The 57,671-nt window shown below is 32.0% G+C and carries 58 protein-coding genes and 22 pseudogenes (2 of these 80 cut by a window edge); 11 read left to right on the forward strand and 69 right to left on the reverse strand.

The features are described from left to right. The 6 genes and pseudogenes from PL321_RS00405 to PL321_RS00435 form a co-directional block, all read right to left on the reverse strand. A protein-coding gene (locus PL321_RS00405) for an electron transfer flavoprotein subunit beta/FixA family protein (protein WP_273963084.1) crosses the window boundary here: on the reverse strand, positions 1–70 show its start. The gene continues 710 nt to the left of window position 1, outside the view; only the first 70 of its 780 coding nucleotides appear in the window; it begins with the start codon at positions 68–70; its stop codon lies beyond the left edge, outside the window. A 12-nt stretch (positions 71–82) separates the two neighbouring features. Continuing rightward, positions 83–1,220 (reverse strand): annotated as a pseudogene (locus PL321_RS00410) (acyl-CoA dehydrogenase). Positions 1,221–1,455: 235 nt separating this feature from the next. Further along, positions 1,456–1,986, reverse strand: coding sequence for an ABC transporter substrate-binding protein (locus tag PL321_RS00415; protein ID WP_337961014.1), 531 nt, complete (start codon positions 1,984–1,986; stop codon positions 1,456–1,458). Between the two features lie 88 nt (positions 1,987–2,074). Further along, a pseudogene (locus PL321_RS20605) lies at positions 2,075–2,856 on the reverse strand (ABC transporter substrate-binding protein). 134 nt (positions 2,857–2,990) lie between these two features. Continuing rightward, entirely contained in the window at positions 2,991–3,539 is a 549-nt protein-coding gene (locus PL321_RS00430; protein ID WP_273963087.1) for a methyl-accepting chemotaxis protein, read from the reverse strand. Positions 3,540–3,544: 5 nt separating this feature from the next. Further along, a complete protein-coding gene (locus PL321_RS00435) occupies positions 3,545–3,694 on the reverse strand; it encodes a hypothetical protein (RefSeq protein ID WP_273963088.1) in 150 nt (49 codons plus the stop codon). A 400-nt stretch (positions 3,695–4,094) separates the two neighbouring features. Here PL321_RS00435 and PL321_RS20610 point away from each other — a divergent pair, with 400 nt between their 5' ends. Together PL321_RS20610 and PL321_RS00445 are read left to right on the forward strand one after the other, a co-directional pair. Then, positions 4,095–4,295 (forward strand): AlbA family DNA-binding domain-containing protein, encoded by a 201-nt coding sequence (locus PL321_RS20610; protein WP_273963089.1) that lies wholly within the window; start codon positions 4,095–4,097, stop codon positions 4,293–4,295. After that, the gene (locus PL321_RS00445) at positions 4,289–5,182 is read left to right on the forward strand and encodes an AlbA family DNA-binding domain-containing protein (protein ID WP_273963090.1); all 894 of its coding nucleotides are present in this window, start codon (positions 4,289–4,291) and stop codon (positions 5,180–5,182) included. The genes PL321_RS20610 and PL321_RS00445 overlap by 7 nt, the downstream gene beginning before the upstream one ends. 403 nt (positions 5,183–5,585) lie before the next feature. Here the strand turns inward: PL321_RS00445 and PL321_RS00450 are convergent, their stop codons facing one another. The 19 genes and pseudogenes from PL321_RS00450 to PL321_RS19320 all read right to left on the reverse strand — a co-directional run bounded on the left by PL321_RS00450 (position 5,586) and on the right by PL321_RS19320 (position 20,028). After that, positions 5,586–5,963 (reverse strand): DUF6762 family protein, encoded by a 378-nt coding sequence (locus PL321_RS00450; protein ID WP_273963091.1) that lies wholly within the window; start codon positions 5,961–5,963, stop codon positions 5,586–5,588. 13 nt (positions 5,964–5,976) lie between these two features. Continuing rightward, positions 5,977–7,367: pseudogene (locus PL321_RS00455) on the reverse strand (glycine--tRNA ligase). 553 nt (positions 7,368–7,920) lie between these two features. Next, complete coding sequence (locus PL321_RS00460; protein ID WP_273963092.1) at positions 7,921–9,732, reverse strand: methyl-accepting chemotaxis protein; 1,812 nt, start codon at positions 9,730–9,732, stop codon at positions 7,921–7,923. 305 nt (positions 9,733–10,037) lie between these two features. After that, positions 10,038–11,213: a sugar ABC transporter permease gene (locus tag PL321_RS00465; RefSeq protein ID WP_273963093.1), complete on the reverse strand. Its 1,176-nt coding sequence runs from the start codon at positions 11,211–11,213 to the stop codon at positions 10,038–10,040. Between the two features lie 11 nt (positions 11,214–11,224). Next, a pseudogene (locus PL321_RS00470) lies at positions 11,225–12,742 on the reverse strand (ATP-binding cassette domain-containing protein). Between the two features lie 91 nt (positions 12,743–12,833). Further along, a pseudogene (locus PL321_RS00475) lies at positions 12,834–13,858 on the reverse strand (sugar ABC transporter substrate-binding protein). 398 nt (positions 13,859–14,256) lie between these two features. Beyond that, positions 14,257–14,682 (reverse strand): substrate-binding domain-containing protein, encoded by a 426-nt coding sequence (locus PL321_RS00480; RefSeq protein WP_273963094.1) that lies wholly within the window; start codon positions 14,680–14,682, stop codon positions 14,257–14,259. Positions 14,683–14,767: 85 nt separating this feature from the next. Then, positions 14,768–15,114: pseudogene (locus tag PL321_RS20615) on the reverse strand (substrate-binding domain-containing protein). Positions 15,115–15,176: 62 nt separating this feature from the next. Next, positions 15,177–16,130: a helix-turn-helix domain-containing protein gene (locus tag PL321_RS00495; RefSeq protein WP_273963097.1), complete on the reverse strand. Its 954-nt coding sequence runs from the start codon at positions 16,128–16,130 to the stop codon at positions 15,177–15,179. A gap of 26 nt (positions 16,131–16,156) precedes the next feature. After that, positions 16,157–16,534 (reverse strand): hypothetical protein, encoded by a 378-nt coding sequence (locus PL321_RS00500; protein WP_273963098.1) that lies wholly within the window; start codon positions 16,532–16,534, stop codon positions 16,157–16,159. After that, a complete protein-coding gene (locus PL321_RS00505; protein WP_273964316.1) occupies positions 16,534–16,836 on the reverse strand; it encodes a response regulator in 303 nt (100 codons plus the stop codon). Before PL321_RS00505 ends, PL321_RS00500 begins: the two co-directional genes overlap by 1 nt. Before the next feature lie 79 nt (positions 16,837–16,915). Then, positions 16,916–17,068, reverse strand: a complete 153-nt coding sequence (locus PL321_RS00510) for a hypothetical protein (protein WP_273963099.1) — start codon at positions 17,066–17,068, stop codon at positions 16,916–16,918. Beyond that, complete coding sequence (locus PL321_RS00515; protein ID WP_273963100.1) at positions 17,031–17,687, reverse strand: sensor histidine kinase; 657 nt, start codon at positions 17,685–17,687, stop codon at positions 17,031–17,033. The genes PL321_RS00510 and PL321_RS00515 overlap by 38 nt, the downstream gene beginning before the upstream one ends. A gap of 42 nt (positions 17,688–17,729) precedes the next feature. Continuing rightward, a pseudogene (locus tag PL321_RS19300) lies at positions 17,730–17,885 on the reverse strand (hypothetical protein); the annotation flags it as partial. After that, positions 17,864–18,433, reverse strand: a complete 570-nt coding sequence (locus PL321_RS00520; RefSeq protein WP_273963101.1) for a CHASE3 domain-containing protein — start codon at positions 18,431–18,433, stop codon at positions 17,864–17,866. The gene PL321_RS00520 and the pseudogene PL321_RS19300, both read right to left, overlap by 22 nt. After that, positions 18,426–19,267, reverse strand: a pseudogene (locus PL321_RS20620) (substrate-binding domain-containing protein). The gene PL321_RS00520 and the pseudogene PL321_RS20620 overlap by 8 nt, the downstream one beginning before the upstream one ends. Before the next feature lie 321 nt (positions 19,268–19,588). Then, positions 19,589–19,723: a hypothetical protein gene (locus PL321_RS19315; RefSeq protein WP_337960906.1), complete on the reverse strand. Its 135-nt coding sequence runs from the start codon at positions 19,721–19,723 to the stop codon at positions 19,589–19,591. Positions 19,724–19,756: 33 nt separating this feature from the next. After that, positions 19,757–19,801 (reverse strand): annotated as a pseudogene (locus PL321_RS20625) (hypothetical protein); the annotation flags it as partial. Then, positions 19,795–20,028: a hypothetical protein gene (locus PL321_RS19320; protein WP_337960907.1), complete on the reverse strand. Its 234-nt coding sequence runs from the start codon at positions 20,026–20,028 to the stop codon at positions 19,795–19,797. The gene PL321_RS19320 and the pseudogene PL321_RS20625, both read right to left, overlap by 7 nt. A gap of 157 nt (positions 20,029–20,185) precedes the next feature. On the opposite strand from PL321_RS19320, the pseudogene PL321_RS20630 reads away from it, so the two are divergent. From PL321_RS20630 to PL321_RS00545, 3 genes and pseudogenes are all read left to right on the forward strand, one after another. Further along, positions 20,186–20,841: pseudogene (locus PL321_RS20630) on the forward strand (response regulator transcription factor). Continuing rightward, positions 20,838–21,002 carry a hypothetical protein gene (locus PL321_RS00540; RefSeq protein WP_273963102.1) on the forward strand — a complete coding sequence of 55 codons (165 nt, stop codon included), beginning with the start codon at positions 20,838–20,840 and terminating at the stop codon, positions 21,000–21,002. Before PL321_RS20630 ends, PL321_RS00540 begins: the two are co-directional and overlap by 4 nt. A gap of 107 nt (positions 21,003–21,109) precedes the next feature. Further along, positions 21,110–22,186, forward strand: coding sequence for a sensor histidine kinase (locus PL321_RS00545; protein ID WP_273963103.1), 1,077 nt, complete (start codon positions 21,110–21,112; stop codon positions 22,184–22,186). A 39-nt stretch (positions 22,187–22,225) separates the two neighbouring features. Here the strand turns inward: PL321_RS00545 and PL321_RS00550 are convergent, their stop codons facing one another. From PL321_RS00550 to PL321_RS00640, 19 genes and pseudogenes are all read right to left on the reverse strand, one after another. Next, positions 22,226–22,555 carry a glycosyl hydrolase family 65 protein gene (locus PL321_RS00550; RefSeq protein ID WP_443110709.1) on the reverse strand — a complete coding sequence of 110 codons (330 nt, stop codon included), beginning with the start codon at positions 22,553–22,555 and terminating at the stop codon, positions 22,226–22,228. Next, positions 22,529–22,821, reverse strand: a pseudogene (locus PL321_RS20635) (glycoside hydrolase family 65 protein); the annotation flags it as partial. The gene PL321_RS00550 and the pseudogene PL321_RS20635, both read right to left, overlap by 27 nt. Positions 22,822–22,858: 37 nt before the next feature. Next, the gene (locus PL321_RS00555; protein WP_273964317.1) at positions 22,859–23,296 is read right to left on the reverse strand and encodes a hypothetical protein; all 438 of its coding nucleotides are present in this window, start codon (positions 23,294–23,296) and stop codon (positions 22,859–22,861) included. Then, positions 23,293–23,691 carry a hypothetical protein gene (locus PL321_RS00560; protein ID WP_273963105.1) on the reverse strand — a complete coding sequence of 133 codons (399 nt, stop codon included), beginning with the start codon at positions 23,689–23,691 and terminating at the stop codon, positions 23,293–23,295. The genes PL321_RS00555 and PL321_RS00560 overlap by 4 nt, the downstream gene beginning before the upstream one ends. A gap of 305 nt (positions 23,692–23,996) precedes the next feature. Beyond that, positions 23,997–24,541: pseudogene (locus PL321_RS00565) on the reverse strand (hypothetical protein). A 94-nt stretch (positions 24,542–24,635) separates the two neighbouring features. Then, a complete protein-coding gene (locus tag PL321_RS00575; RefSeq protein ID WP_273963107.1) occupies positions 24,636–25,754 on the reverse strand; it encodes an ABC transporter substrate-binding protein in 1,119 nt (372 codons plus the stop codon). Between the two features lie 244 nt (positions 25,755–25,998). Continuing rightward, a complete protein-coding gene (locus PL321_RS00580) occupies positions 25,999–26,310 on the reverse strand; it encodes an ABC transporter permease subunit (RefSeq protein ID WP_273963109.1) in 312 nt (103 codons plus the stop codon). A 298-nt stretch (positions 26,311–26,608) separates the two neighbouring features. Beyond that, positions 26,609–26,731, reverse strand: a complete 123-nt coding sequence (locus PL321_RS00585) for a hypothetical protein (protein ID WP_273963110.1) — start codon at positions 26,729–26,731, stop codon at positions 26,609–26,611. Then, on the reverse strand, positions 26,731–27,396 hold the full coding sequence (locus PL321_RS00590) for a carbohydrate ABC transporter permease (protein ID WP_273963111.1): 666 nt from the start codon (positions 27,394–27,396) through the stop codon (positions 26,731–26,733). The genes PL321_RS00585 and PL321_RS00590 overlap by 1 nt, the downstream gene beginning before the upstream one ends. Next, on the reverse strand, positions 27,342–27,572 hold the full coding sequence (locus PL321_RS00595; protein WP_273963112.1) for a hypothetical protein: 231 nt from the start codon (positions 27,570–27,572) through the stop codon (positions 27,342–27,344). The genes PL321_RS00590 and PL321_RS00595 overlap by 55 nt, the downstream gene beginning before the upstream one ends. Then, the gene (locus PL321_RS00600) at positions 27,569–27,892 is read right to left on the reverse strand and encodes a substrate-binding domain-containing protein (protein ID WP_273963113.1); all 324 of its coding nucleotides are present in this window, start codon (positions 27,890–27,892) and stop codon (positions 27,569–27,571) included. Before PL321_RS00600 ends, PL321_RS00595 begins: the two co-directional genes overlap by 4 nt. Further along, on the reverse strand, positions 27,889–28,161 hold the full coding sequence (locus PL321_RS00605; protein WP_337961018.1) for a hypothetical protein: 273 nt from the start codon (positions 28,159–28,161) through the stop codon (positions 27,889–27,891). Before PL321_RS00605 ends, PL321_RS00600 begins: the two co-directional genes overlap by 4 nt. Positions 28,162–28,207: 46 nt before the next feature. Next, a complete protein-coding gene (locus PL321_RS00610; RefSeq protein ID WP_273963114.1) occupies positions 28,208–28,468 on the reverse strand; it encodes a LacI family DNA-binding transcriptional regulator in 261 nt (86 codons plus the stop codon). A gap of 389 nt (positions 28,469–28,857) precedes the next feature. Beyond that, positions 28,858–30,192 (reverse strand): annotated as a pseudogene (locus tag PL321_RS00615) (IS1380 family transposase). Between the two features lie 195 nt (positions 30,193–30,387). Further along, positions 30,388–31,161, reverse strand: coding sequence for a protease modulator HflC (gene hflC / locus PL321_RS00620; protein WP_273963115.1), 774 nt, complete (start codon positions 31,159–31,161; stop codon positions 30,388–30,390). Further along, positions 31,131–31,328, reverse strand: coding sequence for a hypothetical protein (locus PL321_RS00625; RefSeq protein WP_273963116.1), 198 nt, complete (start codon positions 31,326–31,328; stop codon positions 31,131–31,133). Before PL321_RS00625 ends, hflC begins: the two co-directional genes overlap by 31 nt. A gap of 2 nt (positions 31,329–31,330) precedes the next feature. Next, a complete protein-coding gene (hflK, locus tag PL321_RS00630) occupies positions 31,331–32,287 on the reverse strand; it encodes an FtsH protease activity modulator HflK (RefSeq protein WP_273963117.1) in 957 nt (318 codons plus the stop codon). A gap of 165 nt (positions 32,288–32,452) precedes the next feature. After that, positions 32,453–32,771, reverse strand: a pseudogene (locus PL321_RS00635) (putative heavy metal-binding protein). Positions 32,772–32,966: 195 nt separating this feature from the next. Beyond that, a complete protein-coding gene (locus PL321_RS00640) occupies positions 32,967–33,110 on the reverse strand; it encodes a hypothetical protein (protein WP_273963118.1) in 144 nt (47 codons plus the stop codon). A gap of 186 nt (positions 33,111–33,296) precedes the next feature. Between PL321_RS00640 and PL321_RS00645 the strand changes: the two genes are divergently transcribed. The 4 genes from PL321_RS00645 (at position 33,297) to PL321_RS00655 (ending at position 35,955) form a co-directional block, all read left to right on the forward strand. After that, positions 33,297–33,563 carry a hypothetical protein gene (locus PL321_RS00645; protein ID WP_337961019.1) on the forward strand — a complete coding sequence of 89 codons (267 nt, stop codon included), beginning with the start codon at positions 33,297–33,299 and terminating at the stop codon, positions 33,561–33,563. A 564-nt stretch (positions 33,564–34,127) separates the two neighbouring features. Continuing rightward, positions 34,128–34,382, forward strand: coding sequence for a hypothetical protein (locus tag PL321_RS00650; RefSeq protein ID WP_273963120.1), 255 nt, complete (start codon positions 34,128–34,130; stop codon positions 34,380–34,382). Positions 34,383–34,402: 20 nt separating this feature from the next. Beyond that, entirely contained in the window at positions 34,403–34,627 is a 225-nt protein-coding gene (locus PL321_RS20640) for a cache domain-containing protein (protein WP_443110710.1), read from the forward strand. Then, the gene (locus PL321_RS00655; protein WP_273963121.1) at positions 34,627–35,955 is read left to right on the forward strand and encodes a methyl-accepting chemotaxis protein; all 1,329 of its coding nucleotides are present in this window, start codon (positions 34,627–34,629) and stop codon (positions 35,953–35,955) included. Before PL321_RS20640 ends, PL321_RS00655 begins: the two co-directional genes overlap by 1 nt. Before the next feature lie 33 nt (positions 35,956–35,988). On the opposite strand, the gene PL321_RS00660 is transcribed toward PL321_RS00655, so the two are convergent. The 13 genes and pseudogenes from PL321_RS00660 to PL321_RS00715 all read right to left on the reverse strand — a co-directional run. Next, the gene (locus PL321_RS00660; RefSeq protein WP_273963122.1) at positions 35,989–37,344 is read right to left on the reverse strand and encodes a glucose-6-phosphate isomerase; all 1,356 of its coding nucleotides are present in this window, start codon (positions 37,342–37,344) and stop codon (positions 35,989–35,991) included. A 49-nt stretch (positions 37,345–37,393) separates the two neighbouring features. Beyond that, positions 37,394–38,026, reverse strand: a complete 633-nt coding sequence (locus PL321_RS00665; protein ID WP_273963123.1) for a flavodoxin family protein — start codon at positions 38,024–38,026, stop codon at positions 37,394–37,396. Between the two features lie 125 nt (positions 38,027–38,151). Continuing rightward, positions 38,152–38,949 (reverse strand): annotated as a pseudogene (locus PL321_RS00670) (pyruvate, water dikinase regulatory protein). A 104-nt stretch (positions 38,950–39,053) separates the two neighbouring features. Then, positions 39,054–39,611, reverse strand: a complete 558-nt coding sequence (locus PL321_RS00675; protein WP_273963124.1) for a carbohydrate ABC transporter permease — start codon at positions 39,609–39,611, stop codon at positions 39,054–39,056. After that, on the reverse strand, positions 39,584–39,868 hold the full coding sequence (locus PL321_RS00680; protein ID WP_273963125.1) for a hypothetical protein: 285 nt from the start codon (positions 39,866–39,868) through the stop codon (positions 39,584–39,586). The genes PL321_RS00675 and PL321_RS00680 overlap by 28 nt, the downstream gene beginning before the upstream one ends. A 12-nt stretch (positions 39,869–39,880) precedes the next feature. Continuing rightward, entirely contained in the window at positions 39,881–40,519 is a 639-nt protein-coding gene (locus PL321_RS00685) for a carbohydrate ABC transporter permease (RefSeq protein WP_337961020.1), read from the reverse strand. 32 nt (positions 40,520–40,551) lie between these two features. Beyond that, entirely contained in the window at positions 40,552–40,797 is a 246-nt protein-coding gene (locus tag PL321_RS00690; protein ID WP_273963126.1) for a hypothetical protein, read from the reverse strand. A gap of 46 nt (positions 40,798–40,843) precedes the next feature. Continuing rightward, positions 40,844–41,863 carry an ABC transporter substrate-binding protein gene (locus PL321_RS00695; protein WP_337961021.1) on the reverse strand — a complete coding sequence of 340 codons (1,020 nt, stop codon included), beginning with the start codon at positions 41,861–41,863 and terminating at the stop codon, positions 40,844–40,846. Continuing rightward, a complete protein-coding gene (locus PL321_RS00700) occupies positions 41,839–42,069 on the reverse strand; it encodes a hypothetical protein (RefSeq protein ID WP_273963127.1) in 231 nt (76 codons plus the stop codon). Before PL321_RS00700 ends, PL321_RS00695 begins: the two co-directional genes overlap by 25 nt. 45 nt (positions 42,070–42,114) lie before the next feature. Further along, positions 42,115–42,873: a LacI family DNA-binding transcriptional regulator gene (locus tag PL321_RS00705; RefSeq protein WP_273963128.1), complete on the reverse strand. Its 759-nt coding sequence runs from the start codon at positions 42,871–42,873 to the stop codon at positions 42,115–42,117. After that, complete coding sequence (locus PL321_RS20645; RefSeq protein ID WP_443110711.1) at positions 42,873–43,040, reverse strand: hypothetical protein; 168 nt, start codon at positions 43,038–43,040, stop codon at positions 42,873–42,875. Before PL321_RS20645 ends, PL321_RS00705 begins: the two co-directional genes overlap by 1 nt. Before the next feature lie 186 nt (positions 43,041–43,226). Beyond that, positions 43,227–43,532, reverse strand: a complete 306-nt coding sequence (locus PL321_RS00710; RefSeq protein ID WP_443110712.1) for a glycosyl hydrolase family 65 protein — start codon at positions 43,530–43,532, stop codon at positions 43,227–43,229. Next, a pseudogene (locus PL321_RS00715) lies at positions 43,515–45,499 on the reverse strand (glycoside hydrolase family 65 protein); the annotation flags it as partial. The pseudogene PL321_RS00715 and the gene PL321_RS00710, both read right to left, overlap by 18 nt. A 285-nt stretch (positions 45,500–45,784) precedes the next feature. On the opposite strand from PL321_RS00715, the gene pgmB reads away from it, so the two are divergent. Continuing rightward, positions 45,785–46,426 carry a beta-phosphoglucomutase gene (pgmB, locus tag PL321_RS00720; RefSeq protein ID WP_273963131.1) on the forward strand — a complete coding sequence of 214 codons (642 nt, stop codon included), beginning with the start codon at positions 45,785–45,787 and terminating at the stop codon, positions 46,424–46,426. 48 nt (positions 46,427–46,474) lie between these two features. On the opposite strand, the gene PL321_RS00725 is transcribed toward pgmB, so the two are convergent. The 9 genes and pseudogenes from PL321_RS00725 to PL321_RS00765 form a co-directional block, all read right to left on the reverse strand. Continuing rightward, on the reverse strand, positions 46,475–47,848 hold the full coding sequence (locus PL321_RS00725) for an EamA family transporter (RefSeq protein ID WP_273964322.1): 1,374 nt from the start codon (positions 47,846–47,848) through the stop codon (positions 46,475–46,477). A 135-nt stretch (positions 47,849–47,983) separates the two neighbouring features. Then, complete coding sequence (locus tag PL321_RS00730) at positions 47,984–48,181, reverse strand: 4Fe-4S cluster-binding domain-containing protein (RefSeq protein ID WP_273963132.1); 198 nt, start codon at positions 48,179–48,181, stop codon at positions 47,984–47,986. Further along, a pseudogene (locus tag PL321_RS20650) lies at positions 48,178–49,658 on the reverse strand (YjjI family glycine radical enzyme). Before PL321_RS20650 ends, PL321_RS00730 begins: the two are co-directional and overlap by 4 nt. Positions 49,659–49,755: 97 nt before the next feature. Beyond that, positions 49,756–50,655 (reverse strand): D-alanine--D-alanine ligase, encoded by a 900-nt coding sequence (locus PL321_RS00745; protein ID WP_273963135.1) that lies wholly within the window; start codon positions 50,653–50,655, stop codon positions 49,756–49,758. Continuing rightward, a pseudogene (gene pdxR / locus PL321_RS00750) lies at positions 50,652–52,090 on the reverse strand (MocR-like pyridoxine biosynthesis transcription factor PdxR). The gene PL321_RS00745 and the pseudogene pdxR overlap by 4 nt, the downstream one beginning before the upstream one ends. A gap of 62 nt (positions 52,091–52,152) precedes the next feature. Then, positions 52,153–52,629 carry a Na+/H+ antiporter NhaC family protein gene (locus PL321_RS19335; RefSeq protein WP_337960909.1) on the reverse strand — a complete coding sequence of 159 codons (477 nt, stop codon included), beginning with the start codon at positions 52,627–52,629 and terminating at the stop codon, positions 52,153–52,155. Continuing rightward, the gene (gene nhaC, locus PL321_RS00755) at positions 52,584–53,591 is read right to left on the reverse strand and encodes a Na+/H+ antiporter NhaC (RefSeq protein WP_337960910.1); all 1,008 of its coding nucleotides are present in this window, start codon (positions 53,589–53,591) and stop codon (positions 52,584–52,586) included. Before nhaC ends, PL321_RS19335 begins: the two co-directional genes overlap by 46 nt. Before the next feature lie 370 nt (positions 53,592–53,961). Beyond that, positions 53,962–55,015: pseudogene (tnpB, locus tag PL321_RS00760) on the reverse strand (IS200/IS605 family element RNA-guided endonuclease TnpB). Positions 55,016–55,080: 65 nt separating this feature from the next. Further along, positions 55,081–55,182, reverse strand: a pseudogene (locus PL321_RS00765) (transposase); the annotation flags it as partial. A 235-nt stretch (positions 55,183–55,417) separates the two neighbouring features. Here PL321_RS00765 and PL321_RS00770 point away from each other — a divergent pair. Beyond that, positions 55,418–55,609 carry a DUF378 domain-containing protein gene (locus tag PL321_RS00770; RefSeq protein ID WP_273963136.1) on the forward strand — a complete coding sequence of 64 codons (192 nt, stop codon included), beginning with the start codon at positions 55,418–55,420 and terminating at the stop codon, positions 55,607–55,609. Between the two features lie 123 nt (positions 55,610–55,732). Here the strand turns inward: PL321_RS00770 and pyrE are convergent. The 3 genes and pseudogenes from pyrE to PL321_RS00785 all read right to left on the reverse strand — a co-directional run. Continuing rightward, positions 55,733–56,280 (reverse strand): annotated as a pseudogene (gene pyrE, locus PL321_RS00775) (orotate phosphoribosyltransferase). 10 nt (positions 56,281–56,290) lie between these two features. Further along, positions 56,291–57,185 (reverse strand): annotated as a pseudogene (locus tag PL321_RS00780) (dihydroorotate dehydrogenase). Between the two features lie 36 nt (positions 57,186–57,221). Then, positions 57,222–57,671 carry the 3' portion of a dihydroorotate dehydrogenase electron transfer subunit gene (locus PL321_RS00785; protein WP_443110681.1) on the reverse strand. 237 nt of this gene lie beyond the right edge of the window, so 450 of the gene's 687 nt are visible here — the last part of the coding sequence; the start codon falls outside the window, past its right edge; it ends in the stop codon at positions 57,222–57,224.

The following is a 57,671-nucleotide window of genomic DNA, read 5'->3' on the forward strand; positions in this document are numbered from 1 at the left end:
TTCCTGTCTTTGGATCTATTCTAACTTCATTAGTATCTGGTACTTGCTTTATGAAAACTAATATATTCATACCCTCACCCCTCTACTTTAGAATGTTTGCTGAAATAACCATCTTTTGAACCTCTGAAGTTCCTTCGTATATCTCTGTTATCTTTGCATCCCTCATCATTCTTTCAACAGGATAGTCCTTTGTATATCCATATCCTCCAAATATCTGAACAGCCTTTGTTGTAACCTCCATAGCAGTCTCTGAAGCATATAGCTTTGCCATTGAGGCATCCATACTGTAGTTTTGTCCTGTCTGCTTCTTCCACGCAGCCTTATATACAAGGTTCTTTGCTGCCTCTACCTTAGTTGCCATCTCTGCGATATAGAACTGAAGACCCTGGAAGGTTGCAATTGGTTTTCCAAACTGCTTTCTCTCCTTCATATACTTTACAGCCTCATTTAAGGCACCCTCTGCAATACCAAGTGCTTGGGCTGCAATACCTATTCTTCCTCCATCTAATGTTGACATTGCTATCTTAAAGCCCATACCTTCTTTTCCAAGTAGGTTTTCCTTTGGAACTTTGCAGTCTTTAAAGATTAATTCTGCTGTTGAAGAAGCACGTATTCCCATCTTCTCCTCAATTTTTCCTGTTGAAAAGCCTTCAAATCCCTTTTCTACTATGAAGGCTGATATTCCCTTTGTTCCTTTGCTTCTATCTGTCATTGCAAATACTATAAATACATCGGCATATCCTCCGTTTGTAATAAACACCTTGCTTCCGTTTAGTATGTAATAGTCTCCCTCAAGCTTTGCTGTTGTCTGCTGACTTGCTGCGTCTGTTCCTGCGTTTGGTTCGGTTAATGCAAAGGCACCAAGATATTCTCCCTTTAAAAGCTTTGGAAGATATTTAGCCTTTTGTTCTTCTGTACCATAGGTGTATATTGGCCAGCAGCATAGGGATGTGTGGGCAGATAGAATAACTGATGTTGTAGCACAGGCCTTTGCAAGCTCCTCTACTGCCATTATGTAGGTGATAAAATCGCCCCTGCACCTCCAACTTCCCTTTCAAAGGGATTCCCATCATACCAAGCTTTGCCATCTTCTTTACTGTTTCGATTGGAAACCTCTCTGTTTCATCAATCTCTGCTGCTATTGGTCTTACTTCATTTTCTACAAACTTCTCAAACATCTCCTTTGCAAGCTGCTGTTCTCTTGTTAATGAAAATTCCATATAATCACCCCAAACTTGTTATAAAATTAACTTTTTATAAATTAAAAGCAATTTCTATGCCAATTTTTTTAATTTAAAATAGTTAAAATATAAACATTGTTGTAAAAAATAAGACAGGACATAAAAAATTTGTCCTGTCTTTGATACACTTTATACGCTTCTTTTATATAGTTTGTCCGATTTTTGGTACAGTTTATTTTGATTTTATCGTAATTTGTCTTAATTTAAGTACACCTTATTCAACAATCATTATATCATCAAATTTTGTCTTTCCAAGTGAGCTTAATCTTACACCTGCAAGATGCTTATGTGAGGCAAACCCTGATTGTGGATGGTATAAAAATACCCAAGGTGCATCATCTACAATTATCTCTTGTATTCTTTTATACATCTCTATTCTCTTTTCAGGATTTACTATTGTCTTTGCCCTTGCCATAAGCTCAAGCACCTCTTGATTTTCATAGCCTGTAAAGTCTGTAAAGTTTGCTGGATTAAACAGTGGTTCAAGATAGTTATCTGCATCTCCTGTATCTGCAACCCAACCACTTATGAATATATGGCACTTTGCTATGCTCTCTGGTTTTAGATATTTGTCGGCAGGAACCTTATCAATTACACACTCAATTCCAACAGCCTTTAAATCTTCCTTCATATATTCTGCTATTCTTTCATTTGCTGTAGAACCATTTCCTTGTCTTATTTGTATTACAAGTTTTTCCTTTATGCCCTTTCTGCTTAATATTTCCTTGCCCTTTGAGGATTGTATTCATATCCTCTTAGGTATTTGTTATCAACTATACTTGGTGGAAGTGGTCCCTTTGATTCAACAGCCATACCACCCATTACATCCTCTATTATTCTTTTTTGTTTATAGCATAGTTTAAGGCCTTTCTTACATCCTTATCCTTAATAAATGGAGATGAACTTCTTAAATTAATACCTGCATAGGTGGTTGTCATTACATTTTGAAGTTTAACAGTATCTGAATATCCAGCCTCTTTTATCTTTTCTAAAGTATTTCTATCGTCAACTGGAATAAAGTCGTATTGTTTATCAACAAATTTCTTAACAACCTCATCATCTGTGTAGGTTATTTCTATCTTATCTATATATGCACATCCTCCAAAATAATCGTGGAAGGCCTCAAGTACACATCCGTTTTCCATTGTTTGTACTATTTTATATGGTCCACAGCCTGTAAATACTCCCTTTTCAACATCCTCTTTAGCAAGTATAGCACAGCAGCTTTGAGCAAGATTCAACAGAAATCCTGTATATGGCTTTTTAGTTTTAATGAGATGCAGTATCTATCTAATACCTTTATACCTGAAACCTCTCTTACCTTTCCTGCATTGTATTCTGCTGCACCCTCTATATCAAATAAAAACCAAGAATTTGGTGAATTTAGCTTTGGACTTAAAAGTCTTTCAAAGGAATATTTTACATCCTGTGCAGTAACTTCTCTTCCATTGTGAAATTTTATGCCCTTCTTTAGGTTGAAAATCCAAGTAAGGTTGTCCTCCTCAACATACCAGCTCTTAGCAACACCTGGATATATATCTACACCAAGTCCAGGGAGAAGTAGTCCTGCGTGAACATTTATAAATATCTTGGCACTTTGTTGGTCAAAGGCCATTGCAGGGTCAAGAGTAGATGGAGTTCCATTTATTGTAGTTCTTAAAACTCTACTATCCTCTTCTACTTCATCTATTCTGTTTAAAAGATTATCTGAAACATTTTTTAAATCCTTTGATACTTCAATTAGGGTTTCTATTGCATTTTTGTATATTCTGTTGAGAGAGCAGTTGATTCTACCTTTGACATAACCTTTTCAGATGTCTTGTTCATTTCCTCTGTAGAGTTTATAACCTTCTCAAGGCTATGAGTCTGTTCCTGAATTGCATTTTTAATTTCAATCGAAGTTCTTGCTGTTGTGTTTACAGCTTCAATGATATTGTTGAAGACATCCATTGTGTGGTTTGCCTTTTCAACACCCTCTTTAACCTTAAGGTTGCTCTTTTGAATTGCATCTATTGTTTGCTTTATACTTGAATTTATCTCTTGAATAGTATTTGAAATTTTGTCTGCAGATTCTCTACTTCTCTCTGCAAGCTTTTTAACCTCTGTTGCAACAACTGCAAAACCGCGACCTGCCTCTCCTGCACGAGCTGCTTCTATTGAGGCGTTTAGTGATAAAAGGTTTGTCTGTTCTGCAATATCTCTGATTATTTTAAGCATATCATTTATATGAGATGCCTTTTCTTCAAGTGAAACAACTGCATCCTTTACATAGTTCATTGATGTCTCTATTTCATTCATTGCCTCTATTGAAACTTCAACGGCACTATTACCCCTTTTGCAGTTTCTAAGGTTTGTTCTGCTATCTGTTCTGAGTTTATTGTGCTTGCATAAACTTCCTCTGCAAGTGCAGTATACTGGTTTATTTCGTGAACAAGATGTTCTATTGCCTGCATCTGAATTTCTACATCTTTTGTTATTGTAGTTATAGAACCTATTAGGGATTGCGTAGTATTTTTGTTTCATCAAGCTTTGAAGTTATTCTGTTTACAATAGCCCTTTGATTTTTCTTTAAAAGAGCAAGTCTTGCATCCTTTTGGTTTAAAGAAACTTCTGGTACGAAGTCATTTTTGTTACCGCAATTTCCTTATTCCTTCGTTTAAAAACATTAGTATACCCCCACAGATTTTATTCAACATTTATTTATCGACTATTTTTAATAAATCTTAACAACTAAATACAAAATTTAACGTAAAATATAATTAATTTAAATGTGTTTTATAAAAATAAATTATACATTAAAAATATACATTAGTAAACCAATTATTTCATATTGAAGAATATAATAATAATGAGGTGAAGATATGTGGATATAAAAAACTTCAAATACTATTATCCAAGCCTGAAGGCCCAAAACTTGATTTTAAAGAGGATATAGCTTTAAATACAGAAAGTGAGAAAAAGGAACTTGCAAGGGATGTGTGTGCCATAGCCAACAGCTTTGGAGGAAGAGGGTACATTATTTATGGTGTTGAGGATAAAACCAAAAAGTGGTAGGTATTAATAAGGAGGATTTTAACGAGGAAAAAATACAACAGATAATAAGCACAAGGCTTGACCCTCCTGTTACCATATCAGCAGAACTTGTAAATCTTCACGGTAAGTATCTTGGAATTATAACCATATATAGTTCAAACAACAAACCTCATCAGCTTAAGGAAAACGGAGCCTTTTATATTAGACGCGGTTCTACAACTGATTTTATGCACAAAGAAGAGATTGCATATATGCTTCAAGAATATGGACTTATTCACATTGAACAAACCCCTGTTTTTAATGCCCAAGTTTCAGACTTTGACTTTAATCTTGTAGAAAAATATTTCACTCTTTCTGGCCTTAGCTTTCAAAGGGATGATGCACAGCTTATTTCTTCGGGATTTTTATACCAGGACAGGGAAACTAAAAAATATATCCTACAGTTGGAGGAGTACTTCTTTCTCAAACAATACTCAGCTCTATTTTCCCACACATCTATTTTAATAAAGGATTTTGCATCAAGTTCAGAGGTTAGTGTAAAACTATTTGCAGGTAATATTTTAAATCAGCTAAATGCTGTAAGTAATTATATATCCTCTATTAAAAAATATGACAATATAGATGTTATAAATTTTTGTATTTCTAAAGCAATTATTGAAAGAAATTACCTAAACATAAATAGGTGTATAGAAGTTTTTATTTACAAAGATAAAATTGAAATTGTTATACCTGGACTTATTGATAAAAATAACTTCAAAAAGCTTGAATTTAAAAATATTTGGATGTATTTTAAACTTATGATTTTTGATGTAGATAAAAAGTTTATTTATCCTAATATAAAGAAACTAAAGAAAATAAAGGTTTTTGAAGGCCCTTCACAGGAAATAACAAAGGTAATAATAAGATAAATCATTAAAAAATGCCCCCTGTACTATCAATTCTTTTTATAGAAAAGGGGTATTTTTAATCATTTTTGCTCTCTCATTACAACTTTATTTTTCATAAAATAAAGTATAAGACTATCTACCAGCTGACTCTGCTTTTAAAATTTCTTCATAGGTGTATTTTTCAAAGTTTGCTACCATTTCATCTAACTTTTGCATTTCTTTTGATAATAATTCTTTAGTAATCATTCTTGTCACCACACTTTATTTTTATTATATCAAAATTTTCAAAAATTATTTGTATTTTTTGTCATAATTTTATGTAATATTTTGTAGAATAGTGATTAAATTTTAGTAATAATGTTTAGTATTCAATTTTTAAATAAAAAGAGTAGTTAATGGTTTTAACTACCCTTTTAAATTAATCTTATCTTATTTCCTCATATATCCTATTTATCTCGCTATTATGATATAAAATTACCTCATTTAATCTCTCTTCCATCTCCTGGTGATCATCTACAAAATCAAGTTGAACACACCACATTGGATTGTATTCATCATCTATCTCTTCTACACTATAACCCATTTGGCTATACTCATCTATATTATACATATCATATATTTGGGTAAATTCTTCATCTGTAACATCATCCTTAGTTGTAAGGAAAAGATAGACCTTATCGTTTTCTACATACGCCTTATAAACTAAATTTAAACCCTCTTCAATTTGATAGCTTCCAAGTTCCTCTTGTAGGACTCCATTTTCCCTCTTCATAAGAACAAGTGCCTTTGCATCTATTTCCATAAACTACACCTCTTTAGAATTCTAATCTCTCTTCTATATATTTTGCAACTTCTTCAATTGGTATTCTAACTTGAGTCATTGTATCTCTATCTCTTATTGTAACTGAATTATCATTTAATGAATCAAAGTCAAATGTTATACAGAATGGAGTACCTATCTCATCCTGTCTTCTATATCTCTTTCCTATACTTCCTGTTTCATCGAAGTCAACCATAAACTTCTTGCTTAACATTTCATATACCTTAACTGCCTCATCAGATAGCTTCTTTGATAGAGGTAATACTGCTGCCTTAAATGGTGCAAGTGCTGGATGTAGTCTTAAAACTGTTCTTACATCTCCACCCTCTAACTCTTCTTCATCATAAGCATCTATCAAGAAAGCAAGTGCAACTCTATCAGCACCAACAGATGGCTCTATGCAGTATGGAACAATCTTTTCGTTTGTTTCTGGGTCAAAGTAAACAAGGTCTTCTCCCGAATGATTTATGTGTTGTTTTAAGTCAAAGTCTGTTCTATCTGCAATTCCCCATAGTTCTCCCCAACCAAATGGGAACTTATATTCTATATCAGTAGTAGCATTGCTGTAGTGGGAAAGTTCTTCCTTTGAATGGTCTCTAAGCCTTATGTTTTCTTCCTTCATACCAAGGCTTAAAAGCCAGTTTTTACAATATTCCTTCCAATATTCAAACCACTTTAAGTCTTCTCCTGGTTTACAGAAGAATTCAAGCTCCATTTGTTCAAATTCTCTTGTTCTAAAAGTAAAGTTTCCTGGAGTTATTTCGTTTCTAAAGGATTTTCCTATTTGTCCTATACCAAAGGGAAGTTTCTTTCTTGTTGTTCTTTGAACATTTTTAAAGTTTACAAATATACCCTGTGCTGTTTCTGGTCTTAGATAAACAAGTGCCTTTGAATCTTCTGTTACTCCCTGGAAGGTTTTAAACATAAGGTTAAATTGTCTTATGTCTGTAAAGTTTTTGCTCCACATTCTGGACAAGCAATTTCATTTTCATCTATGTACTGTTTCATCTTTTCATTGCTCCAACCATCTACAATTGGGTTGTCAACGCCTTGGCTTTTCATAAAATCTTCTATTAGTTTATCAGCTCGGTATCTTGTTTTACATTCTTTGCAGTCCATAAGAGGGTCTGAGAATCCACCAACGTGACCTGATGCAACCCAAACTTCAGGATTCATAAGAATTGCACAGTCAATTCCTACATTATATGGACTCTCCTGTATAAACTTCTTCCACCAAGCCTTCTTTACGTTGTTTTTAAATTCAACTCCAAGTGGACCATAATCCCAAGTATTCGCAAGTCCTCCGTATATCTCTGACCCTGGGAAAACAAAACCTCTTGTTTTACAAAGGGAAACAATCTTATCCATTGTCTTTTCAACTGCCATTTTTGTACCTCCTCTATTTTATTTTTTCCAAAACAAAAACCCTTCATCCCGGCAAGGGACGAAAGGTTTACTTCCGCAGTTCCACCCTTATTGGCATAACGCCCAACTTTAAGGTAGTGCTCAAGGCTGCCCTTCACTGAAGGTTACTACCGAGCTTTCACCCTCCTCGGTTCGCTAAAAGCAACTTATTCAGCTACTCCTTCCTATCATAGCACAAATATTAGTTTCGTGAACTACCTCCACTTATAGAAGTGGTGGCTTCGTGGTCAATACTCCCAGCGGAGCAAGTTATCCCACGCTCAAAGGGCTGTTCCTTCCCCAGATATACCAATTACATGGTTTATTTTAGCTTGGTTTTCGCTACATCAATAATAATTATATCATAAAAGAAGAATTTATCAAGCAACATTCATCACCCACTTACAGAAGTGTGCGACTTCTGTTGCTGTTTATGTTAAATTTTATAATAACAAATAGATATAATTTGTCAAGGGCAATTATCCTTCAATTTTAAACTTCTTAACCATATTAACTAAGCTATTAGCCATTGAACTTAAGCTTTGTGCTGTTGATGCAACCTCCTCTGAAGATGCTGAAAGTTCTTCAGAGGATGCAGCAACCTCTTCAGATGCTGCTGTATTTTCTTGAACAACAGCAGTAACTCCTTCTGCCTTTTGTAATACATCATTTTTGCCTTTTCCATAGTATCCATCTCTCTATATGTGTTATCTATAAGCGGTGCCACCTTTTCAACAGACTCTAATATCTCACCAAAGGCAGTAACTGTATTTTCAACAACAGCAGTTTGTTCTTTTACTAAACTATTAACATTATTAGATGAATTTATAACCTCTTCAACGTCTAACTGAATTAAATTAATAAGTTGTGTAATCTCTGCTGTAGACTTTTTAGATTCTTCTGCAAGTTTTCTAACTTCCTCTGCAACCACAGCAAATCCTCGTCCAGCTTCTCCTGCACGTGCAGCCTCTATTGCGGCATTTAAAGCAAGTAAATTAGTCTGTTCAGAAATTGTATTTATAGCATTTGTTATATTGTTTATCTCCTTAACAGATGTTGTTAAATTATTTACCTTATCAACAACAACTTCAAAGGATTTTTGAATTTCACCAATAGACTGTACTAATCTTTCTATTTCTCCCTTTCCTGATTTTGCTTTATAGGTTGCATTATCTGTTTCAGCTTTAACATTTTTTAACTCTCCATATAAGCTTTCTATCTTGTTTGACAAGTCTTCCATCAACGTAACTATGTCCTGTAAATCATTTGCTTGTGTAGATGAACCCTCTGCAACTTGTTGAATAGTTTTAGCAAGTTCCTCTGATGATGATGCCATTTCTTCAGAAATTGATGATAATCCCTCCGATTGGCTCAATACATCATTTGCATTTTCTATAATTTCCTTAATCATATTCTTCTGTGATTCTACCATACTCTTAAAGCTATGTTGAATATCGCCAATTTCATTGTTTTGGTTAACTTCTACTTCTATTGTATAATCTCCCTCTTGTGCTCTTTTCATTAAAGCCGACAGATTAATTAAAGGCTTTGTGATCTGAATTGATAAATAATACCCTAAAGCTATTATTGAAATCAATGTTAAAATTAATATTATAATAACTTTATATATACTCTTACTTAGTTCACTTCTATATTCACTTTCATTCATAGTTGAAACTACAATCCATTTAGTAAGCTTTGATTGTTGTATTCCACTTATTTTATCTTCTCCGTCAAGCTTATATTTTAAATTTCCACTCTTTTTCTCTATTATACTTTTACCAAAATCAAACTCATCAACAATGTTCTTTAAAACCATATCTTTATTAGGATGAGCTATTATAGTACCATCCTCAAGTAATAATGATGCATATCCTGTATTTCCAACCTTTGTTTTTACAATGTGATCAATAAGTGCTTCTAAAGTTATATCTATACCAACAACTGCCTCAGTTCCATCACTTAATCTAAATGCCTTCGCAACTGTTACCATCATATATCCTGTTGTAGTTGACTTATAAGGTTTAGTTATAATAGTATTTCCGAAATTACTTGTTGCCTCTTTATACCAAGGTCTTTGAGTTGGATCATAGTCCTTTGGCATTTCCTTCTGTGGAATTATAATAAACTCCTTGTTTTGTTTTCCTATATACACTTGAAAAAAGTTTGGGTTTGATGTCTTATAATTTGTTAATGTAGAAACTATATTTTCTTTATTGCCTGTAAGTATTGTTTCATTTTTAGTTATTGAATCCGTAGCTACCATTGACACATCAATCAAAGAATCAATATATGCAGCCTTTTCAATAGATATCTGCTTTGTTAAGTTATTTACCTTCTCTTCCACAAGCTTAATACTATTATTAACAAGAATAAAAGATACTAATAATAGAGGAATAATTGCGATTAGCACTATAATACTTGTCAGCTTGTTTCTTAGCTTTCCTCTTTTTATTTTTTCATTTTATAAATCCCTCCTCCTTTTTCCTTTTTCTGTTTAATAAAATTTATATTTTTATTCTAACATCGTCACAATTCTTTTTCAATTTTAAATTTTCGACAATATTTTTAATTTAATTTAAAAAGGTAAAGGTTATTTTAAAATTATAACCTTTACCTTTTTACCACTATAAAAAGGGGGAACTTTTCTTATCACCTGCTCTTGTTACGTGTCTTTACATCAAATATTACTGCTGCTGCAAGAACAACACCTCTTATGATGTACTGATATGATATACCAACTCCCATTAGGTTCATACCATTTATTAGAGAAGCCATAACCAGTGCACCAACTATTGAACCTGTAACCTTTCCTACACCACCTGCCGCTGAAACACCACCAACATAGGCTGCTGCAATTGCATCAAGTTCAAACAATGTTCCTGCCGTAGTTGTTGCTGATTGCAGACGTGCTGTATATAAGATTCCCGATAATGCCGCAAGTAATCCCATAGAACCAAATACTATTAAAGTTATTTTACTAACATCTATACCGCTTAGCTTGGCAGCCTCTGGGTTTCCACCTACTGCATAAATATGTCTTCCAAGGGATGTCTTTGTTGTTATTGTGTGATAAACCAAAACTACAATTATAACAATAACTACTGTCCAAGAAAGACCGTTGTATCCTGATAAAATCCAAGTAACATAACCAATTATTAAAGAAATAAATATGAGTTTTAATATAAACATCTGTTTAGATATAACTTCAAAATTGTATTTTAGTTTATTTTTTCTTGTTTTATACTCACTATATATATAGAACAAGATTGTACAAGCTCCTATTATAAGGGTTAAAAGATGTACGCCTTTAATATTAGCTATATCTGGAATAAAGCCGTTGCCAATTGCATTAAAGCTTTCATTTGGTATTATAATTGTACCTGTTCCTTCTGTTGCAAGTAAAAGTGCTCCTCTAAACACAAGCATACCTGCTAATGTTGCAACAAAGGCTGGTATACCTACGTTTGCTATTAAATATCCATTGAAAAGTCCAATTAATAAACCCAATATCAATGCTACAAGTATAGCCACAGGAACTGGTGTACCGTACTTTGTAAGTAAAATTGCTATTACTGCTCCTAAAAATCCTGCAACATATCCAACTGATAGATCTATGTGTCTTATTACAATAACCAATGTCATACCAACCGATAAAACTGCTATATATCCTGTTTGATTTATTAAGTTGCTTATATTTCTTGAAGATATAAATAGCCCGCCTGTTCCTAATGTAAATATAAGCATAATAACTGCTAAGGCTATATACATTCCATAATCACGAACATTTTGTTTTAAAAGTTGTTTTGCTTCCTTTATAAAATCCATATTCACGCCTCCTAATTAGTTGCAAGTTCCATAATTTTTTCTTGGGTGGCTTCTTCTATTGGCAATTCCCCAACAATTCTTCCGCCTGACATTACATATACCCTGTCGCTCATTCCAAGAACTTCAGGCAATTCAGAAGAAATCATAACTATACTCATACCCTGCTTTACAAGCTCATTCATTAATGTATAAATTTCATATTTTGCTCCAACATCTATTCCTCTTGTTGGTTCATCAAGTATTAATACATATGGTCTTGCAAAAGCCACTTTCCAAGAGAAACCTTCTGTTGATTTCCACCGCTTAAATTTCCAACCTTCTGCTGTATGGTTGGAGCCTTTATCCTTAAAGATTCCTTATATTCATTAGCAACCTTTATTTCCTCATTTTGATTTATAAAACCCTTTTCACATAAACTCTTTAAGTTTGACAAGGTAATATTTGCTTTTATATCATCAATTAAAATTAAACCATTTCCCTTTCTATCTTCTGTTACATACGCTACACCAGACTTTATAGCATCCTTTGGTTTTAAAAATCTCTTTTTCTCACCGTTTACATATATATCTCCCTTTAGCCTATAGCCCTTTGAGTTACCAAATATGCTAAGGGCAAGTTCAGTTCTTCCTGAACCCATAAGGCCTGCAATTCCAACTATTTCTCCCTTTCTTACATTTAAAGATACATCGTGTAATATTTCTCTATTCAAATTTAGGTCATAGGCACTTAAATTTTTAACCTCAAGTACTTTATCACCAAACTCCTTTATATTTCTCTTTGGATATATATCATTTATTTCTCGACCAACCATATGCTTTATAATGATATTTTCTGTTATTTTATCTTTACTTGCATCAAGTGTGCAGATTGTTTTTCCATCTCTTAATACTGTAATAGTATCAGCAACCTCTAAAACTTCCTTTAGCTTATGGGATATTAAAACGCAGGTTACTCCGTGTTCCTTTAGTTCTTTTATTAATTTAAGAAGATTTTCACTATCATCCTCATTTAATGCTGCTGTAGGTTCATCAAGTATTAAGAGCTTTACATCTTTACTTAAGGCCTTTGCTATTTCAACAAGCTGTTGCATTCCAACTCCAAGGTCCTTAATTTTAATCGAAGGATTTATGTTAAGTTTAACCTTCTTGAGCATCTCCTTTGCCCTTACAATTGTCTCTTCCCAATCTATAAATTTTCCTTTTTAATTTCGTGTCCCAAAAATATATTCTCATATACTGTAAGTTCTGGTATTAGGGCAAGTTCCTGATAAATAGTTACAATACCTACTCTTTCGCTATCTGATATATGTGAAAACTTTTGAACAGTTCCATTAAAAACTATATCTCCTGTATATTCTCCATAAGGGTACACACCACTTAAAACCTTCATTAAAGTTGATTTACCAGAACCATTTTCACCAACTAAACAGTGAATTTCTCCTCTTTAACTTTGAAATTAACATTATCTAAGGCCTTAACCCCTGGAAATGTCTTGGTTATGTTTTTCATCTCTAAAATATAATCGCTCATAACACCGCTCGCTCCTTGATTTAACATTTAAATACTTTATGAAGGAATAGTGATAGCTACAGCTACCACTATTCATATCTTGAGATCCCTATTACTTAATTCCTGTAAAATCTGAAGCATTGTAGTAACCTGAATCAATCAAGGCTTGTTTTACATTTTCCTGTGTTACAACTATTACTTCAGTTTGCTTTGCCTTAACATCTATCTTACCGTTGTTGTATGAGCCAGTTGTCTTTGGTTCTTTACCATCTAATAGATCTTTAGCCATTCCTATAGCATCCTTAACAAGTGTTCTAACATCCTTAAATACTGTCATTGATTGTTTTCCATCGATGATGTATTGGATTGAAGCCTTTTCTGCATCTTGTCCTGTTATCTTATAGCTTGTAACATCCTTATCAGCTGCAAATGCATCTGCTATTGCACGAGCAGTACCATCGTTTGGAGCTAATATAAATACATTACCCTTATCTTCCTTTGTTGCAGCTGTTAAGTGTGCTTCTGCCTTATTCTTAGCTTCGTTAAAATCCCAGTTTGTAGTTACTTGTCCTATTATTCTACTCATTTCATCACGAGTAAGCTTTGCCTTTCCTTGAAGTGCAACTGCTTCACTTGAGTTCTTTATAACAAATGTTCCATCTGCAATCTTTGGTTGAAGAACATTCCAAGCACCTTCAAAGAATAGGAATGCATTGTTGTCTGATGCTGCTCCAGCATATAGATATAATGGGTTTCCTTTGCCTTGAGCTTGTTCTACTAAGTATCTTGCCTGTGCTTCACCTACTGCTACACTGTCAAATGTTACATAGTAATCAACCGCATCTGTATTAGTTATTAATCTGTCATAGGATATTACCTTTATACCTTCCTTTTAGCTGCCTCTGCTGCTGCAGCTGCTGCACTACCATCGTGAGGACAAATTATTAATACTTTTATTCCCTTAGCTATAAGTGCATCAACATTTTCCTTTTCCTTTGCTGATGAACCTTGGCTAAATAGAATTTCAACTGAATAGTTTGTGTCCTTTAGTGCATCCTTAAATCTTGTTTCATCTTGAACCCATCTTGGTTCATCCTTTGTTGGTAAAACTATACCAACATCTACTTTTTGTTCCACACGATGTCAAAGCAAACATCATTAAGCCTAACAATAAAGCTGAAATAAATTTTTTCATATAGAACCCCCTGTGATTTAATTGTTGTTTTTGTTTGCTAATTAAAAATTTTCTGATTAATTAGCTTCAACTAAATTATTGCATATTTATTTCAACTTGTCTCTGTAGGTATTTGTGCAGGATAAGTATAATTTAGTTAATTGTCTTAATATTTAAAAAATAATAAGTAATTTTTGTTGCAAAATTTTGCAGTTTAAAATAAAAGATTTATTATATTGCTGTTGAAAAAGATAAGATAAACCCCTTGAAGGGATTTCTTTGGCATTACTTCATTTTAAAATCCTTTCAAGGGGCAAATTTATAGTTTAAATATCTTTTATCTTTATCAGCAGCCTGTTTATTATTTTTTAAGATACACTTCCTCTTTTAAATGAAACCCATCTTTTATTATTGTTTCGTCTATATTATTTTTATCTACTGCAATTGGTTCTAAGACGTAATATGGAACATAGTATTTACCATCAAATATTTTGCTACTTGTCTCAATAGGTTCATTTTTAACAAGCTTTATGGCCATCCTGATTGCCGCTTCTGCAAGTCTATCTATAGGCTTATATATAGTCATAAGCTGTGTACCCTCTACTATTCTCTGACAAGCCCAAAGGTCTGCATCCTGTCCTACTACCAAAACCCTTCCTATCTGTCTATGTTCAGACAGTGCCTCAATTACACCTTCTGCCAAGCTGTCATTACCAGAGATTACTGCATCTATCTTTGAATTTTTCTGAAGTTCCCTATCAACAACATTAAAGGCATATTCCCTCATCCAATTAGGTGACCATTCTTCCCCACTATTTTTATCTGTCCATTACTTATATACGGTGACAACTTTTTATCATATCCTTCCTTAATCATCTTTGTATTGTAGTCATTTTTGCTCCATTTACTATTAAAATGTTGCCATATCTTATTTTACTCAAAATTCCCTCTGCCATTAGCTCTCCAACCCTAACATTATCGAAACTAATATACAGGTCAACATTTGAATTAAGTACAAGTCTATCATAGGAAATTACAGGTACTCCCTCTCCTTTGCCATTTGAACTGCACTTTGGGCCTTTATGTAATCGTTTGGTACAAGCAAAAGTACATCTATTCCTTCATCCAATAAATACTTAACCTGATTTAATTGGTCTTGATCATCATTGTTGGCATTTTGAACTATTATTTCTGCATCAAATTCCCTTGCCTTTGCCATCAAAATATCTCTATCTTTAATCCATCTTTCTTCCTTTAGAGTCCCTAAGGCAAAACCTATTCTTATCTTCTTTTTTCATCTTTATTTTTCTCCTCCGAAAATAAATGAACATAGGGCTTATATAATTTTATAAAAATCAAGGCTGTTTGTATTATTAAAAGAAGAAGAAGTACAACCAATATGGAATTTCTTAAAAACTTATCTTTAACCAACATAATCCCCCTTATCCTGCAAGCAGCTCTATATTCTGTTGGCGTCATTCCTGTTATCTTCTTAAATATCTTACAGTAATAATTAGGATCGTTATATCCTATCTCTTGGCATATTTCCTTTATACTAAGGCTCTTGTTTGATAATAACTGCATTGACTTTTCTATTCTAAATTCTGTTAAATAGTCAGTAAATCCTTTACCTATTTCATTTTTAAATATTTTACTAAGATAATGATAGCTTATATTAACATACTGTGCTGCATCCTGAAGGGATATATCCTCTTTATAGTTTTTGTTTATAAACTCTAAAACCTTAGATATAATATCATCTACCTGCTGCTGTCTTCTATTTTGAATTTCAAAGGAGATTTCTGAAAGATACTGTAAAAAGCTCCTTCTTATTTCATTTAGCTCCTCATCTTTTAGAACTGTTAAAACAAATCTCTCCTTTAAAATATTTAGATTGTCAATTTTGTAGGGAATAACTTTATCTATACTAAAGGCTAATTCTATAAGTTTAGTTTTTATTTTGTATACATCACTAATGTATGCATTGCTCAGCCAAACATATATGGATTTAAATATCTCCTTTGCACCATTTAAATCCCCTGAAACTATATAGTTTAAAAATGCAGTTTCAAGATTCCAAGGATAAACGTCGTTATTATTTATGTCAGGGTTTATATCATCATAATGGACTATAGTTTGTCCATTATTTATGGAAGATGCAATATATGCCTCATTACAGGATTTATTAAAATTTTCTATACTGTAAACTCCTCCTATTCCTATTCTATATCTCAAATTAGATACACCCTTTATCTTTTCTTCTAACTTTTTGCAATTTCGATGGACTTATATTTAGAAAATGCATATTCCTCCTCATCAGTTGGGATAAAGGCCACAATCCTATCTAATAAAGGATTAGATATAATACAAGGAACGATACTTTTTAGTTTTATTTTAAATAGGTCATAGAAATTCTGTTTATTAGACTTTTCCTTATGGACAGTATCACCTATTAACTTGCTGTCAGTTTCAAGTGAAATACTCATAACATAACCCTGTTTTAAAGACATATTAAAAACATTTTCATAGAAACCCACATCGTTTAATGTACCTATATTAAACATCTTGTATGCTATAAATTGTCCTTCTAAGAAGGGTACTATGTTATTTATTCTCTCCTTTAATTCTACCTCTAACATTATGTTTTTTTTCTGTTTTCTATTGCATTTTTTAGGTTATTAATTGTTTCAATGAGCTTTGTCTTGTTTATAGGCTTTAAAAGGTATTCAAAAACACCAAGATTTAATGCCTCCTTTGCATAATCAAAATATTCATAGGCTGTAAGTATTACAAAATATATATCGCTGTTTGTAGCCTTAATCTGTCTAATAGCCTCTATTCCATTTATTCCAGGCATATGTATATCCATAAAAACTATATCTGGCTTTGTTTGAATAGCCTTTTCTATAGCTTCACGTCCTGTTCCTGCAGTTTCAACAATTTTTACATCATCAAAGTTTTTTCTATTATCATTTTTAAATACTCAAGAACAAGATATTCATCATCTACTATTAAAACCTTCAACATACTTTTAATCCCCCTTTACCCATACTAAATCTTGGTATCTTTAAGGTTACTTTAGTTCCTTCATCTATCTTACTTTCAATACTAATTAATCTGTTCCTGTCATTTATATCAAACAATAACTCTAATCTTTCTAAAACATTCTTCATTCCTATTCCTGTTACGTGTTTTTGTAATTTCTTCATCTGCATTTGATGAAATTATACCCTTTATACAATCCTCATCCATTCCCATTCCGTTATCAATTACATCAATCAATACATAATCAAGTTCTGTCTTAACATTAATGTGGATTTCTCCTTTTCTTTCAAGATGTTGAAGTCCGTGTATATAGGCATTTTCAACAATTGGCTGCAAAGTTATTCTTGGTATTTTAGTGTCTAATGCCATTTCATCAATATCTGTATAAAAATCAATCCTATTTCCAAACCTCATCTTTAGAATCTGCATATAATTTATAACGTGTTCTATTTCATCCCTTAAGGGAACAAGATCGTCAATATTTTTAAGGTTGTATCTAAATAGTTCTGCTATATTTTCAATAAAATCTGATGTCTGTTCAGCCCCTTCAATTAATGACAGCTGTGCTGCTGCATTTAATGTATTAAATAAAAAATGGGGGTTTATTTGTGATTGAAGGTACTTAAGTTCTGCCTCCTTAAGCAGACTACCCATTCGTAGATTTTGAAGTTCCTGCTCTTTAAGCCTATTTTCCATCTCTGCTTGCTTTTTAAGCTCACCTATATAATTTTTAATGCTCTCAACCATTTTAATAAAAGCACCTGTTAATATATCTGTCTCATCACCTGTATGGGTTTGGGTTAGTTTGACCTCTAAATCACCCTCTGTTATTCTTTCTGCATACTTTGATAGTTCTGATATTGGTCTTATTAATCTATAGGTAGCAGCTACTGCAATATATAATGTAACAATAACGGATACAATTATTGCAAAAAGTTTAAAAATATTATAAACCTCATATTGCTATTTATATTTTGATACCTTTCTGTTCCTCCCTTTAAAGTATTGTCTAATAACTTATTGTTGTACTCATTTATGTATTCGCTTATTTGGGTAACTCTCTCAAAATTTGCTATATATCTGCTGCTTATTCTTCCACGCTTTGCTAATACAGCCTTGTCAGTTTCTGATAGTAATTCATCAAGCATATTACCCATATCCTTCAGTATTAAATTATCTTCGTTGTAGTCTAAAGCCCTGGGTATTTCCCTTGATATCACTTGGAGTCTATTGTAGTAGTCATAATATCTAAGAAGACTTTCTGAGGATGCAGTAGTTAAATATTTCTCAAGTTCTGTAATAAGATTATTTACAGTATTTTTAACATTATTTATGTAAATATAATCCTTTATTATTCTATTTGTGTTATTTAAAACTATATTAGCACTATAATAAGAAAAAAGACTTATACTGCTTAAAAACAATATTATAAATAAAAAGTATATTATTAACTTTTTTCGTATACCGAAAAACTTTAAAAACTCTCTATTCATAAAGACTCTCCCACTTTATAATTTTTTCATTCTCATTGTTAGTTTTCTTAAATTCCTCAATTGTATCTTTTGTTAAAACTTTTAATTCGGTATTTATATAATATGGAACATTTTTAGACAATTTTATATCTATAAGAGCCTTTACACTTTCATATCCCATCTGAAAGGGATTGCTTGATATAGTTCCATATATAATTTCCTTATCAATGTATCTTAATATATCTTCTGAACTTCCATAGCCTACAAGTACAATTTTACCGACCTTGTTTCTATCTACGACAAGCTGTGCTGCCCCTAATGTATCGGCTGAACTTACAGTAAAAATAGCATTTATATTTTCTTCAGAATCTATAATCTTTTGAGTTATTTCCTCAGCACTCAATATTCCCATCTTTGATGTGTATGTTTTTACAACCTTCATATCTGGATAATCCCTAATAGCACTAAAAAATCCATTCATCTTCAAATTATTCTCAACTATATCTTGGTTTAAATCGCTGCTTGTAATTATTGCTATATTAGCCCTTCCCCTGTTGCTTTCATAATTAGCTCGGCCGCCTTTTTTCCAACTTCAAAGCTATTTACACCAATAAATGAATACCTTTTACTTTTATTATCATCATTCTCTATTGTTACTACTGGAATTCCCTTAAAATATGCCTTATCTATTAAACTTGTAAAATCTTCTGCAGTAGAAACGTGAGTTATTATTCCATCAACCTTAGATAAAATAGCAATATCAAGATATTTTAACTGTTCCTTTGGATCATTAAATCTTGGAGAACAAAATTCTATTACCACGTTATTATCCTTTGCCGCCTTCTTTGCCCCCATTATTACCTCTTTCCAAAAGGGATCTATGGAGTTTTGGGTGATAAAATAAAAATGGTATGTTGGCTTTGCAAAAACTGGTTGTACACTATCATTTTTGAATAGATAAGAATTAACCCCGCTATCAAGTTTGCAATAATTAAAATTAATATAGCTTGTCTATTAATAAAATCTATAAATCTTTTAACATCCCTACCCCACCTTGTCACAAAATTCTCAATATTCATTATATCATAAAAATAATATATTGAGGAATTTATAAAGTATACAGATAAGACTTATTAAAGATTATCATATAAAAAAATTAGGGAGATGTCCCCCTAATTACTTATTATATCCTCTTCTCATACCTTTCCCTAAACCTAAACCATTTCCTTGTCCTTTTCCTTGACCATTTCCAAAGCCTACACCATATTTTTGTCCAAGCCTTTGTGAACCTGTTCCATCACAGTTTGCCATATTATTTTTGATTGAATTATAAATCTCATCTGCCTGTTCTTTTGTTAATCTTCCTTCCTTTACTCTTTGGTCTAATATTTCTTTTTATTCTTTAGCATTTCATTTTTAAATTCTTCAAGCTTTCCTGCTTCCTTTGCTATTGTTCCATATGTTTTTCCTTGTGCCCTTTCTTGATATAGTGTCTCTACAGTTTTTCCTGTAAGTTTTGATACTATATCAACTGGTCTTGTTGCTGCATAAGCAAGTGCAGTTGTAGAAAGTACTCCTGCTACTAATAGTCCTAATGCTATCTTTTTCATTTTCATACTAATCACCCTCCAATAATTTTATTATCTTTATTTTTGATTATATTTTTATAATGTGATTTATTTGTGGGATTTTTGTGTAGATTCTGTGAAGTTGATTTTATTTTTTGTTTTTATATATTAATATATAGTTAAAACAATATTAGGTGGTGATATTATGAGTAGAATTCTAATAGTTGAAGATGAAGATAAATTAAGACGTGTTTTAAAACTTTATCTTGAAAAGGAAGGCTATCTTGTTGATGAAGCAAAGGATGGTGAAGAAGCTATTAATTTATTTTCTCCCATTACTCATTCACTTGTTATTCTTGATGTTATGCTACCTAAACGCGACGGCTGGAGTGTTTTAAGAACAATAAGAAGAGAAAGTGAAGTTCCAGTTATTATGCTAACTGCACGTGGTGAAGAGGATGATAAACTGTTTGGTTTTGATCTTGGTGTTGACGACTATGTTGTAAAACCAGCAAGTCCAAGGGAAATAGTTGCAAGAACTCGTGCTATTTTAAAAAGAGTTCAAAAACTAAAGAAGCCGAAGAATTTAATATAGATAAATCTGCAAGAGAAGTAAAAATAAATGGAAATAAAATTGATTTAACCTTAAAGGAATTTGAACTGCTTTTATATCTTTATGAAAATAAGAACATTGCAATATCAAGAGAGCAAATACTTGATGCTGTTTGGGGATATGAATATTTTGGAGATTTAAGAACAGTTGATACCCATATAAAAAACATTAGAGAAAAGCTTGGGGAATATCGTGAATATATCCAAACCGTTAGAGGTTTTGGGTATAAATTTGAGGTGAAAAAATGAAGGGAATAAGATTAAAGTTAATTGTTTATACAAGCCTTCTTATGATTATTCTTTTAGTGTTTAACATACTGCTTCAAAGTAACATATTAAACAGATACTACTCTAATACTGAAAAAGATAAACTTATTTCCTATGCAAGGATTATTGAAAAAATCTTTTAAATCCAAATGAACTTTCTTCAGAAGTAAGTAAAATTTCAAGCACTCTAAATGCAAGAATATCTATTTATGACAAAGAAGGCAAAATTATTTATAGAGAATATTCACATATGATGGGTATGACCGGAAAAATAATGAACATTGAAAACGCGTATCTAAACAAAGTTTTAGAAGGTCAAACTATTTATAGAACAGATGAAGTTATGTTAAGGCATAGCAAAATTATTTATCTTGGCTATCCTGCAAAAATTAACAACAATGTTTTTGCCATATTTATTCATATACCGACAGTTGAAATAAATAATGCTGTATCTAATATATCAAAGCAATTTACTTACCTCTTATTATTTGCAATAGGTTTATCCTTCATTGGAGCATACTTAATTAGCAGCAAATTTACAAAACCTATAATAGAAATAAATAATGCTGCAAGAAAAATATCAGATGGAGATTACAGCGTAAGACTTAGTATCAACACTGACGATGAAATAGAGGAACTTTCAAAAACCATAAACTCAATGGCTGAAAACCTATCTAAAACTGAAAAGTTAAGAAGAGACTTTATAGCAAATGTTACCCACGAGTTTAGAACACCACTTGGAATTATTAGAGGATATGCAGAGGCACTCTATGATGATATTGTTCCTATTGAAGAAAGAAAGGAATATATACAAGATATAATAGAAGAAGTTGAAAGACTAAACAAGCTTGTTAATGAGAACTTGGAACTATCTAAAATTGAATCAGGAAATATAAATTTAAAAAGTGAAAGAATAAATCTATATAAGCTATTAATTGACATAGTTGATAAAATAAAAATATTAAAGGGTAATAGAAGTATTATAATAAATGGTACTGATACCTTCATAAACGGCGATAGTTATTACATCGAAATGGCAATATTAAATATACTATCAAATTCAATAAAACATACAAAGGACGACGGAATAATTGAAATTAATATTAGTAATCAAGATAATCCACAAATAACTATAAAGGATAATGGTGAAGGAATTGAAGAAGAGCACCTACCGTATATATTTGAAAGATTTTATAGAGTTAAAGAAAAGGGTGTTGGAGGGCTTGGACTTTCTATTGCTAAGGAAATAATTAAACTTCATAGGGGTAGCATACAGGTTAAAAGCAAGGTAGGAGAGGGAACTACTTTTACTATACAATTTAAATGATAAATAATTTGAGCCACCTAAATGGTGGCTCAGGCGTACCTAAATTAGTACTTCTACATCCCTATTCTTTGAAAGTATCATAGTACTATCATATACTAAAACCTCTATTTCTTCACCTTCCAATAATTCTAATCTAACCATCTTCTTATCAACTTCTACTTTAATCAGACGTCCTCTATAATTTACTCTAAAGGAATATTTCTTCCACTTATCAGGTATTATTGGCTCAAACTTTATTTTATCATTGTATATTCTAAAGCCTCCAAATCCAAAAACAATTCCCATCCAGGACCCTGCCATATTTGCTGCGTGAATTCCATCCTTTGTATTTCCGTGATGGTCATCTAAGTCCATTCTTGCTGTTCTCATAAAATAGTCGTATGCTTTGTCCTTATATCCTATATCACAGGCTACAATGCTAAATATGCAAGGTGACAAAGAAGAATCGTGGGTTGTTACCCTTTCATAATAATCATAATCCCTCTTTTTTGTTCCTTTGAAAATTTTTCACTGTGTAAAAATAATGCAAGAACCCAATCTGCCTGCTTACATACCTGATGTCTATATATAACAAGTGGATGATAATGTAAAAGTAAAGGATACTTATCCTTTGGAGTATTTTCAAAATCCCATATTTTTTGCTTAAGAAGGTATCATCCTGTGGATGTATCTTTAATTTGTCATCGTATGGAATATACATACCATCTGATGCTTTTTCCATTCATCAAGTTCCTTATCCTCTAAGTTAATCTTTTGTTTTAATTCATCATAATTTTCCCTATATTTATTTTTTAACATTTGAGCAATATCATAGGCAAATTGTAAATGTTCCTTTGCCATTATATTGGTGTAGGCATTGTTATTTACCATTGCTGTATATTCATCTGGACCTGTTACTCCATCTAAGCAAAAACCTTTTCCCTCAACATAATGGCCTAAGTCCGCAAAAATTCTTGCTGTTTCAAAAAGCATTTCTGCACCACAGTTTAACATAAAATCTATATCACAAGTTGCTTCAAAATATCTTTTTATTGCAAAGGCAATATCTGCATTAATATGATATTGTGCAGTTGATGCTAAAAAGTAGGCTGAACATTCTTCACCATTTATAGTTCTCCAGGCATAAAGGGCACCTTTTTATGAGCCATTTCTCTTGCCCTTTCTCTTGCTTTGTCTAAGGTATTGTATCTATACTCAAGGAGTTTTCTTGCTACATTAGGCATTGTATAGGTAAATAGAGGTATAATATACATTTCTGTATCCCAGAAATAGTGACCCTCATATCCTTCTCCAGTTAATCCCTTTGCACCTATGTTTGTAAGTCCATCTCTACCTGTGGATTGAAGTATGTGAAACATATTAAATCTAATTCCCTGCTGTAAAAAATCATCTCCATCTATTTCTATATCTGCTCTATACCAAAAGTTATCCATATACTTCTTTTGTTCTTCCTTTAATGCATTGTACCCAAATCCTATAACTTCCTTTGTTATTTTTTGTTTCATTTCTTCTAATCTATCTAATTCATACTCTCTTGAATTTACGAATACTACATACTTTATAAGTTCAATTTCCTCTTCTCTTTTAGCTTCAATATTATACTCAAAACCAAGCCTATAATCTTCATATAAATATCTTTTATTATAATTTAAGGCTCCACTTAGCTCCTCAGATATAGAACAAATTAGATTTAATTTAGAATTCTTAGTAGTAGAATATACCTCATACCTGTTATCTTCTAAAACTCTTTTATCTATATTAAAGGCTCTTCCAACAATACCTGAACCAACCCTTGGATCATCCTCTGACGTTAAATTTTTACATCTAAATCCATATAAGATGCTATATCAATTCCCCCATCAAAGTTGAGGGGCTTAATTTTCAGTTTAACTAAAGCCGCATTTTTATATTTTAAACTTGCAAATCTTTCAAAGTTTAACTCTACCTCTTTTCCTGATTTTGTTCTCCAGACTACTCTTCTTTTAAGTACAGCTTCCTTTAAATCTAATACCCTCTCATATTCTAAAATATTTGAGTTTAGCATATTAAACTCTTCATCATCTATACTTATATTTATAGCCTTTGGATTAAAAACATTTAGCATAGTTTGACCTATTTCTGGGAAAGCATAGGCCTTTTCACCATATTTTATTTGGTGGGTTTCATAAAAACCATTTATAAAGGTGCCTTCTACTGAATATTTCTTATCAAGGCCTTCTTCAAAGCTTCCCTAAGCCCTATATATCCGTTTGCTACTGTAAATAATGTTTCATTTACAATGCTATTTTCTTTATCAAATTCCTTCTCTATTATTTTCCATTCATCAACAGCTATATTGTTTTTTACTTCATTCATTACAACATCTCCCTTCTGCCATATACTAGTTAAATAACTGGAGCTTTATTGTCTCCACTTTATAAATTTGGCATGCTTAACGCATGCCAAATTACTATTTACCAGCCTTTTGTTTTGCATCTTCTATAACATTATGGTATTTATCTAATGTAGTCTTAACATCTTTTCCTTCTAATACAATTTCCTTTAATGCATCATTTAGTGCCTTATCTACATCTGCCCAATAAACGATATTAGGTCTTGGTTCTGCAACCTTCATTGCCTCATTTATAGCTTCAAAATATGGCTTTTGCCAATCTTCAACTTGTCCGTAAGCATCACTTCTTGCTGAAGGCCAAGCAAGCTTTGAAGCCAACTTTTCTTGTACTGGTTTTGACATTAAGTATTCCATAAACTTTAATGCTAAATCCTTATTAGGTGAACCTACTGGTATTCCTAAAACGTCTCCACCTAAAACCTTTGAAGCCTTTACTGGACCTGCAAATCCACCGTATGCCTTAATTTCCTTCTTTCCTCCGTCTTTAACGATAACATTTACACCAAATGGCCAGTTAGCAGCAAGATACATTGATTCTTCAGCAACAAATCTATTAGTTGTATTCCAGTCAGCCTTTAATGAATCTGGTGATAGATATGGCCAAAGTTCCTTTAAGAATGTATAAGCCTTAACGCTTCCTTCATCGTTTAATACAAGTGGATCTCCTCCTGCTTGTCTTATAAACTCAAATAATTGAACAGTTGTATTTCCATCAAATACAGCCTTAATACCTACTTTACCTATTCCTTCCTTTTCCTTCAATACCTTAGCTACATTTAGTAATTCATCCCAAGTCTTAGGAGGTGTTAAACCATATTGGTTAAATTTATTTTCATTGTAAAAATTAATTTCTACATTTGGTCTGAATGGTAAGAAGTATAGTTTTCCATTAAACTCTCCAACCTTGGTTAATGAAGGTATAATCTCTGCTGGTATTTTACTTCTAAAATCTGATAAATCCTCAACTAATCCCTTATCCACAAGTGGTGCAAGTGCCATATTATCCTGTGCAATTAAATCTATTTCTGTTTTTCCAGCTTGCTTCATTGCTTCAAGCTTCTTTACAACATCCCCTGATTCAACTTGAATAGCTTCAATTTTGCAATTATTTGCCTTTTCAAACTCTGGGAAGATTTCATCCCTCATAACCTTCCATTCTTCTTCACCAAGTCCCATAGTAACTCTTAGTGTCTTGGTTTCACTTGTTGTGTTTTCTTTTTACCACATCCTGCAAAAACTCCTACTGTCAAAACTAATGCAAGTGAAGCTGCAAATAGTTTTGAATTTCATTTATATTCCCCCTCTAACTTTAATTTTTATTTAAACTGCATATGCAGTTATCAACCCTTTACTGCTCCTCCTAAATAGTCTGATCTTATATACCTTTGAAGAGCAAAGGTAATTATAAGAACAGGAATAGTTAATATTGTTGAATAAGCTGCTTGTTGGAAAAACCACCTCTTAAAACATAATAGTAAATTTGTAATGGCAAGGTCTTTGTAGTTAGTGATAAGTATAATGCATAGGTAAACTCATTCCAGGAATTTAACCAAGTAAACATAGCTGCAACTGCAAGACCTGGAGCTGCAAGAGGAAATACAACCTTTATAAGTGTTCTTATTCTTCCTGCACCATCAATTGATGCAGCCTCTTCAAGGTCTACTGGTATCGTTTCAAAGGTAGATACAAGTATCCAAGCTATAAAGGGTAATTGTTCAATTAAATGAGCCATAACCAGTCCAATATTTGTATCTAGTAAATTCCATTTTAAAAGGTTACAGATATAGGAAGTGCGATACCTACATTAGGAAACATCCTTGTAAAAATAGAGTTAGTATTATCGCATATTTAATTTTTTTATTAAATCTTGATATAGCATAAGAAGCAGGTGCTGCAATTATTATTGCAAAAACCATTGTCAAGGTAGCAACTATTAAACTTTTAAGAAGGGGGCCACAAATTACCTGACTTAAACACCTGCTCCCAATGTCTAAAGTCAAATTGCGTTATAAAAAACTTTGGATGGCTCGTTAATACTTCTGATGGAACTGCAAAGGAAATTCTAAAAGAATATAAACTGGTATAACCATAAATAATACTATAAGAACAATTCCAATATAAAATAGTGCCGATTTTAAAAACTTACCCTTCATTACCTTTCTGCCCCTCCTTCTACTGCCCTAAAATATATAAACATAAATACCATAATTATTATAAGCAAGACTGTTGATGCAGCAGCTGAAGCATTTAAATTGTTATAGGAATATTCATCATATGCTAATGTAGCCAAAAAGGGTGTAACTCTTCCTGCAAGTATCTTCGGAAGTTCAAAAATTCTAAAGGAATCAACTGCCCTTAATATTACAGTCATTGTTATTGACGGCTTTAACAAAGGAAGTGTTATTTTAAAGAATGTCTGTAATTTTCCTGCACCATCTATGGCTCCTGCTTCATATACTTCTGTTGGAATCGATTCCAAACCTGCCAATAATAAAAGTACAACTATAGGTAGTACTTTCCAAGAATCTGCTACAGCAATTACAAAAATGTTTTTTATTCCACCTGATGTCCAAGCTATTGGTTTATTTATAATACCTAACTTGTACAAAAATTCATTTAAATATCCCTGTGTTCCAAAAATATACAATAATGTTACACCAGAAACTAATGTAGGAACTCCCATTGGCAAAAGAACAAGTGACCTAACTAAGCCTTTACCTTTAAAGTTATATTTTAATGCCATAGCTATAAAAAGACCTAAAACTAATTGAAGGCTGACTCCAACAATTGTAACTGCAATAGTATTAATGATAGCCATATTAAAATCTTTTTAGCAAATAGATATTTATATGTTTCAAGTCCAAAGACACCTGATTTGTTTTGAAATCCAAGTAGGATAGTTTTAAATATTGGAATAACTGTAAAACCTAAAATATATAACGCCAAAGGCAATATAAAAAGTATTTCTAAATAGTACTTTTTTATTTTATTCATATTCCCCCCATTTCTTTACAGGATTTTCGTTCTATTATCTCATAATTCAAGATAATATTTTTGGGTGCCTCTTCACCATTTAAAAGTTTTATAAGGGTTTGCATACCCTTTGTTCCCATCTCATACCTTGGCTGTTTTACTGTTGTAATGGGTGGATAAAAATATTCTGCAAGTTCAATACCGTCAAATCCAACTAAAGAAAAATCATCGGGTATCTTAAATCCTCTTTGCATTGCACAGGACGCAGCACCAACTGCCATAGTGTCAGAAGCTGCAAATATAGCTGTCGGTTTATCCTTTTGATTTAAAATCTTTTTCATAGCATCATAACCGCTTTTAAATTTATAGTTTCCATAAAAATTAGATTATCATCAATATCAATACCATTTTCCTTTAAGGCTTTTTTATAACCCTCAAGTCTTGGTATTCCTGCATTTGGATCGTTCTTTTCTCCTGCAATCATAGCAATCTTTTTATGTTCTAATTTTATCAGGTATCTAACTGCTTCATAAGCAGCACGTTCATTGTCTATTATTACACTGTGGAATTCTTCTTCAGCATCCTTTGTTGATATTAATACAATTGGTATGCCAGTTGTTTTAAATTCCTTTTTAAGGTCCTATTGATTGTGTTACTTATAAACAATATTCCATCTGCCTTTTTTCCTTTAGCATATTAAGTGCTTCTTTTTCCTTTTCTCTTTTTAAATCTGTATTTAAAAGTATTATGTTGTATTTAAAGTCTTTTGCAACATCTTCAATTCCTCTTACAATCTCAGGATAAAAGGCACTCGATATGTCAGGTATTATAACACCTATTGTTTTTGTAGAATTAATCTTTAAACTCCTTGCAATAGCATTCGGCTTATAGTTAAGTTCTTCTATTGCTTCTAACACTCTTTTTCTTATTTCCTCTGAAACTGAAGGGTGATTATTTATTACCCTTGATACAGTTCCTACACCTACATTTGCCTTTTTGCAACGTCCTTTATTGTTGCTGCCATCTTATCACCCTCTTGGAAACGTTTCATCATTTTTATATTATCATAATTTTATTATAATTTCAATAATTCAACTTATTTTTTGAAATAAAAAAGAGGGATAAATATGTATTACTTGAATTCGGCAAGTAAATTTTAAAAAGTTTCTACTTGCCATTTTTGTTTTCTTTATGAATAAATTTACATTTATTATGATATTTTATACCGTTAGGTCTTTTTGAGTATACTTAATAAACCCAAATAACATTTGGATTTTTAAGGGAATTTATTGTTTTTATTTTACTATTAAGTATAAACTGTTATCATTTTTCTACTAAAAATATGTATTTGTTTTTGAATATGAGTAATGATTTTTTCTAATAAGCAATTATTTGAAAAACTTAAATATCTATAATATTTGCTGCCGCAAACATTACCACAAACTCTATAAAATATTCTTCTTAATGTACTAATTTCATGATGTTGTACTTCCTTAGGCATGATTGCTTGTTTAAACCAGTTATGAATGTTATATGCTATCATTTTTATTAAAAGGTACAATTCATTGCATTTATGATTTACTAAACTATTTTCGCTAAAGGCATAGCCTTCTTTTATTTCATCTATATTATTTTCAACATCACATCGTTGATTATAATCTTGAAATATTTCTTCAGGTGTTAAATAATTTATATTTGTTACTATTGCTTGATATTTATATTTACATTCTTCGAACATTAACTGATTCATATTTTTGGAATAATTTTTTCTCTTATAATCACAAATCTTCTTGCTCTTTGCCATTTAGGCAATGGAACTGTAATTTCTGTAACAGATAAAGTAGAACTTATATCGTGCCATATATAATCCTTTGGATTATTATTTATAAAATCTATTATCATTTTAACAGTAGAATACATTTTACATTTAACAACATATTCTATTCCATTATCTTCAAAATATAAAAAGTTTTCTTCATCAAAAACCTCTATCAAGTCTAACTCTTTTAAGAATATATCTTGAAGGAAGCTGGTTTACACAACTCTTAAAGAAATCTAAAAATTTATAATTACTATGGTGTCTACCATTTTCAAGAGTAATGTTAAGTAATTCATCAGTTCCTGAAATAAACCCAACTTTTTCTTTAAATGATGGTCTTCCATTGTACCTTGGATTATATCCTATTCCTGATTTTTCTTGATTACCAAAGATAGTTATAACAGTATCATCAATATTAATACAAACCTCGCGTACATCTTCAGTTGAAGACTTTAAGTCAAGTATTTTTTTATTTATAGTTCTTAATTCTTCTAAAGTTTCTGTTGGTAAAGCTTTTAAGAGATCTCTACATACTTTTTCACTGGGTAATTTATCTACACCTTTAAACTTTTTATATCCTTCATCATTTCTTAATGTTTCAATGTGCATAAATCTTGAGAAACCAAGAATATTTGCATCAATCATGTATTCTATAATTTCTGCAGTATTAAAAGTAGAATTAGCGGCCTTCTTATAGGTTACGCCTTTTTCTAAAATAGTTGGTAATCCTATTATTTGTTTAAAGGATTCCACATAAGAAAAAGTTGCTACAGAAGTAACTTTGGTATCATTAAATTTTGCTTTCATGTTCAAAAATCTAATTTTCTTCTTTAAATTTTTTGATTTTGTTGTAAACTATCCATAGAAATCACCCTTTTGTGTTTTAGTTTTGCAATTATATTTTAACACTTAAAAGGGATGATTTCTTTTAATTTTTTGAACAAAAATCCTTTAATTCCAATGTCTTTCGGCATTACTTGCCGAATACAAGTATTATTTATCCATCTTTTAAACACCTTAATATTTAGAATTAAAAATATACTTCGCAAACTCACTATCCTCTGGAATTACAAGCTTTATCTTTTCATTCATAATCTTTTTATATGCCTGCATACTCCTGTAGAATTTATAAAACTCAGGGTCTCTATTGAAGGCTTCGTTATATATCCTTGTAGCCTCTGCATCTCCCTCACCCTTTAATTTTTGAGCCTTTTCATAGGCTTCTGCCTCAATGATAGTTGCCTCCTTTTGTGCATTAGAGGTTATTTTTAGATATTCCTCCTCACCTTCGCTTCTATATTTTTTAGCCATCTGTTCTCGTTCTGTCTTCATTCTATTATATATATTTTCTCTATTTTCAGCTGGAAGCATTATATTTTTAATCCTGAAATCAAATACCTCAATACCACTTGTTCCAAGTTCTCTGTTTGCACCTAATATAACATCATTTAATATCTTTTGATTTATATCTTTATTACCAACCAAATCATCAGCATCAAAGAGGGATACCCTTTCTCTAATCTTAGAATACAAAATATCATCTATTCTTATATGGGCATTTCTTATGTTTCCCATAGTAATTTTAAAAAGTGCTGGATTTGTGATTCTCCATTGAGCATAGTTATCTAATATAAGCTTTTTCTTATCTCCTGTTATTACATCACAGGGGCTTGTATCATAGGTTAATAGCCTGCTATCATAGCTTGTTATAGAATCAATAAAGGGTATTTTAAAGGCCAATCCTTTATTAGTTAATATACTTACTTTTCGAAATCTATTATCATCAACCAACTGTTTTTTACCTCTTCATAATTCTCTATGTTTACATACACCTTCTTAATTTCTCCAAATCTACTCACTACAACCTGTTCTTGTTCCTTTATGACAAATGTTGAACTTAAAAATAATATTAAAAACAAAAATATTAGAATGTATATGCTGTATTTTTTCTTAAACATACCTACTCACCTGCCTTTTTGTCAGTACTTACTATATTTCTCTCTAAAGGTATGTACTTTAAAGTGTTTCCTGACTTATCAACTATATAAATATCCATCTTAGGAAGAACTTCCTCCATTGTCTCTAAATACATTCTTGCCCTTGTTACTTCTTTACCCTGTACATATTTTTCATATATACTTAAAAAGCTTGCAACATCTCCCTTTGCTTCTGATATACGTTTTTGTTTGTAGCCTTCAGCTTCATTTATCATCTGCTGAGCCTTTCCTCTTGCCTTCGGTATTATTTCATTTGCAACTGTCTTTGCTTGATTTATTCTACTTTCCTTATCCTCTCTTGCATTTATTACTTCCTTAAAGGCAGCATCTACAGCCTTAGGCGGAACAACATCTTGAAGCTGCACAGCCTTTATTTGTATACCTATTTTATATGTATCACACAGCTTTTGAAGCTCAGTTTTCATTTCTTCCTGTATCTGCTCCTTCTTTGTCAGCATAACATCATCAATATTGTAGCTTGCTATAACCCTTCTTCTTACTGATTCTGCCATAAGCTTTAATGTTCCTATTTGATCATCAACCTTAAAAAGATAAAGTTCAGGATTACTAATTCTATATTGAAAAACTGTTTCTGCATTAATTAATGCTCCATCCTTAGTCAATAGCATCAATTCATCCTCTATTTCTTTGTACTGGTTTCCATTTTCAGTCCTAAAACCAAATTCAAGTCTTTTTATTTCGTTCACATTTACTATAACCTTCTTTTGAATAAATGGAATTTTAAAGTGAAGACCCGGTTTGTTAATTGTACTATGATATTTACCAAGTTGAATTATTACAGCCTCTTCTCCTGTTTTCAGTGTATATACATTTGAAAGAACTAAAATTAAAATGAACAATGATATAGCTACACTTGATGCAATCTTTAATATTTTCATTTTCACTTCTTGGTTTTTCATTTAAATCCCCCTTTCAATATTTAAAATAAAACTTACTAACCCCCTTTATTAATAGTACATTACAAACATATTATAAGTATAATTTTTTATACTCAATCTTAATATTCGACAAGTTTTATTCAATTCCTTCAAAAACTGTAAATTAAAAAGGTGACTTATTGCCACCTATTCAACTACAACAGCTGTACCTGATGCCGTAACCATAAGCATACTTCCTGACTGTCCTAATACCTCATAATCAATGTCTACGCCAACAACAGCATTTGCACCTAAAGCTTGTGCTCTTTGTTTCATCTCTTCAAGTGCTCTATCCCTTGCATATAGCAATTCCTCCTCATAGGTTGCTGAACGCCCTCCAAAAATCCGATAAACCTGCCATAAAATCCTTTACAAAGTTTACACCACTAATAACCTCTCCAAATACAATTCCTTTGTACTCAACTATTTTCTTTCCCTCTATTGAAGGAGTAGTTGTAATTATCATATATTTATCCCCCTTTTTACTATTTACAACCAGCACAGCTTGAACATCCAGATTTTACTGGTCTTAAAGAAGATACTATAAATCCCTCTTTAGGCTCTGTAACATAGTCTATCTTAATACCATCTGCGTATTTTAAAACATTTTCATCTGCAAAATAAGTGATATCTCCAACCTTTTCTGTAACATCTCCTTCCTTTATATCATCAAAGGCAAGACCAAACTTTGCACCGTGGCAGGCAATTGCCTCAACATATATTCTAAGTTGATTTTTTCATTATAGTTCTTTATTGCCTCCTTTATCTTATCCTCTGCTATTTTTGTAACTTGAACCTCCATCATAACACCTCTTTTATTCATAATTTTTAACTATTAATTTCTGTGCATACTCAGTATTTACAATAAGTTTGTATAATCTCATCTAAATCCCAATATTTCGTAACTTTACTCTTATATATTTTATTTTAAAAATAAAAATGTTATTATTAAATTATTATACCTTACTAAAAAATAATTACAATAAGGATGGTGCTAAATTTGAGACTTTGGGGAAAAATATATAAAAACAACAAATTAATTAAACACGAAGAAGCAGAACACAATACTGGAGCTGATTATCAAGAAAATCTTAAAATGTGTATAACTGAAATATGTCAAAAACTTGATATACAAAAGCCCTATTGGCTTCCAAAGAACCTTGAGGAATATAATAAATATTCTAAAACATCCTTTAAGCAGGATAATTTCATTGAAGAGATAGATTTTGATTATTTTGAAATAGTAGAGCTTGAATAAAATTGTGTTAAAAACTTTTTAATAGCTGTTAATAGTAGCCCCTTAAAGAATTTCTTTGGTATTCCTTAATTTTGCTAAGCTTATGTAATGGCCTAAAGAAATCTTAAGGGGTAATTTAACTTTTAAAACATCATATATTGATAAATAAAAATATTCCCTTAAATTTAAATTTTTAAATATTTTATCATTAAAACGTTTGCACATTAATCAAAATTTTAATATAATTAATATAGAAACATTACTTTTGTTTTTTAATACAGGGGAAATTTTATGAAACTACAAATTAAGCTAAAAAGCCTAAATTTAAACCTTTAAAGTTTAATACGGCTTTAAATTTTTGCGACTTAAACGTTTAAAACAGACTGATTCTAAAATTAAAATGCAACACAACTTCAGATTAAAGCTTATACTTATTTTATGTCTAATTTCAATCCTACCTATGTTAGTTGTAGGTACAATGCTAAATAAAAATCAATAGACATAACTAAAAATGACGCCTATAAAAATCTTGAAAATATACAGGCCTATACATCAAATAATTTATCAAAAACCATTAATCAGTATATGAATATTGCCTACATATTAACAACAGATAATGTTATAAAAAATTATACATATACAATACAAACTCAACCAAATGACGATATACAAAGTTATTTGAATAATACAATGACTTCATATTTAAATAATCTCAATGGATTAAATGCAGTTTTAATTACAAACAAAGAAGGAAGGGTTATTTCCTATCCAAATTCAACTACAGGAATAAAATCCTTAAAGGATGCTGATTTATCTAATTATGACTTTTTAAGAATGTAAAACATCAAACTAAACCAATTATCTCAAGTGCATTATCAGATAATAATTTTACTCAGCCTTCTGTTGTTATCTCTGCACCTATAAAGAGTATATATGGTGATTTTGCAGGTGCACTCATCTTTTCAATAGACCTGCAAAAACTATCAAATAGGTATATCGAAGAAGTTAAACTTGGAAAAAATGGCTACTTATTTGTTCTACAAAGGGATGGTACTACTATTGTACACCCTGATAAAAGGAAATAATGAATAAAAATATTTCATCTACTGAATACGGAAAAAGAATATTGAGTGATAAAAATGGTAAATTTGAATTTGAACAAAATGGTGTTAAATACATTGGATATTTTAGTACAAATGACTTTTTAGGATGGAAGTTCTCATCCATTATGCCCTATAGTGAACTTCTTACTATAAGTAATTCTATTAAAAATACAACAGTTTTAGTAATACTTCTTATTTTAATAGTTCTTCCTATAATCGTTTATTTTGCAACAAGACTTGTGACAAAACCTCTAAATGCAATAGCTGGAACAATGAAGCACGTTTCAGAAGGAGACCTAACTGTAAACATACCGATTCATAGAAATGATGAATTTGGATATATTGCTAAAAACATAAATTCTGTATTAGATACAATGCAAAGCTATATTTTAGAAATAAAGAAGACCTCCGAGCAAATATTTACTGTGTCAAACACATTAAATTCTTCATCAAATACAATGCTTATTGCCTCAGACGAAGTAGCCACCGCCATTGAAGATGTTTCAAAGGGTGCTCAGCAACAGGCTGCTGATTTATCTGATGTTGTAACTCAGCTTCAAGACTTTACAAGTGAATTGAATAACATAATTAAAAATCTATCCAATGTTAGCGATAAGACAAATGAAACTGAAGAAAAAGCAAGCAGAGGTAAAGAAAAAATATCAAACCTAATTGGATACTTTGAGGAAGTTCTAACTGCCTATAATCTTGTTATTTCAAGATTTAGTGAGCTTGCTGATAAAATTAAAAATATTTCAAACATAACAGATGCAATAAACAATATATCAGAACAAACCAATCTATTATCTTTAAATGCTGCAATAGAAGCTGCACGTGCTGGAGAAGTCGGACGTGGCTTTGCTGTTGTTGCAGAAGAAGTTAGAAAGCTTGCTGAAAAATCAAAGGAATCCTCCAATGAAATAAAGAAACTTGTTGATACAATTATAGGTGAGACTGGAAATGTTATTAATACTTCCAATAAGGTAGATGGATTAATAAGAGAACAAATAAATTTAGCACAGGATGCAGTAAATTCCTTTAATGAGATAATAGATTCAATAGAAATTATACCACCATATATAAACCAAACCTTCAATGCGGTAAATAAAGCTGTTCAATCAAAGGATGTAATTCTATCAAGAGTTGAATCTGTCACATCTATAGCTGAAGAGGTATCAGCTTCATCTGAACAAATTACTGCATCATCACAGGAAATGCAACAAATTATAAACAATGTTGCAGAATTGTCAAATGAACTTAATTCAATATCTGTAAGGTTAAATGAACAGATGAGCAAATTTAAAGCATAAAAAATCCAGTTTGGTTAACCCAAACTGGATTTTTTATCTATTGTTTAATCTTCTTTCAAGCTCTTCTTTTTGTGCTTCAAATCCTGGTTTTCCAAGAAGTGCAAACATATTCTTCTTATATGCTTCAACTCCTGGTTGATCAAATGGATTTACTCCAAGAACATATCCAGATACTCCACAAGCCTTTTCAAACATATAGACAAGCTTTCCAAAGTAATATGGTGTAACCTCTGGTATATTAATTACTATGTTTGGAACTCCTCCATCATAATGTGCAAGAAGTGTTCCTTCAAAGGCCTTCTTGTTAACAAAATCCATCGTCTTTCCAACAAGGAAGTTTAGTCCATCTATGTTATCCTTGTCTTCCTTTATTTCAACATCAGTTTTAACCTTTTCAATGTTAAGTACAGTTTCAAATATATTTCTTAAACCTTCTTGTATGTACTGTCCAAGTGAGTGTAAGTCTGTTGAGAAGTCAACTGAAGCTGGGAATATTCCTTTATTGTCCTTTCCTTCACTTTCTCCAAATAATTGTTTCCACCATTCTGCAAAGTAGTGCATACAAGGCTCATAATTTACCATTATTTCAGTAGTTTTGCCCTTTCTATAAAGTGCATTTCTTACTGCTGCATAAAGGTATGCTGGGTTTTCAAATACATTACGAACTGCACATTCATCCATTGCATCCCTTGCACCCTTCATCATTTCTCTTATATCAACCCCTGATACCGCAATTGGAAGAAGACCTACTGCTGTTAATACTGAGTATCTTCCACCAACATCATCTGGAATAACAAAAGTTTCATAACCTTCTGCATCAGCAAGTTTCTTCAGTGCTCCCCTTGCCTTATCAGTTGTTGCATATATTCTATCCTTAGCTCCTTCTTTTCCATACTTTTGTTCCATATATTCCTTAAATATTCTAAAAGCTATAGCAGGTTCTGTTGTAGTACCTGACTTTGAAATTACATTAACAGATATATCCTTTCCCTCTAATACTTCTAAAAGATCCTTTAGATATACTGGGCTTATATTGTTTCCAACAAAATAAATCTCTGGTGTTTTTCTCTTATCCTTTGGAAGTACATTGTAGAAGGTGTGATTTAGCATTTCAATAGCTGCCCTTGCTCCAAGATATGAACCACCAATTCCTATAACAACAAGTGCATCTGAATCTGACTTTATCTTTTCAGCAGCTTTTATAATTCTTTCAAATTCTTCTTTATCATAATCTTCAGGTAGTGTAACCCATCCTAAGAAATCATTTCCTGCTCCTGTTTTATTATGTAACTTATCGTGTGCATCTAATATTTGTGATTCAAGATATTTTATTTCGTGTTCACCTATAAAGCCTAAAACCCTTGAATAATCAACTGTTATTTTAGACATATTTCTACCTCCATTATTAAATTTTGACTTTTATTTTAATACATTTTTGTTAAATTTGCAACCACAACCTGCATAAACTTAATTGGGTAAAATGAAAAGAGTGGGAGTACCTTACGGTACTCCCCTCACACAACAATTTTTCTCCTACTCTATAGGCGTGGTCTAACACATTCTTGTTTATCTTATCTGCTTCAAGAGTAAGACCTGCTGCAATTATTTGAGATACTGTCTCTATTCCATAGGAATTAAAGAAGTTTATCAAATCATCAGCAACTCTTCTATAGGCACTCTCTACTTGATGTCCTTGGGTTAGAACTATAATAGCCTTTTTGCCCTTAGGTAGTGTTACTTCAAAGTGTTCCTTCATAAAGGCAAACATTCTATCCATAAAGTTTTTGCCTGTTCCTGTTATGTGTCCCATATATATAGGTGATGCAAAAATAATAAGGTCTGCTTCATTTAATTTTGCATAAAGAAGTTGCATATCATCCTTTTGTATACAACCATTTTCCTTTTTACAAGAATAACAAGCCTTACATCCGTTTATATTCATTGTTGATAATTTATATTTGTCAACTATTATGTCCTCTTTTCCCTTTAGCATACCATTTAATATAGTGTCTATTATTTTATCACAGTTACCACCAACCCTTGGACTACAAGAAATAGCAAGAACCTTCATTAAATCATCTCCTTATTGTTAAAATTCCAGCATATATATTATAACATAATTAATAGCATATTGCTATATTATTTTTCGCAATATGCTACATTATTCTACATATTTAAACTTTTATTCTGCATTTTTTATTCTTGCCAGCCAATATGCTCCATAATTATAGCAGCCGTATCCTCAATTGCTTTTTGGTAACATCAATTACCTTACATCTTAGTCTTCTCATAACCTTCTCTGCATATTCATATTCAAGCATAATTCTCTCAACAGTTGCATACTCAATTTGACTAAGGCTTCCACCTAATCGGTATATTCTGTTCTTTCTTATTTCTATAAGCTCCATAGGGTCAATTGTAAGGCCAATTATTTTATTCCTATCTATCTCAAATAATTCATTTGGAAGCTGAACCTCTGGAACTAACGGAACGTTTGCTGCCTTTATTCCTTTATTTGCAAGATACACACAAAGTGGTGTTTTTGAAGTTCTTGATAGACCAAGCAAAACAACATCTGCATTCTTTATTCCTCTGTCATCTTTACTATCATCGTAAGCTATTGCAAACTCCATAGCTTCAATCTTTCTAAAATAGTCATTATCAAGTTTTCTAACAGCCCCTGGCTTAAATATTGGCATTTTATTTATAATTCTTGCTGTTGTTGCAATACAGGGACCTAATATATTTACAATATGTATTCCCTCTCAACTGCTAAGCTGGTTAAAAAGTCCCTTATATCTGCCATAACAATGGTGGATATTATTAATGTTTCCTTTGTATCCTCGATTGATTCTATAAAGGATTTTACATCATCATAGGTTGTAAGATAGGGTACTCTTTTTATTTTTATATCGTGATCAAACTGACTTGCAGTTGCCCTCGCAACTTGGTCAGCTGTTTCCCTATTGAATCTGAAACTGCATAAATAATCATAGCCACACCCTCTTTTGTAGTATTTTATATTTATTTTACTACAATTTTAAGAAAAATAAAATAATTCTGAGTATAAAGTTTAAAAAAGTTACCCTTTAGGTAACTTATTCCTTCATTCCTGTTGTTGCAATTCCCTTTATAAAGTTCTTTTGGAATATTAAGAAAATAATTATAGAAGGAACTGAAAGAATCATAACTCCTGCAAGTACCTGATCCCAAAACTGAAAATACTGTCCATAGAAGGAATTAAGTCCAACAGGTAAAGTATACATTTTGTCACTTGTAGCAAGAAGACTTGGCCACAAGAAACTATTCCAGTTACCTGTAAACATCAGTATAAATTGTGTTGTTAGTGCAGGCCTTGCGAGTGGAAGAACTATTTTAAAGAATATCCCAAATCTACTAAGCCCATCAATCATTGTTGACTCTTCAAGAGATTTAGGTATTGATAAAAAGAACTGTCTCATCAAAAATATCCCAAACAAGCTTGTTAAAAATGGTATAGTAAGCCCCTTATAGGTATTAACCCACCCAAGTTTAGTTAATAATATAAAGGTTGGTACCATAACAACTTGACCTGGAACCATCATAAAAGCAAGTATCGCAAGAAATAGAGTCTTTTTACCTGGGAAATCTATTCTTGCAAGTGCATATCCTGCCATTGAATTAAAAGAAGATTTCCAAAGGTTACAACAAGAGCCACCCAAATGCTGTTTAACATCCATCTTTCAAAGGGGAATTTTTTCCACAAGAATATATAATTTTTAAAGCTAAGTTTAGATAAATCTATTGCTAAATTATTAATTTCACTTGTAGGTTTTAATGAAGTTATTACGCTCCATAAAAATGGTCCTATTGAAATTATCGCATATCCAATTACTAATAAATAAAATAGGACTCTTAAAATCCTTTTGCCCATTTTTTCACCACCCTATTGATATTGAGTCTCTTCTCCAAATAACTTCTTTTGCAAGAGTGTCAATACAAATATTATAGCAAATAATATAAAGGCTATTGCACAGGCATAACCCATCTTAAAATCTCTAAATCCTGTTCTATATAGATATAAAACAACCGTCATTGTAGCATTAAGTGGACCTCCATTACCACCTGATACAACATAGGCTTGGTCAAACACCTGGAAGGTACCAATCAATGAAACTACTAAATTAAAGAAAAAAGTAGGCCTTAAAAGTGGTAAGGTCACATACCAAAATTGCTGCCATTTGTTAGCACCATCTATCCAAGCAGCCTCATAAAGTGAATGTGGAATATCCTGAAGTCCTGCAAGGAATATTATCATATAAAGACCAACTGAAGACCAAATTGCCATCCCCATTATAGATGGTAGTGCAAGCCTAACATCACTAAACCAGTTATATGGCGGAATACCAAATATTTTTAAGAACTTGTTTAAAAGCCCATCTGTCTTAAAAATAAACATAAACATAACAGAAACTGCAACTGTTGATGTAACTGTAGGTATATAGTATGCTACTCTAAAGAAAGTCTTTCCCTTTATATCTGAATCAACAATTAAAGCTAAAATAAGTGCTATAACAAGCTGAATAGGAACTACTCCTAATGAATATAAAGTAGTATTTAATAGAGCCTTTTAAATATTGGATCTTTAAAGGCATTTATATAGTTATCAAATCCAACCCATTTTGCCTGCCATATTGTATTTTGGTCAAGAAAAGAATACTCTTTAAAGCTTAATATAAACGCAACTAATAATGGGCCTGCAAAGAAAACTAATGTACTTATAACAAATGGTAGCACAAAGAGCCAACCATCTATCTTTTCCCTTCTCTTAATCCTTGATAAGGTACCTCTTTTTGAGCTCATAAACTACCTCCTCTAAAAAGGAAGCACTCAAGGTGCTTCCTTAAAATTATTGTCCTACTTCCTTGGCAGCTTCATCTAATGCAGCCTTGCCATCATTTACTTTGTTAAATAATAGCTTTTCTCCAGCCTTATTTAAAGCATCCATAATCTTTGTTGTGTTAGCACCAAATTGGAATACTTGTGCACCCTTTGTTCCTTCAACAAGTGGTGTTCTTTCTGGATATTTTTCTGTATATAGTTGTTCCATTGACTTTCTTGATGGAATAGCAAGACCACTTTCTGCAACCATCTTTAGTGCTTCTTTTCCTGTTAAGAACTTAATTACCTCTGCAGCTTCCTTCTTGTGCTTTGAATTTACACTCATAGCATAAGCAACTGTAAAAGCAAGGTTTCCTTCCTTATCTCCCTTTGGAAGTTTTGTTATACCATATTTTACATCTGGACCTGCATCCTTCATAAATGGAATCATCCATCCACCTTCTATAACCATAGCAACCTTCTTATGAGCTAAAGCATCTCCATTCCATCCTTCTCCAAGGTCCTTTGGTTGCTTTGCATAGCCTTTCTTTATTAGTGAGAAATAGAAATCTAATCCCTTTGCCGCTTCTGCAGTATTGAAGGCAACAGCATCACCTTCATTTATCTTTCCACCAGCTTGAAGCATAAATGGTATAAATCTTGCTGCATCTGCACTTAAAGACATTCCATAAACTCCGTCCTTAGTTAACTTCTTTGCAGCTTCTTCAAGTTCTGCCCAAGTAGTTGGTTCCTTAACTCCTGCCTTTTCGAACATATCTTTGTTGTAAAAGATTGCAAGTGAGTTGAAGTCCTTTGGAAGACCATAAATCTGTCCATCCTTTTTAAAGCCTTCAATTAAGAATTCCTCAAAATCCTTTACATCTTCCATATCAAGATAGCTGTCAAGTGGTTCAACAACTCCCTTTGATATGTATGCTGGTGCTTGGAATACATCAAGGTAATAAACATCTGGTTCTGTCTTTGATGCAATTTTAGCTTGCATTGCTTGATTGTAGTCACCAGTTATAACTTGCTTTTCAATTTTGATGTTTGGATGAGTTTCTTCAAATTTTTAATTTGGTCATCTAAAAGCTGTGTTTCTGCAGGTGATGAACCCCAACAACCAAGAGTAATTGTAACCTTTTCTTGCTTTGGTTGTTCAGTAGTTTGTTCATCCTTCTTACCACAGCCTACAAATAATGAAGAAGCAATTAAAAGTGCAGTAGCTGTCGCTACAAAACGTTTGAATTTCATATATTTTCCCCCTCTATGTTTTTTATTTTTACTGCAGATGCAGTATTAAACTGATTGAACTGATTCCCTTTCTATAAGTTCTGGTTCTATAACTACTCTTCCTATACGTTGTCCTTGAATTAAATTAAATAATAAATTAGCCGCAGCCTCACCTATTTTAAAGGTATCCTGTTTAATTGTTGTAAGTTTAGGTGAAACACACTGGGAAAGATATATCCCATCAAATCCTATTATTGAAACTTCATCGGGTACTGTATATCCTAAATCATTTAGTCTATTTAGAGCACCTATCGCCATAATATCACTTGCACAGAAGATTGCTGTTAAATCCCTGTGTCTGTTTATTAGGTTTTCTACTGCTTCCTCTGCCCCTTTATCAGTAAAATCTGCATATTCTATTAATGTATTGTCAACATTTAAAGCATATCTATTATGGGCAAGATAGTAACCATCTAATCTTTCATAACTTACATAGGCATCTTTATGTCCATTTATGAAACCTATCTTTTTATGCCCTTTTCTGATTAAATACTCAACTGCTAAAAAGGCTCCCCTTGTATTATCTATACCTACACATCCAACATTTGAATTGTTTATGTTTATATCAAAAAGCACACAGGGACTTTCTATCTTTGATAGCTCTCTATAATATTCATCTGTCATCTTAAGTCCCATAATAAACATTCCATCAAGTTGTTTGTCTATAAATAATTTTGAAAGTTTTTCATTCTTTTGAACATCAGACGTAGTCGATAGAAGCACTGTTTCATAACCTAATTTTGTGGCAGTATTTTTAAAACTCATTAGTATCTCAAAAACAAGGGGTTTAGCATTCCAACCAAGTCATAATCTTCAACTAACATACCAAGTCTAAAATTCTTATTAGAGCTTAAGCTTCTTGCTATTAAATTTGGCTTATATCCCAGCTCATCTGCAACCTTTAATATTAATTCCCTTGTTTCTGGGTTTATATCGCTGTAGTTATTAAAAGCTCTTGAAACAGTGCTTACAGATACACCTGCTTTTTTGCAACATCTTTTATGGTAACAACTTTATTTTCCATACTTACACTCCTTTAAATTCTTTTATTTTATTTCTATAATATTATTTCTGTAAGCACCCTTCAAGTTGTACTATAGGCTATGCTTATCTTGAAACTACAATTTTTCTTCAGCTTTAATGCTATATACTTTACCATATACCTTTACATCTATATCCTTCTTGGATGTAATGCTTACATTTTTCTTATCTACAGTAACATCAACCTTTGAACCTCTCCAATTTATTGTATAGGTAAATTCATCCCAAACCTCTGGTATCCAAGGGTTGAAGTTTGGAATTTCATTTTCATCGACACTAAATCCACCAAATCCAAAAACTGCACTTTGCCAAGAGCCGCCTGTAGATGCTGCGTGAAGACCGTGTCCTGCATTTCCTTGATTATCTTCAAGGTCTGTTAATATTGTCTTTAAGAAATATTTATATGAATTTTGCGTATCTCCAACAGTAAGTCCCATTATTGAATACATCGAAGGACTAAGGGACGACTTATGCATAGTTCTTTTTCGTAGTATTCATAGTTTATCTTCTTTGACTCTAAGTCAAATTCTTCCCCTAAAATAAGCATTAACATAATAACATCTGGCTGTTTTATAAGTTGTGTATCGTGTAGCTTATGACCTTTTAAATCTGGCCATACTGGCATACCATTTTCATCGTGTTCTGTTATTGGAATATCTACTAAATCAAAGTATCCTTCAAACTGTTCAATTAACTTACCATCCTTAGCCATCGGTATATATATTTTGTTTAACTTTTCTTCCCATTCTCCAAAATCAACATCCGAAATACCTAATTGATTGCAAAGCATCTCATACTTTGTTCTATTCTTTTCCTTTAACCAATCCTTTATTTCAAGAGCCTTTTTCATATTCCACTTTGCAAGATAGTTTGTATATACATTATTATTAACGTGTTCGTGGAACTCATCTGGCCCAATTACTCTGTTTATTTCATATCTATCAAATTCTTTGTTGTACTCTAATCTACTGTTCCAGAACTTTGAAGTATCAAGAAGTATTTCCGCTCCATAGTTGATTAAAAATTCTTCATCCTTTGTTGCCCTAAAGTACTCCCAAATAGCAAAGGCTATATCTGAGTTTATATGGTACTCCTCATCGCCTGTCCATATTCTAACAGGATTTCCGTCATAATCAACTCCCCACTTTGGAGTTACCTCCATACCATCATCTGCTGACTCCCAAGGGAACTGTGCTCCCTTAAAACCGTTTATTTGTGCGTTTCTTCTCGCACCATCTAAGGTATTATATCTATACATTAAAAGTGATTTTGCAACTTCAGGATTTGTATAGACAAAGAAGGGTAGCATAAAAATTTCTGTATCCCAAAATACGTGTCCTTTATAACCTTCACCGTGTAGGGCCTTAGCTGCAATACTAACCCTTTCATCTCCAGCATAAGCAGATGAAGAAAGTTGATACATATTAAATCTAATTCCTATTTGTGCAGTATCATCACCCTTTATCTTTATATCCATACCTTCCCATATTTTTCCCCAAACATTTGAATGATTATCCTTTTCATTTTCATATCCAAAATTTATAAATTCTCTAAGTTCCCTTTCAACAACTGATAAAAGTTCTTCCTTTGTATCCCTTGAAGTATAAGTCACACCATACTTATATACTGTGTATTCCTTGCCTTCTTCAGCGTAAAACTCATAAAGTTCTCTAACATTTTCACCAAGTTTTGCATATCTTCTTGTTTTAAACACATTACCATTTTCATCCTCTGATATAACTGATGTTGCTTCAACTACTTCAATTTTGTTATCAAAAGTTCTTGTCTTTAATGCTATTCCAGGTTTTAAATCTGCTGCCTCTATTACCTCAAAATGCTTTGTAAGATTTGCTGGGTCTAACGTACTATTAACTACTGTTCCATCAATTATATTTTCAACAAATATTTTTGATTTAAAATTTACTGGTGTTATGCTGTATTTAGCTGCCCACCTATGAACATTGCTTCTACTTACAAATCTTTCTGTTTTTATTTCAACAACTCTTCCACTTTTAAGTTCTACCTTATACTTTGAGTACAAGATTCCATTTTTCATATCAAGTCTTCTATTAAAATCCAATAGGGTTGCACTGTCTATATCAATTAACTCTCCATCTGCATAAATGTTAAACACAAGTGGGTCTTGACAATTTACTATTTCCGTTACCTGTGCAGTGTTTTTATCAAAAACTCCAGCAATAAAATTTCCCTTCTCACCTATTTTAGAAAACTCTATTGCTCCCCTTAAACCTCTATAACCATTTGCTAAGGTAAATATTGTTTCATACTTTCTATTCTGAGATGAGTTATATTCATTTATTTCTACATTCCACACTCTGTCCATTTTCATCCTCCTGTTTCGGAAACGTTTTTGTTTAATTTTATTATAGAATATTCCAAAAACGTTTTCAATAGTTTTTGCAAAAATTTTTTTAACTTTTTTACTCCCATTATCTCTTGAATTTTAAATAATTCTATACTAATAATATTTTGAATTTATTGTTTTTTACTTTTTTATCAAATTTAAATACTATTTCAAACAACTTATTTAATAATTTTTGTTGAAAATATACTTTATTTACGAAATCGTTTTTGTTATAATCAGAATAGGTTGTATAAAAGGAGGCTGTTGATTATGATTAAGGGATGTATATTTGACTTAGATGGAGTTATTGTTGATACAGCAAAATATCACTATCTTGCTTGGAAGAGACTTGCTAATGAGCTTGGATTTGAATTTACTGAAGAGGATAACGAAAGACTAAAGGGAGTTAGTAGAATGAAATCCCTTGAGATTTTACTTGAAATTGGAAATAAAGATTTTGATGAAGAGACAAAAATAGAACTTGCTGAAAAGAAAAATGGTTGGTATGTAGAATACATATCTAAAATGGATGAAAGTGAAATATTAGATGGAGTTAAAGAGTTTCTAACAGAACTTAGAGAAAAGGGTATAAAAATTTCTTTAGGTTCAGTTAGTAAAAATGCAATGACTATACTTAAAAATATAAATCTTCTTCCATATTTTGATGCAGTAATCGATGGAACAAAGGTTACAAATGCAAAACCAGACCCAGAAGTATTTTTAAAGGCCGCTGAAGAATTAGGATTAAAACCTGAGGAGTGCTGTGTTTTTGAAGATGCTGTTGCAGGCATTGAGGCTGCAAGACGTGCAAATATGAAGGTTATAGGTGTCGGTTCTCCAGAAATTTTAGGAAGTGCTGACAAAGTTATAGATGGATTTAAAGGAATTACTATTGACATACTAAATTTATAAAAATAAAAGGATAAGTACCTGCTCCCCTTCGACTTATCCTTTTATTTTTTAACTCTTCTTTAAATATATTATGCTTAATACAACAACTACTATACCAAATACTTGAATTAGAGAAAGTGTCTCCTTTAAAAACAAAAATCCTAATATAGCTGAAGATGGTATTTCAAGTGTACTTATAATTGATGTACTAACTGGACCTATGTGTTTTATAGCTGCATATAGTAGCGTTAATGGAATTATTTCACAAAACAAAGCCAAATTGAGTGCATTTTTTATTGAAACTAAATCTACATAGGGCAGCTTAAAAATAAATCTATAGTTAAAAATAAAAAGTACAAATAGCGAAAACATCGTTGTATAAAAGGTTATTACAAGTTCCTCCACATCTTCAACAAATTCTTCTGCATAGATGTTCATAGCTGAATAAAAAACAGCAGATAAAACTCCATAGACTATACCTTGATATACTCCTTTATTTAACTCAATATTAAATAGGTTTAATACAAGTATGCTGCCTATAAAAGCTAAAATAATGGAAACTACTTTTTTATACCCTATCCTCTGTTTTTTAAATAAAGATGTATATATTGCAACCATAGATGGATATGTATAAAGAAGTAGAGTCGCCTCTGCTGCAGTTAAATATTTGAAGGATGTGTAGAAAAATACAGTCATAAGAGTATTAAATACAGCCCCTTGTAGCAATAATTTTTTAAACAATGTTTTATTCAGTTTTATGGAGTTTTTATATCTAACTAAACAGATTAAAAATAAAATAATTCCAGCAATAATATACTGGAGCATCAAAAGGTCTACAGGTGAAAAGTTACTACTATAACCTTCTTTAACAAAAATACCGGCTGAACCAAAAGTACAGCCGAGATTACTGCATATATAAACCCTCTTGTCTTCATAAACATCAATCCTTTTTATTAGTCTATCCTTTAATATTGTATAAACTTCGTCATATATTATACCATACTTTTCTCTACTAAAGGGTAGCATATCCTTTAAATGTGTCTTTACTCCAAGTGGCCTAAAGGGTATTAAAACTAATCTTGTATAATCATTCAAAGAATATAAAAGATTTGCTAATTTCTTTACCTGTTCTATGCTGTCATTGTAGCCTTCTATCAAAACATACCTAACTTCATACAAAAGTTCTGTTTTTGATAGTATATTTAAATTTTTAATTACAACTTCATTTGAAACACCCGTAAGCATTTTGTGGACATCATCCTCCACTGCCTTTATATCCAACATAAAACCATCAACAAGTGGTATTAGTTTTTTTAAATCTTCTTCTTTAATTAAACCGTTTGTATCTATAAAGGCTGTAAGACTACTCTTTCTTTTTACTTTTTCTATAACCTCAACAATAAAATCTGTTTGCAGTGTGCACTCTCCACCTGAAAAGGTTATTCCATCTAAAAAATCTCATAGTCAAGTACTAATTTAACAAGTTCATCCGATTCCATTTCAAAATACTTAGGAGATGAAAAGTATCTGCATACCTTAATACATTTATCGCATCCTATGCATTTTCTTTGATATATTTTATCTTTTTATTTTCTTTTTTAGAGCACCCTTTTCACAGTAATAAACACACTCTCCACAAACTGTGCACAATCTTTGAGTTTCAGGATTGTGACAATAAAGGCAGGCCATATTGCATCCCTGCATAAATATGGCCATTCTGTTCCCTGGTCCATCTATAAAACTGTTTTCAATAATTCTATTTATAAATCCCTTCATTCAACTTCTCTAACCCTTCTATCTAATGTTTTATTGTTCTTTATGCTCTCTGCACCAAGCTTTACAGTATCCTCACGCAATGCTTCGCCACGATAATATTTTTCAACATCAGTTCTTTTTACCAAATATCCTGTTATTCTTATAAGTTCAGAATCACTTGTATTAAGAGCAAAAACCTTTATTCCGCTTTGCATTGCTGCATCTATTATTTTCATAACACCGTCAATATTTTGCTTTGCTGTTTTATCAAATACGTATATATCACTAACACCTGTGTTGAAATATTTATGAAGTCTTCCCTCTGTTTTAATTTGTTTATATATACTTGGTTCATCACCTATTTTAATCCTTACCCCTGCTGTAACATCTATGTCTGAATCTATACCCGATTGAGCGTGGAATCCTATTTTACCATTTGTCCCAAAACAACCGTATCCCTCAATACTATCTATAACCTGCTTTATCTTATCTAAAATTTCTTCTCCATATTTTGTTGCCTCTTCATCTTGACCAAGTTCTAATCCAGTTAAAAGCTCAATACATTCATATAGTCCAAATATGCCTGCCATTGAGGTAAAATTATTTATATCTATAAGCCCTTCTCTTGAAAGGAAGGAGGTTTCAAAACTTTGCTTCTTCAACTATAAACCTTGCCCTTGCATTTATAACTTCACAAAGAGAATCAACTACATTTGGAAGTACATTTTCAATAAAATCCTTATAATTCTTTGCCTCCTGTGCTGCCTTCTTAAGGTTTAATCTAACTAAAGTATAGCTACCGCCGCCTATCTTAAGGGTATTGTAGCAGCTTGCAACTCCATAGTTTTCCCCAATATAGCCTTAATTTCTTGATGATTTACAAAATAGGGCTTACCTATCTCAAGTGCAACCTCTGCTGCAAACTTTGCAAAATCTCTTGAAGTCTCATCCTTTGAATATTTTAATGAAATATTTGGTACAGCCTTTTAAGTTCTCTCTCAACTTCTAAGATAATTCTTGCTGCCTTTGTTTCTTTTGGCCCTATATTCATATGAACAAAGGCATCTGGCAGTGTCTTTTCTATATTTACAAGAAGCATCTTTATAAGTTTTCTTGCTTCCTCTTTCGAAACTGTATCTATAAAGTTTTCAAGAATGTAGTCTAATTGTCCAACATACACAGGATATCCTGTTATAGAAGGTACAAATTGATATATAACCATAAGTGCATTAACTGCATCATATAAGTCCTTAGGAGGTTCTATTCCTAAATATTCACTTCCATTTTTCATATATTTCTCATAGTCTGGAAGTATATATCTTGGTCTGTAGGGAGCGTGGCCTTCAAATATATCACAAAGTATTCCCTTCTTTAAGTGCTTTTCTGTTTTTACACTTAGATTAACATAACTTAAAGTATTCTCTGCCGCCTGTGCTAATAGGTGCTTTTTCTCTTTATAGTCGATGTTAGTGTTTGATATAATTTCAAAAACATTCATAATATCACCTCAATTTTAGTATAACACAGCTATAAGATTTATAAAAGAAAATAGGGAAATTAAAAGCATATAAAACCTTCAATTCCCTATTTTCTTTTTATCTATTATTTTTGATTGACTTTTCAATTATATTATCTAAAAGCTGTGAAAAGCTTATCCCTGCTGCCTTTGCACTCTTAGGGAATAGGCTATTTTTAGTCATACCAGGAAGTGTATTTACCTCTAATATATATGGCACACCCTCTTTAATTATCATATCTACCCTTGCATATACCCTGCACTTTAGAAGTTCATAGGTTTTAACTGCCATATATTGTATCTTCTCTTGAAGCTCCCCTTCAAACTCAACAACAAATTCATCAGCTCCACCGTCGGCATACTTTGAAGTATAGTCAAAGAAGGCTGACTTTGGTTTTATGGCAATTATTGGCAGCATCTTGCCATCAAGTATTGGGCAAGTTATTTCATCACCCTTTATATATTCTTCTATCATAACTTCTGTATCAAACTTTAATGCCTCTTTAACTGCTTCTGTTAGTTCTTCATCATTTTTAACTATGGTAGTTGCTACACTTGAACCACCAGAATTTGGTTTTACAACAAGTGGATATCCCATTTTGTTAACCTTTTCCATATCAAAATCAAGACTATTTGCAATTATCCAGTCTGCTGTATTTAATCCTCCAAATTTTAATATTCTCTTTGTCATATCTTTATCCATACAAATTGCACTTGATAATACTCCACAGCCTGAATATGGAATATTTAATGTTTCAAGCACACCTTGTACTGTTCCATCTTCTCCAAAGTGTCCGTGAAGTGCAATAAAGGCAAAATCTATTCCCTTAACCTTTTCAATTAGCTCTTGTTTTGTATCGATTTGAATTGCTACAACTTCGTATTTTGACTTATCAAGATTATTTACTATTTCCATTCCTGTTTTAAGTGATATTTCTCTTTCTGTAGATATTCCACCCATTATTACTCCAATTTTCATTCTAATCCCTCCAAATTCTTTACTACGTCTCCTATTATTTTAAAACCTCTCTCAATTTCCTCATTTGTAACCCTTGATATACCAAGCCTTAAAGTATTCTTTCCCCTATCATCAATATAAAAACTTCACCTGGTGTAAAAATAACCCCTTGTTTTAAGCATTCCTTTAATACATCCCTTGCAGAAGCTTTATTTAACTCTAAAAACAGATGAAGTCCTCCTTCGCCTAACACTCTTCTATAGGGTATATACTTATTTACACATTCAAGTGCCCATTCAAACTTATCTCTATATATCCTTTTCACTTTATTTATATACTTCTCTAAATTACCTCCATTTAAATACTCATATAAAATTGCCTGGTCTAAAAGGATGTGTGTATATTTAAACTTCTTTTTAAACTTTCGATATAGTTTATCAAAACCTCATCTGCTAAAATCCAGCCTATCCTTAAGCCTGGAAACAAAACCTTTGAAAAACTGCTTATATAGACTATGCTATTTCCATCATCCAAGGCTGCAAGTGGCAAAATATGAGAACTATAATACCTTAACTCTTCATTAAAACCATCTTCTATTATTGGGATTTTATACTTCTTAGCTATATCAAGTATTTTAAGCCTATTTTCAGGTGAAAAACAACTCCAGTAGGGTTGTGGTATGATGGGGTTACATATAAAAGTTTTGGATTATGTGATAACATCTTCTCCTTAAGAGAATCTGTGTTAAGTCCCCCTTCTTCAATATCAACTGGCACTAATTTTATACCCTTTAGCCTCATTGCATTTATAGCTGTATTATGGGTAGGATTTTCACAAAGTATTTCATCCTTTTCACTGCATATAGCACTTAAAACTAAATTCAAAGCTTCTGTATATCCATTGGTAATTAATATATCCTTCCCTTTTAGGTTTATCCCTTTTAGCTTTAAATACTTTTTGATTTCATCAATCAAAGGCCTATAACCCCTTGCATAACCATAGTTTAAAATTTTGCCTTCCTCTAAGGAAATTCTACTTAAAAAGCTCTTTTAAGTTCATCAACATCAAAAGATTTGGGTCTGGTGAAATGCTCTTAAAGGAAATCATTCCCTCTCCCACTTTGGTTCACTTTTTGTTATATCTATCTTGTCTGCTAAAGTTGCTAATTTAGTTATCTTCTCTATCCATTCAATGTTGAAGGCTGTCTTTTGTGTATTTTGTATCCTTGATACAAAATATCCCTTTGCTTTTTTTGATAGATAAATCCCTCATCCTCTAAATAGTTATATGCCTCTATAATTGTATTTCTTGAAACCCTAAGCATTTTTGAAAGTTCCCTTGTAGATGGTAGCCTTGTATCTGCCTGTATCATTCCCTTTAATATTATTTCCTTTAAATAGTCTTTAACTTGAAGATAATAGGGTTTATCATCATTTAATCGAAAATCATCAAACATACTACATCACCTAATTATATTGTGGCACATTTAAAACAAAAATAAAGAACCACAGGATTGTTTTATAAAAAATCCTGTGGTCTTAATATTATACTGTTACTATTTCTGTTCTCTGTTTTTGTATCATCAATCTTCTCCATAGTTATACCTGTATATCCATATATTATAGAGATTACTGGATTAATTAGGTTTAGGAACGCAAATGGTAGGTAAGCAAATGGATGTACTCCTAATGTGCTATGCATAAAACCTCCACAGGTATTCCAAGGTATAAGAGGTGATGAAAGTGTTCCTGCATCCTCTAAGCACCTTGATAAATTCTTTGGATGAAGTCCCTTTCTATCAAATGCATTTTTATACATTCTTCCAGGAACAACTATTGATAGATACTGGTCACCTGCAACAAAGTTTGTAAATATACAAGATATTATTGTAACTAAAACAAGTGAACCTGTACTATCTGAGAAGGAAAGTAGTCCTTCTGCAAGTACCTCTAAAAACCTGCCTTTTCCATTATTCCACCAAAGGTCATAGCACATAGAATAAGTGATACTGTATACATCATACTTTGCAGACCACCACGTGAAAGTAGGTTGTCAACTACTTCAAAGCCTGTCTCTGATACATATCCATCATTTAATACATTAACAATTGTTCCAATTGACTGGTGTTGGAATATTGCTGCAAATACTGCACCAAGTATTGTTCCCATTAAAAGTCCTGGTATTGCTGGTACCTTTTTAACAACCATTATTATAACTACAATTGGTGGTATTAGTAGCCATAAACTTATTGAGAAGTTACTTGATAGTGTATCAAGTATTTGATTTATTTTTTCATAATCAAGTGATTTTCCAGCATACTTTACACCTATAATTCCATATAGGACTAAAGCTATAAGTAAGCTTGGTCCTGTTGTATATATCATATGTCTAACGTGGTCAAATAAAGTTGAGCCTGCCATTGCTGGTGCAAGATTTGTTGTATCTGATAGGGGTGACATCTTATCTCCAAAGTATGCACCTGATATTATTGCACCTGCTACAATGGGTAGAGGAATTCCAAGTCCTTGTCCTACTCCAAGAAGAGCAATACCTACTGTACCTGCTGTTGTCCAAGAACTACCTGTCGCAAGAGAAACTATACAACATATAATACAAGTTGCTACAAGGAATATCCCTGGTGATAAAATCTTTAGACCATAGTATATCATAGCTGGTACTGTACCTGATAAAATCCAAGAACCTATTACTGTTCCAATTATCATAAGTATTATAATTGCCTGCATTGACATTGAAATAGTATCTATAATTCCTTTTTCTATGTCTTGCCACTTATAGCCAATCTTAAACGCCATAAGTGCTGCCACAACTGCTGCAAATATTAGTGGAATATGAGGACTACCCTTAAATTTAATAATCGTAACTGATAGAAATGCAACTAATGCTATGATTGGTATTATTGCCTCCCAAACAGCAGGCTTTCTTGGTACGTTTGACATAATTTAACCCCCATCCTTTCAATTTTATTTTTATTTAATTTTAACATCCTAACTTTTTAATATCAAGAATTTTTAAAATATTCTTAATATTTTAAAGTTCGACCTGATGCGACAGTTATTTTGAAAATAATTTTGCACACTTTATAGTTTAATATTTTAGCATACTAAACTAAACATTTAAGATTATACTATTATTTTTATAATTATGCAATATGATTTATGTTTTTTCTTTTACAATTTCTAAATATTTTATGATAAACAACTTTGTAGAACTACCCCCACCTATAGAGGTGGTGGCTTCGTGGTCAAGATAGCTTCTGCTACCAGATTATCCACGCTCAAAGGGCTGTTCCATCCCCAGTTTTACCATCTAAATAGCTAATTTTAGCAAATTTTTGACGCATTTATATCTCTGTCATGTATTACACCACAATTAGGACATTTCCATTCTCTTAATGCTAAATTCTTTACATCAGGGTTTTTATATCCACACTCTGAACATATTTGACTTGATGCATAGTTTTGTGGTGCTATTATTACTTCTCTACCATACCACTTTGCCTTATATTCTAACATACTTCTAAACTCTGACCATGATACCTCACTTATCGCCTTTGCTAAATGTCTATTTTGTTGCATATTCTTTACCTTCAAGTCCTCTAAAACTATAACTTGGTTTTCGTTTATAATTTTAGAAGATACCTTATGAAGAAAGTCTTTTCTTTGATTTGCTATTTTTTCATATAGTTTTGCAAGGTGTAACCTTGTTTTTTCATAGTTTTTGCTATATTTTTGTTTCCTGCATAAATCTCTTTGGAGTTTCTTTATTCTCTTTTCTGTTCTTCTTAACCATTTTGGATTTTCTATCTTTGTTCCATTTGATAATACTAAAAATCCTTTAAGCCTAAATCTATTCCTACTTTGTTATCTACTTTAGGCAGTTTCTTTATCTCTGTTTCTACAAGTATTGAAACATAGTATTTACCTGTTGGTGTCTTTGATATTGTTACTGATTTTATTTCACCTTCAAATAATCTATGCTGTTTTACTTTTATCATAGTCTTTAACTTTGGTATTTTTAGATACCCATCTATAAGTGCTACTGTGCCTTTTTGCTTGTTTGTTGTAAAAGATTGATATCCTCTTTTCTTCTTGAATTTTGGGAAACCTACATTTTTGTCTCTAAAAAGTTTTTATATGCCTTTTTTCTAAATTTATCTGTGCATTAGCAAAAGCAAGACTATCTACTTCTTTTAGAAAAGGATATTCTTTTTATACTGTGCAGGTGTATTCTTTAACATTTTTCCTGTTTGTTTGTAATGTTCTATTTTATCGTTAAGCATTTTGTTGTATATAAACCTTACACAACCAAATACTTTAGATAAATATTCCTCTTGCTCTTTTGTTGGATATATCCTATATATGGGCTTTTAACAAAGCTACACCTCCTTCCCTTAGGTATATATATTTTTTGACTACTTCATTAGTTATCTACTATATTATCATCAATAACTTTTCTCCTATATTTCGTTACTAAAACAAGATGATAATATAGCAAGAACACTAAAAGATTATTATTATCCAAATCTATGTATTTATATAACTTCATTTTTCTAATGCATATTTTGTATCTGAATGATGAATTTGTCAAGCGACATTCATCACCCACTTATAGAAGTGGGCGACTTCTGTCACTAATTAGGGTAAAAAGTAGACTATGTCTACTTGTAAAAATAATAGAAATAGCAATAGCTGTTAACATATTAATTCAAATTTATGGTTAATATAATAATATAGGAATTGTTGCTGAATAGGAGGATAAGCTAATGGATAGACACGTTATTGACTTATTATCACTAATTGCTGTAGTTGTAGGAGGTGCAAATTTAGGACTTGCAGCCTTTCTTGAATATGACCCACTTGCCACTATTCTTGGAGGATATGGAACCTACTATACAAAGGTTGCATATATAATAATAGGTGTTGCTTCTCTTTGGACCTTTTATGCATACCTTTAACACCAGGAGAAGAAGAAGCAATAGATAAATGAAAATTTCAAGCCCTATTTAGATTCCTAAATAGGGCCTTTTACAACCTAAATATTTATATTTAAACAGTCTCAGTTTTTTGCTTTGTAAAACTTATTTTCTGCTTCCTGGTTTTATATAAGGGATTTTCTCTCTACATAATGGACAACTTTCTGGGTCAAAGGTTTCTAAATCTATTTTCAAAGCACTATATACAGGATAGCCTACAGCACCTGTCCTTCTATCGACAAGACAAGCTATTCCAACAACCTCTCCTCCACATTCTTTAACAACCTCTGCAACCTCCAAAGAAGATTTTCCTGTAGTAACTACATCCTCAGCTATAAGTACCCTCTCCCCTTTTTTATTTCAAAACCTCTTCTTAGTTTCATAATTCCTTCTTCTCTCTCTGTGAAAATTGCTCTTCTACTGAGCTGTCTTCCTATCTCATAGGCTACTATTATTCCACCCATTGCAGGGCCAACAACAACATCTATATCTAAATCCTTTATCTTTTCCACTACTTTCCTTACAACTCTCTCTGCCTTATCTGGATACATAAGTATCTTAGCACACTGTATATATTTGTTGCTGTGCCTTCCTGACGATAGTAGAAAGTGACCCTCTAATATTGCACCCGTTTCTTTAAATAGTTCTAACATAATACCCCTCCTATATTATTCCTCTAATTTCATCTAATGATTTTATATTCTCTCTTTTCATAAATTCTTCAATTCCTTCTATTATTTCAATAGATGCCCTCTGATTTATAAAATTTGCTGTGCCTACCTGTATGAGATGAGCACCTGCCATTATAAATTCAATAGCGTCCCTATAATCTACAATTCCACCAAGTCCACAAACTGGTACATTTACAGCCTTTGACACTTCATATACCATTCTTAATGCAATTGGCTTTATGGCTGGTCCAGAAAAACCTGCAAATGTGTTATTAAATATAGATTTTCTTCTATATATATCTATTGCCATACCCTTAAAGGTATTAACTAATGATATGGCATCAGCTCCTGCCTCTACACATTTTACAGCCATATCTACAATATCTTCAGCATTAGGTGAAAGTTTTACCATAAGAGGCTTTTACAAGCCCACCTTACTGATTCTACGACCTCCTTTGCGACACTTGATTTTATTCCAAAGTTCATTCCACCCTCCTTTACATTAGGGCAGGATATATTTAACTCAATCATATCTACATCTGTTTTATCTAATTTTTGTGCTCCCTTTATATATTCATCTATTGTTGAACCTCCTAAGTTTGCTATAATTGGAACACCGTATTTTTTCATAGCCTTTAAATAGTTTTCTATAAATTCATCTATTCCAGGATTTTGAAGACCTATACTATTTAATAATCCGCCCCTTACCTCGTGTATCCTTATCCCTTCGTTTCCTTCTTTTTATTTAGTGTAAGTCCCTTTGTAACAATACCTCCCAGCCTTGTTACATCAATTATTCCTTCATACTCAATTCCAAAACCAAAGGTTCCTGATGCAACAAGTACAGGATTTTTAAAATCTATTCCACAAAACTTAACATCAAGCACTGAACACCACATCCGTTCCCTTAAACACTGGTCCATCTACACACACCCTTTTTTACCTTCCTTTGTGCTGCAGGTACAGCCAAGACAGGCACCCACACCACAGGCCATCTTATTTTCCATAAGCACATATACAGGTGTTGCATAAATCTTGCACATTTCTACTACCCTTTTCATCATCATCTCTGGGCCACAGCAAATTACCACGTTGTATTCATAGGGATTAAATATCTCTGTTACATATCCCTTGTAGTAACCTTCAACCCCTTTAGAGGCAACATATATATTGCTACAGTATTTTTTAAACTCATCTAACAGATATGGATTTTTATTAAAACCTGCATAAAGGTCAATCTCTCCATTTAGACCCTTTGCTATATGAAGCATAGGTGCAATTCCTATGCCTCCAGATATAAGAGCTATTTTCCCTTTAAACTTATGTGTATCTAATCCATTTCCAATAGGCCCTAATACCCATATTTTATCTTG

This window comes from Caloramator sp. mosi_1 (assembly GCF_028622835.1).
Classification (GTDB): domain Bacteria; phylum Bacillota; class Clostridia; order Clostridiales; family Caloramatoraceae; genus Thermobrachium.

Bases quoted from the DNA above. Each gene is read 5' to 3' on its own strand.
- PL321_RS00430 (WP_273963087.1), bottom strand. From the start codon at position 3,539: ATGAATGAAATAGAGACATCAATGAACTATGTAAAGGATGCAGTTGTT.
- PL321_RS00435 (WP_273963088.1), bottom strand. From the start codon at position 3,694: ATGCAGGCAATAGAACATCTTGTTCACGAAATAAACCAGTATACTGCA.
- PL321_RS00450 (WP_273963091.1), bottom strand. From the start codon at position 5,963: ATGGAAATAGATGCAAAGGCACTTGTTCTTATGAAGAGGGAAAATGGA.
- PL321_RS00465 (WP_273963093.1), bottom strand. From the start codon at position 11,213: ATGGATTTTATAAAGGAAGCAAAACAACTTTTAAAACAAAATGTTCGT.
- PL321_RS00480 (WP_273963094.1), bottom strand. From the start codon at position 14,682: ATGAGGGAATATGCCTTTAATGTTGTTGATAGGGAACTTCAGAAAAAT.
- PL321_RS00500 (WP_273963098.1), bottom strand. From the start codon at position 16,534: ATGTTAGAGGTAGAATTAAAGGAGAGAATAAATAACATAGTACCCTTC.
- PL321_RS00510 (WP_273963099.1), bottom strand. From the start codon at position 17,068: ATGAAGAATGTTTTAGAAAGATTAGAGTTATTGTTTGATATAAATGAC.
- PL321_RS00515 (WP_273963100.1), bottom strand. From the start codon at position 17,687: ATGGTTGAGAGCATTAAAAATTATATAGGTGAGCTTAAAAAGCAAGCA.
- PL321_RS00520 (WP_273963101.1), bottom strand. From the start codon at position 18,433: ATGAATAGAGAGTTTTTAAAGTTTTTCGGTATACGAAAAAAGTTAATA.
- PL321_RS19315 (WP_337960906.1), bottom strand. From the start codon at position 19,723: ATGGCAAACTGTGATGGAACAGGTTCACAAAGGCTTGGACAAAAATAT.
- PL321_RS19320 (WP_337960907.1), bottom strand. From the start codon at position 20,028: ATGAAAATGAAAAAGATAGCATTAGGACTATTAGTAGCAGGAGTACTT.
- PL321_RS00540 (WP_273963102.1), top strand. From the start codon at position 20,838: ATGAAGGGAATAAGATTAAAGTTAATTGTTTATACAAGCCTTCTTATG.
- PL321_RS00545 (WP_273963103.1), top strand. From the start codon at position 21,110: ATGATGGGTATGACCGGAAAAATAATGAACATTGAAAACGCGTATCTA.
- PL321_RS00550 (WP_443110709.1), bottom strand. From the start codon at position 22,555: ATGAGAACAGCAAGAATGGACTTAGATGACCATCACGGAAATACAAAG.
- PL321_RS00560 (WP_273963105.1), bottom strand. From the start codon at position 23,691: ATGAAACAAAAAATAACAAAGGAAGTTATAGGATTTGGGTACAATGCA.
- PL321_RS00575 (WP_273963107.1), bottom strand. From the start codon at position 25,754: ATGGGACTTGGTGAAGAAGAATGGAAGGTTATGAGGGATGAAATCTTC.
- PL321_RS00580 (WP_273963109.1), bottom strand. From the start codon at position 26,310: ATGGCTCATTTAATTGAACAATTACCCTTTATAGCTTGGATACTTGTA.
- PL321_RS00585 (WP_273963110.1), bottom strand. From the start codon at position 26,731: ATGAAGGGTAAGTTTTTAAAATCGGCACTATTTTATATTGGAATTGTT.
- PL321_RS00590 (WP_273963111.1), bottom strand. From the start codon at position 27,396: ATGGCTATCATTAATACTATTGCAGTTACAATTGTTGGAGTCAGCCTT.
- PL321_RS00595 (WP_273963112.1), bottom strand. From the start codon at position 27,572: ATGAATAAAATAAAAAAGTACTATTTAGAAATACTTTTTATATTGCCT.
- PL321_RS00600 (WP_273963113.1), bottom strand. From the start codon at position 27,892: ATGAAAAAGATTTTAAATCAAAAGGATAAACCGACAGCTATATTTGCA.
- PL321_RS00625 (WP_273963116.1), bottom strand. From the start codon at position 31,328: ATGTTTAAGAAAAAATACAGCATATACATTCTAATATTTTTGTTTTTA.
- hflK (WP_273963117.1), bottom strand. From the start codon at position 32,287: ATGAAAAACCAAGAAGTGAAAATGAAAATATTAAAGATTGCATCAAGT.
- PL321_RS00640 (WP_273963118.1), bottom strand. From the start codon at position 33,110: ATGATGGAGGTTCAAGTTACAAAAATAGCAGAGGATAAGATAAAGGAG.
- PL321_RS00650 (WP_273963120.1), top strand. From the start codon at position 34,128: ATGAATATTGCCTACATATTAACAACAGATAATGTTATAAAAAATTAT.
- PL321_RS00655 (WP_273963121.1), top strand. From the start codon at position 34,627: ATGAATAAAAATATTTCATCTACTGAATACGGAAAAAGAATATTGAGT.
- PL321_RS00660 (WP_273963122.1), bottom strand. From the start codon at position 37,344: ATGTCTAAAATAACAGTTGATTATTCAAGGGTTTTAGGCTTTATAGGT.
- PL321_RS00665 (WP_273963123.1), bottom strand. From the start codon at position 38,026: ATGAAGGTTCTTGCTATTTCTTGTAGTCCAAGGGTTGGTGGTAACTGT.
- PL321_RS00675 (WP_273963124.1), bottom strand. From the start codon at position 39,611: ATGGCAGGATATGCACTTGCAAGAATAGATTTCCCAGGTAAAAAGACT.
- PL321_RS00680 (WP_273963125.1), bottom strand. From the start codon at position 39,868: ATGGGCAAAAGGATTTTAAGAGTCCTATTTTATTTATTAGTAATTGGA.
- PL321_RS00690 (WP_273963126.1), bottom strand. From the start codon at position 40,797: ATGAGCTCAAAAAGAGGTACCTTATCAAGGATTAAGAGAAGGGAAAAG.
- PL321_RS00700 (WP_273963127.1), bottom strand. From the start codon at position 42,069: ATGAAATTCAAACGTTTTGTAGCGACAGCTACTGCACTTTTAATTGCT.
- PL321_RS00705 (WP_273963128.1), bottom strand. From the start codon at position 42,873: ATGAGTTTTAAAAATACTGCCACAAAATTAGGTTATGAAACAGTGCTT.
- pgmB (WP_273963131.1), top strand. From the start codon at position 45,785: ATGATTAAGGGATGTATATTTGACTTAGATGGAGTTATTGTTGATACA.
- PL321_RS00730 (WP_273963132.1), bottom strand. From the start codon at position 48,181: ATGAAGGGATTTATAAATAGAATTATTGAAAACAGTTTTATAGATGGA.
- PL321_RS00745 (WP_273963135.1), bottom strand. From the start codon at position 50,655: ATGAAAATTGGAGTAATAATGGGTGGAATATCTACAGAAAGAGAAATA.
- PL321_RS19335 (WP_337960909.1), bottom strand. From the start codon at position 52,629: ATGTGCTATGACCTTTGGTGGAATAATGGAAAAGGCAGGTTTTTAGAG.
- nhaC (WP_337960910.1), bottom strand. From the start codon at position 53,591: ATGTCAAACGTACCAAGAAAGCCTGCTGTTTGGGAGGCAATAATACCA.
- PL321_RS00770 (WP_273963136.1), top strand. From the start codon at position 55,418: ATGGATAGACACGTTATTGACTTATTATCACTAATTGCTGTAGTTGTA.